Below are 54,929 nucleotides of genomic sequence, written 5' to 3' on the forward strand. Positions count from 1 at the left end.
GGTACTGCCGGACCAGCGCGTTCTTCGGCTTGGTCAAGATCTCCATGAGCGCGGACTGGTCGAATCCCGCCACGGGCCTCCTGTCGGTCCGGTGGTCGCCGGGAGCAGTGTCCGGACTCGGCTCACTCCTGCCAGTCGATGGCCGCGCGACTCTTGACGAGCCCGCGGATCTCGGCCGCCGCGGCCTGGTGCTCCGGGTGCACCTGGTACGCGTCGAGGCCGGCCAGGTCGTCGAACGTCGCCACGACGGCGACGTCGTGGTTCTTGTCCGGGTAGGCGACGTTGTCGACGACCTGCAGCGTGCGGATCGACGGCACGACACCGACGAGTCCGGTCAGGAGCGACCGGATCTGCGCGATGGTGTCTGCACGGTCGAGTTCGGGGCGGAGCCCCCAGGAGACGACGTGGTGGATCATGCGGGGGCCTCGGCCTTCTCGATCGCACGCGCCAGCCGGTCGGCGTCGACGTGCCAATTGCTGTGGACCCGGCCGTCGACCAGCACCACGGGGATGTCCTCGGCGTACTCCAGCCGGAGCGCGTCGTCATCGAGGATCGAGCGCTCGGTCAGGGTCGCGCCGGGGTGCGCCGCGACGACGCGCTCGACGACCGGTCGGGCATCGTCGCAGAGATGGCATCCGGGCTTGGTCAGGAGCGTCACGGCGGGCATGCCCCCAGCGTAGCGACGCAGAACGGGCCCCGGGGAACGCCGGTCGCGCCCGGGGAACGCAAAAGCCCCGGCGAACCGGGGCTTCGACGACGGTCTTGCGACCTACTTCTTGTTGCGACGCTGGTGACGCGTCTTGCGAAGGAGCTTGCGGTGCTTCTTCTTCGCCATGCGCTTGCGACGCTTCTTGATGACAGAACCCATGTGGACCTCGCTCGGACTGATGCTGATGTACGGACACCGGGCCGATGAAGCCGCGGAAAATCAACCTGGTCGATGCTACCGGAGCCCCGCGCCGATGTCGAACGGGCTGGACGTGCGCCGGGAACCGGGCGGCTGTCAGCCCACGTCGGCGATGCCGCCGCGCAGGACCGCGGCGACCGCGGACTCCGGCACCCGGAACGACCGGCCGAAGCGGATCGCGGGGAGTTCACCGGCGTGGACCATGCGGTAGACGGTCATCTTCGAGACGCGCATCATCTCGGCGACCTCAGCGACGGTGAGGAAACGCACGTCGTCGAAACTGCCGTTCATGGTCCGCCTCCGCCAGGCTGCGCGCGGGCCGATCGATTCGTCCCGGGCGCGGATGTTTGGTGTGACCTGAGTGGTCACTGGTAACTGTAGGGGCGGGTGAGGCCCGGTGTCCAGCATCGCGTACGACGGTGAGCGACCCGTGGGCGCTCGGTGGGCGTCCGCCGTGGATCAGTCCTGGTCCGGGCGCTTCGTGAAGCGTCGGCGCGACCGGTCCACCACGCGCTCCCACCCCTGCTGCGCCCCCGAGAACGCGGCCGTGGCGCGGTACGACGCCTCGGCCATGACGCGCCCGAGTTCGGTGCCGACCTCGACGGTCGCCTTGCCCGCCGCACCGTTCCGACGCACGGACACGGGCTGCCCGTCCGGCGTCCACGCGGTGGTCGCCGGGGTGCCGTCGGCGTCGACGGCCCCGGTGAAGGGGACCACCCACTCCTCGATGTGCAGCAGCGGCTCCGGGTCGAGTCGGTAGAAGCGGTGCTGCCCCTCTTCGCGCGAGCTGACGAGCCCGTTCTCGCGCAGCACCCGCAGGTGCTTGGACACGGTGGGCTGGCTGACCCCGAGCTTCTCGACGAGCTGGCCGACACTGAGCTCGCCGCCCGTGACGTCCGACCCGTAGGCACCGAGCAGGGCACCGAGCAGCTCGCGGCGCGTCGGGTCCGCGACCACGGTGAAGATGTCGGCCATGGGCCCAGGCTAACCGGCGTGCCCCGCGATGTACCATGCGAGGCGTCCCGCCCATGTCCCCGGAGGCATACGATGCTCGACCGCACGGCGCCATCGACCCGCGGGGTCGGAGGGACGCGTCGCCGACCCTCTCGCTTCGGCACCGCGCTGCGCTCGTCCCCGTCGCGGCTGGCGATCCTGGTGTTCGTCGGGCTGATCTTCGTCTTCACGAGCCTGTTCATGACGCCCCTCGCCGCCGCGGACGGCTCGTCGACGCACTTCGCCGACGCACTGTTCACCGCCGCGTCGGTGGTCTGCGTCACCGGACTGTCGACCGTCGACATGGCGACGCACTGGTCGGTGTTCGGCAAGACCCTGGTGGTGATCGGCACGCAGATCGGCGCTGTGGGCGTGCTGACCTTCGCGTCGATCCTGGGCCTGTTCGTCACGCGCAAGCTCGGCCTGCGCGCCAAGCTCATGGCTGCGGGCGACTCGAACCCCCTCCGCACCCACCACGGCGCCGTCCCCGAGGGGCAGGCCGTGCGGCTCGGTGAGGTCGGCACCCTGCTGGCGACGGTCGCGGTGAGCACCCTGTCGATCGAGATCGTCCTGGGACTGCTCCTGCTGCCCTCGGTGCTGATCGCGGGGATGCCGTTCTGGACCGCCGTCGGCGACTCGTTCTACTACGCCGCGATGGCCTTCACGAACACGGGCTTCGCGCCGAACGCCACCGGGCTCGAGCCGTTCGCGCACGACTACTGGTTCCTGACGCTCCTGATGATCGGCGTGGTGGCGGGGTCGATCGGCTTCCCGGTGATCCGCGCCCTGACGAAACAGCTCCGCACCCCCCGGAAGTGGCCGATCCACGTCAAGCTCACCCTGACCACCAGCGCCGTGCTGCTGGTGGGCGGCGCCGCGGCGTACATCGCACTCGAGGCGTCGAACCCGACGACGTTCGGCAGCGAGGGCGCGGGACGGACGGCGTTCCAGGCGCTCTTCCTGTCGACGATGACGCGCTCGGGCGGGTTCTCGCTCGTCGACTTCGACCAGCTCAACGGCTCGAGTCTGCTGATCACCGACATGCTCATGTTCATCGGCGGCGGGTCGGCCTCGACCGCCGGCGGCATCAAGGTCACGACTCTGGCGGTGCTGTTCCTGGCCGCGGTCGCCGAGGCCCGAGGACGCCGCAGCATGGAGGCCTTCGGTCGCCGGATCCCGAGCGACGTGCTCCGGGTCGCGGTCGCCGTCGTGCTCTGGGGCGCCACGATCGTCGCTGTGTCCACCACCGTGCTGCTGCAGATCACCCGCGAGCCGCTCGACCGCGTGCTGTTCGAGGTGATCTCCGCGTTCGCGACCTGCGGGTTGTCGTCCGGCGTCTCCGGCGACCTGCCCGAGTCCGGCAAGTACGTGCTGGCGGCCACGATGTTCCTGGGCCGGGTCGGTACAGTGACCATCGCCGCCGCCCTGGCCGCCAGTCAGAGCCGGCAGCTGTTCCGCCGTCCCGAAGAGAGGCCGATCGTTGGCTGACCGATCCCGTCCCGACCACCCCCTCGGTGCCGTCAGCCACGACGCGCCGGTGCTCGTCATCGGCCTGGGCCGGTTCGGCGCCGCCACCGCCGGACAGCTCGAGCGGCAGGACCGCGAGGTCCTGGTCGTCGACACCGACCCGGGCCTGGTGCAGAAGTGGTCGGACCGGGTCACCCACGCGGTGCAGGCCGACGCGACCGACATCGACGCGTTGCGGCAGATCGGCGCGCAGGACTTCCCGATCGCCGTGGTCGGCACGGGCAGTGACCTGGAGTCCAGCGTGCTCATCACCGCGAACCTGGTCGACCTCGGCATCCCGCAGATCTGGGCGAAGGCGATCAGTCGGTCGCACGGCACGATCCTGGCCCGCATCGGCGCGAACCACGTGGTGTACCCGGAGCGCGAGGCCGGCGAGCGCACGGCACACCTGGTGTCCGGTCGGATGCTCGACTTCATCGAGTTCGACGACGACTTCGCCGTGGTCAAGATGTTCCCGCCGCGCGCGGTCCGCGGCAAGGACCTCGGCACCACCGCCATCCGCACGCGCTTCGGTCTGACGGTGCTCGGCATCAAGCCCCCGGGTGAGGCCTTCGTGCCGGCCACACCGGACAGCGTGATCGGTGAGCACGACGTCATCATCGTGTCCGGATCGACGACCGCGCTGGAGCGCTTCGCCGCCCTGGAGTAGACCACTGATCGGACGGGAGGCCCGGTGCCAGCTGGCACCGAGCCTCCCGTCGTTCCGGTGGTTGCGTCTAGAGCTTCGACAGCTCGTCCGCGCGCGCGATCGCCGCATCCGCGGCGCGGCGGAGCGTGTCCGCCAGGTCCGCTTCCTGCAGGACGGCGACGGCACGCTCGGTCGTGCCCTTCGGGCTGGTCACGGCGCGGCGCAGGGCTGCGGGCTCCTTGCCGGACCGCTCGAGCAGCTCGACGGCACCACGCACGGTGCCCTGCACCATCGTCTCGGCCTGTTCGGCGGTGAAGCCGAGCGACTCGGCGGCGCGCTGCCACTCCTCGATGAGCAGGAAGACGTACGCCGGGCCGGAACCGGACACCGCGGACAGCGCGTCGAGACGGTCCTCGGGGACCTCGATGACCGAGCCGGACACGTCGAACAACCGTGACGCCAGGGCGACGGCCTCGGCGTCGGCCGACGCGCCGCCGCTGACCCCCGTGACCCCGTGCCCGACCCCGATCGGGGTGTTCGGCAGTGCACGGACGACGCGGACACCCTGGGGGACGCGAGCCTGCATGGTCGCCGTCGTCACCCCGACCGCGACGCTGACGACGACGGTGCCGGGTGCCAGGTCGTCCGCGATCTGGTCGAGCAGGTCAGCGAGGACGAACGGCTTCACGCCGAGCACCACGAGCGCGGCGCCGCGGACGGCCCGGCGGTTGGCGTCCGGGTCCGTGTCGCTGGCGGAGGCGTCCAGGCCGCGCGCACGGTGGGCGGCGGCGGACGACTCGGACTTCGTCGTCAGCACCACGGTCTCGGGCGCCAGACCGGCGGCGAGCAGGCCGTCGAGGACCGCGCCGGACATGGAGCCGACGCCGAGCAGAGCGGTACGGGGCAGTTCGATCGTCATGGCCCGACCCTACCGAGCGACCTGCCCGTAGGATCGTGCAGCAGGTCAGCGAGAACAGGGGTCACAGTGAGCGCTTCCGGAGGCAACCGGGCCATCTTCGCCGCACTCGGCGCGAACGTCGGCATCGCGATCGTCAAGTTCATCGCGGCGGCGATCAGCGGGTCCGCGTCGATGCTCGCCGAGGGTGTGCACTCGCTCGCCGACTCCGCGAACCAGCTCCTGCTGCTGCTGGGCGGACGACGCGCCCGGCGCGCGGCGGACGAGGAACACCCGTTCGGCTACGGCCGCGAACGCTACGTGTACGCCTTCGTCGTGTCGATCGTGCTGTTCTCGGTCGGCGGTGTGTTCTCGCTCTACGAGGGCATCGAGAAGTTCGCGCATCCGCACGCGCTCGAGAACTGGTGGCTGCCGATGGTGGTCCTGGTGATCGCGATCGGGCTCGAGGGCTTCTCGCTCCGCACCGCCCTGAACGAGGCTCGCCCGCACAAGGGCTCGATGTCATGGGTGCAGTACGTGCGTCGGGCGAAGGCCCCGGAGCTGCCCGTCGTGATGCTCGAGGACACCGCCGCCCTGCTCGGCCTGGTGTTCGCGTTCTTCGGCGTCGGCCTGACCGCGCTCACCGGCAACGGGGTGTTCGACGCCATCGGCACGGTGCTGATCGCCGTGCTGCTCATCGCCGTGGCCCTGGTGCTCGGGATCGAGACGAAGAGCCTGCTGGTCGGCGAGGGTGCGACCGCGGCGGACGTCGCGAAGATCAAGGCGGCGCTGCTGGACGGGCCCGAGATCGAGTCGATCATCCACATCAAGACGCTCTACCTGGGCCCGGACGAGCTGATGGTCGGCGTGAAGGTCGCGGTCGACGGCGACCGGCGTCTCGGTGACGTCGCCGCTGGCATCGACACCGTCGAACAGCGGGTGCGGGCAGCCGTGCCGATCGCCCGGGTGATCTACGTCGAGCCCGACGTGCTCCGGACGGGGCCGCGGCCGCCGACCGAGGCGATCGTGATCCGCGCGGCGGACTAGCGCTTCTGACGGAAGAACTCCTCGAGCAGGGCCGCGCACTCCGGCTCGAGCACGCCGGCGACCACCTCGGACCGGTGCGGCAGCCGGCGGTCCCTGGCGATGTCGTAGACGCTGCCCGCCGCGCCGGCCTTGGGGTCCCACGCGCCGAACACCACGCGCGGCACCCGCGCCGCCAGGATCGCCCCCGCGCACATCGGGCAGGGCTCGAGCGTGACGACCAGGGTGTGCCGGTCGAGGTGCCAGTCCCCCGTGACGGCGGCCGCTGCCCGGAGGGCCAGGACCTCGGCGTGCGCGGTCGGGTCTTGCGTGGCCTCGCGCTCGTTCCGACCGGTGGCGAGGACCACACCGTGTTCGTCGAGCACGACCGCGCCGACCGGCACGTCACCGGTCGCCAGGCATGCCCGGGCCTCGGCGAGCGCCGTCGTCATCGCCCCCACCCAGGGACGGCCCGCGGGGTCCGTGGTGGACGGGACTGGCTGCACGGGTCCTCCGGCCGTCTCGGGTGCGCGGGCGGATCGGTCCTCCGCCTGCGGCACGGTACGCTCGACCCTATGCGAGTCCACGTCGCCGACCACCCGCTCATCACCCACAAGCTCTCGGTGCTCCGCGACCGGACCACTCCCTCGCCCACGTTCCGTGCGCTGACCGAGGAACTCGTCACGCTGCTGGCCTACGAAGCCACGCGCAACGTGCGGGTCACGGCCACGCCGATCTCCACGCCGGTCGCGCAGACCATGGGTGTCGCGATCGCCAAGCCGCGTCCGCTGGTCGTCCCCATCCTGCGCGCCGGCCTCGGCATGCTCGAGGGCATGGTCAAGCTCGTCCCGACGGCCGAGGTCGGGTTCCTGGGCATGGCGCGCAACGAGGAGACCCTCGAGCCGCAGACCTACGCCGAGCGCCTGCCGGACGACCTGTCGGGCCGGCAGTGCTTCGTGCTCGACCCGATGCTGGCGACGGGTGGCACGCTCGCGGCGGCCATCGACTTCCTGTTCGACCGCGGCGCCGAGGACGTCACCTGCGTGTGCATCCTCGGGGCACCCGAGGGCCTCAAGGCCGTCGAGCAGGCCGTGGGCGACCGCGACGTGACGATCGTCCTCGGTGCCCTCGACGAGCGCCTCGACGAGAACGGCTACATCGTGCCCGGCCTGGGCGACGCCGGCGACCGGCTGTACGGACTGGCCGAGTAGCGACCGACCCCGCCGACCGTCCGGGCGGACGGTTGACAGCGGCTTGGTATACCGCTGATACTCATCGACATGACTGCAACCGTGTCCCGCGTCCTCTCCGAGGCGTCCCCCTCCACAGGGGCAGTGGGGACCGTCGGCATGATGATGTCGGCGGCGGCCGTCATGCGTTGTCGAATGTGTGCCTGACCGGTACCCGTTCCAGCTGGATCCCCCGCGACACCATCCCCGTCGCGGGCGCGTGATCCCCGGGTGACGACCACCGACGACGCACACGTGCGCCACGCGGTCGCCCCGCTCCACCGGGTCTGCTCCGGTCCGACGACGGACCGAGGGCGCGTCGCCAGCCCTGCTCCACGCAGGACGTCAGTGCCGCGCAGCACACCCGGGTTGACGCATTCGACACCGGCCCCACCGCTCGATCGAGCGCCGGCCACACCGCCCGGAGAACCACCATGTCGCTCACCATCGCCCAGCCCCGTCCCTCGCTCCGCTCCGCTGCCCCCGCCCCGATCGACCTCGGCACCGTCACGCCGATCCGTCCCCGTCGTGCGCCGGTCCAGCCCGAGCACACCGAGGCCCCGACCAGCCCCGTGGTCGCACCGCAGCGCAACCGGTCCTTGCCCGAGGGCACCGAGGCCCGTGGCTTCGCGCTGTACGTCGGGCTCGACGAGGAGAAGGCGGCCGCGGCCGGCACGACGCTCGCGGCCGTGGTCGAGCAGCTGAAGGCGCTGACGGCACAGCTCGTCCCCGCGGCCGAGACCTACGCCGCCGTGGCCGTCGCCGCCGAGCACTCCGGTGGCCGCGACGTCGACGTGGTCCGCCTGGCGCTGCAGGACCGGTCCGCGGTGGCCGCGCGCAAGCAGGCCGAGAAGCCCGAGCCCGAGGAGACCGGCGTCGTCATCGACATCTCCCGCAAGCGTGTGACGCTCGACGGCGAGACCGCGCCGCTGACCTACAAGGAGTTCGAGCTCCTGCAGTTCCTGGTGCTGCGCGAGGGGCAGACGGTCGACCGGTCCGCCATCATCGACGGCCTGTGGTCGGACGACGAGGACGAGACGCCGAACGAGCGCACCATCGACGTGCACGTCCGCCGGCTCCGCTCGAAGCTCGGCGCGTTCGAGGAGATCGTCCGCACCGTCCGTGGTGTCGGGTACCGGTTCGACCGGCACGCCGACGTCGCCGTGCGGTACGCCTCGACGCCCTCGCCCGACCTGTTCTGAGCCGTCGTCGGGGTTCCAGGCCGCGCATACCGGCCTCTTGGTGAACTCGCAGCGAACGAGGCCGTCGAAGGCTGGCGCCCGTTACCGCTTCGTTATACAGTCGGAAGCGCAGTCGGGGTTTGCTGTGGCTCCGCCTGTGGAATGTGATTGCAGGACACTCTTGGTGCAAGGGAGAAGGCCGGTCGTCCACCAGGACGGCCGGCCTTCGTGCGTCCCGGGGCCTTGCTGGGCCGGAGTGTCCGAGGCCGTCGGTAGGGTGGAGGACCACCGGACCAGAGGGAGCACCACCGTGAACGACAGGTCGATCGCCGTCGCCGCCTGGGAAGCCCTCTTCCGCGCCCAGGTGAGCGTGATGCGGAACCTCAACAGCGAGTTCCCCGGCGACGAGATCTCGTTCAACGAGTACGACGTCTGCTTCAACCTCTCCACGCAGCCCGGTCGTCGCTGCCGGATGCGCGAGTTGACCGGCCACCTGCTCCTGACCCAGCCGAGCGTGAGCCGCCTGGTCGACCGGCTCACCACCCGCGGCCTGGTCGAGAAGCAACCGGACCCGACCGACGCACGCGGGGTCATCGTGGCCCTCACGCCGCACGGCTTCGACGTGTACCGGGCCGTCGCCGTGCAGCACGCCGCCAGCATCGCCGAACAGCTCGGTGCGGGTCTGACCGACACCGAGCTGCGCACCCTCACCGAGCTCTGCACGAAGCTCCGCATCGCGACGACCGAGCCGATGCCGGGCCGCCGACCCGTGCCGTCCCTGTCCGCGGCGGCCTCGGCGTGAACGGCGCCGTCGTCTGGCTCCGCGACGACCTGCGGCTCGCCGACAATCCGGCGCTCCGCGCGGGCATCGACCACGGTGGCGACCTGACCGTCGTCTACGTCCTCGACGAGCAGAGCGACGGCATCCGTCCGCTCGGCGGCGCGGCGAAGTGGTGGTTGCACCAGTCGCTGACGTCGCTCGACGCCGACCTGCGACAGCGGGACTCGCGCCTGGTGCTGCGGCGCGGGGCAGCGGCCGACGTGATCGACGCCGTCGTCGCCGACACCGGTGCCGACGGGGTCTACTGGAACCGCCGGTACGGACCGGTCGAGCGCGAGATCGACGCGGGCATCAAGGCCTCGCTCAAGGACCGCGGCATCGACGCGCACAGCTTCGCGGCCTCGCTGCTGTGGGAACCGTGGACGGTGCTCAACGGGTCGGGCGAGCCCTACAAGGTGTTCACCCCGTTCTGGCGAGCGGCGCAGGCCATGCCGGAACCGCGACACCCACTGCCCAAGCCGCGCACGCTGCCCGCCGTGCCCGACGTCGCCAGCGACGACCTGGCCGACTGGGCCCTGCTGCCGACGAAGCCCGACTGGGCCGGTGGGCTGCGTGACGCGTGGACGCCGGGCGAGCACGGGGCCGCGACACTGCTCGAGGCGTTCGTCGACTCCGCCCTGCAGGACTACGACCAGCGTGACGAGCCCGCGGTGGCCGCCACGAGCGATCTGTCTCCGCACATCCGGTGGGGCGAGATCAGTCCGTACCAGGTGTGGCACCGGCTGCACGGCACGCTCGAGCCCCACCAGCGCCAGCAGGCTCCGGCGTTCCTGCGGCAGCTCGCGTGGCGTGAGTTCAACTGGCACGAGTACTTCCACTGCGAGCAGCTCGCGACGGTCAACGTGCGGCGCGAGTTCGACGCGTTCCCGTGGCGCGACGCTCCGGACGACGAACTCCAGCGCTGGTACCACGGGCGCACCGGGTTCGACCTGGTCGACGCGGGCATGCGCGAGCTCTGGAGTTCGGGCGCGATGCACAACCGCGTCCGCCTGGCCACGGCGAGCTTCCTCGTGAAGAACATGCTGGTCGACTGGCGGATCGGCGAGCAGTGGTTCTGGGACACCCTGGTCGACGCCGATGCCGCCAACAACGCGGGCAACTGGCAGTGGGTGGCGGGCTCGGGCTTCGACGCGGCGCCCTACTTCCGCGTGTTCAACCCCGACCGCCAGCTCGAGCGCTTCGACAAGCACCGCGAGTACGTGCGGCGCTGGGTGCCGGCCGACGAAGACCGCCCCGAGCCGATGCTCGACCTGCGCCAGACCCGGCAGCGGGCCCTCGACGCCTACGACCAGATGCGGCACGCATGACCCAGGTCAGCACGACGACGATCGAGCAGGTCGACGCCCTGTTCCGCGAGCGCGTCGAGCGGGGCGTCGCGCCGAGTTCGGTGTGGGGCGTGTTCGACCAGGACGGCCTGATCGCCACGGGCGGGCACGGTGACCGCGGCGACGGCACCGCACCGGACGCCGACACGGTCTACCGCATCGCATCGTGCACGAAGAGCATCACGGCCGCGACGCTGCTGTCGCTCCAGGCCGACGGCCGGGTGTCGCTCGACGCACCGATCACCGACTTCGTGCCGGCCTTCGGCGACGTCGGGCTGCCGACCGCCGACTCCCCCGTGCCGACCCTGCGGATGCTCCTGACGATGTCCGCGGGGTTCCCGACCGACGACCCGTGGGGCGACCGGCAGGAGTCCATCACCGACGCCGAGCTCGACGCCGTCCTGCGCGACGGGCTGCTGTTCGACAGCGTGCCCGGCACCGGCTTCGCGTACTCCAACCTCGGGTACGCGCTGCTCGGTCGGGCGATCCAGGTCGTGGCGGGTCGTCCCTTCGCCGACGTCGCGTCCCAGGTCGTCCTGCGTCCGCTCGGCCTCGACGACACCGTGTTCCGTGCCGCGGACGCCCGCGGGTACGTCGTCACCGGTGTCCGCCCGCACCAGGACACGTGGGAGCCACTCCCGCTCAGCGGCCCCGGTGCCTTCTCGCCGATCGGTGGACTGTTCTCCACCGTGCGTGACCTGTCGCGATGGGCACGCCACCTGTCGTCGGCATTCGCGTCGGTCCGCGACCGGACGGGTCAGGCGGAGTCCGGCCCGGTGTCGCCGGCCGACCGCCGACACATGCAGCAGGCCATGCGGGTGATCCCCGCACCGGCGATCCCGAGTGCCCGCCGTCCGGTCGGGTACGGCTTCGGGCTGTTCGTCGAGCAGGACGACGCGGTCGGGCCGATCGTCTCGCATTCCGGCGGCTACCCCGGCTTCTCCGCACACATGCGGTGGTCGGTCCGCACGGGGATCGGTGTCGTCGCGTTCGAGAACGCCACCCAGGCCAAGGTGTCGGTCGCCACCGAGACGGCCCACGATGTGCTGCTCGGGCTCGGCCGTCCCGCCGCGCACCCGGCACCCGCCCGACCGGTCGCCGCAGGGCCCGTCACGGTCCTGCCGGAGACCCGAGCGGCACAGTCCGCGGTGTCCCGCCTGCTGGTCGCGTGGCACGACGCGCCGGACCAGACCGACCCGGACGACTCGGCGGCCGCGCGCTGCTGCACGCCGAACGTGCCGATGGACGTCCCGTGGGACCGCCGCCGTGCTGCCGCAGCCCGCGCCGTCGCCACGGTCGGCGCCGACCTGCACGCCGCGCCGGTCGCCGAGGCCTCGTCCGCGCCGACGCACCTGCGGTGGTGGCTGCCCGGGTCGTCGGGTCGGCTGCGGGTCGAGATCCGGCTCGCGCCGCTCGCTGCCGGGCTGGTGCAGACCCTGCTCGTGACGGCGGAACCGACCGAGCGCGACGCCTGACCCCGCCGCACAGCACACGCCGAACATCGCAGCGCCCGCAGCGCCCGCAGCGCCCGCAGCGCCCGGCGCGCAGAACAGCACCCTGCAGCGCCCGACCCGCCGGTCCGTGTCAGACCGGCGGACGACCGCCCACGAACCCGAGCGCCCGTGCCGCGACCCGGCCCCCCTCGCGTGCAGCAGACCCGACCCGCACCTGGTCGGTCGCCCACGCGCGGATGAACCCCGCGGCGAAGGCGTCCCCCGCGCCGAGCGTGTCGACGACGGTCGCCGGGGTCGCCGCTACCTGCTGCGGCGCACGGCCCGGCCGACCGAGCAGCACACCGTCGGCACCCAGGGTGATGAGCACGAGCGGCACCGATCGGGTGAGCAGCCGGGCGGCTTCGTCCATGTCGGTCGTCCCGGTCAGCGCCGCCGCCTCGGCACGTCCGGGCAGCAGCACGTCGACACCCTGCAGGGCGTCGAGCAGCGCGTCGGGACCGACGGACCGGACGACGGCCACGGAGGACGGGTCGAGCGACACGCGCGCGGCGCCGGCCCGGGCGCGGTCGACGAGCGCCGCGATCCGGTCGACTCCCCCGGCGCCGAGCATCGCGGCACCGGTCAGGTGCACGATGTCCGCTCGCCGGGCCAGGTCGAGTGGGACGTCCTCGGCACCGAGCGCCGCGCTCGCACCGCCGTCGGACATCGAGGTCCGCCCGAAGTCGCTGCGCACCGAGACGACGGCTCCGGTCGTGGTCCGCGCGTCGTAGGAGATGTGGGGTCGCACCCCGGCGTCCTCGAGCGACCGTTCGTGGCGGTAGACGTCGTCCACGCCGACGCGCGCCACCAGGTCGACCTCGGCGCCGAGCCACCCGAGCCAGGTCGCCGTGTTCCCGGCGGCACCGGCCGGACGGTGCCGGATCACCGCGGCCGGGTCGTGGTCGCCGGTGGCCTGGGCCCGGGTGTGGACGATCACGCCGTCCAGGACGTCACCGACGACCAGGAAACGCTTCCCGGCCCCGCGGCGCCGACCCCCGACCGCCCGCCCGCCGGAGGGGTCTCCGGGGCGGGACGGGGGCACAGGGCGCTCGGGAGGCAGGGTCATCAGGTCGATCGTACTTGAAAACGAGCAATACTCCGGTTTCTGGGAACAGCCCTGGATGCTCCCTCAGGTGGAGACGCGCCCGGCGCACGGCCGGTACTCACACTTCAGCGGTAACATACCGTTGGTCGCACTCCAGCGACTGCGCTGCGACCGCTGCGCCGCACGCGATCGCCGCACGCCCGCCCCGCCGGAGAGACCATGCCCCGCAAGCCCGACCCGACCCTCAAGCCCGCGATCATCGAGAAGGTCACGCAACACCTCCGCGAGACCCGGATCGAGGACGTTTCCGTCCGCAGTCTGGGGCGGGTCCTCGGCACGAGCGCGTACCCCATCGTGTACCACTTCGGCACGCGCGACGCCTTGATCGACGCCGTGGTCGAGCACCTGGCCGACACCGCGGACGTCTGCCCACTCGACCCCACGACCGACCGGGACGGCCTGCGCGCGTGGTTCACGACGCGGTTCGGTGGCCTCGACGACCCCGACCGTGCCCTCGCCGCGCGGCTGACGTTCGAACTCGGATCGGTCGAGGCACTCGCACCAGGCGACCGCGAACACCGCAGCCACCGTGCACTGGTCGACGCCGTGGCTGCCTGGTGCGTCGAGCACGGGCGCTGCGCGGCCGATGCCGACCGGGCGGCGCAGGCCGCGGTGCTCGCGGCCCGGGGCACGCAGTGGGGTCGGATCGTCGACCGCGAGCACGTCGACGTCCACGCCGCACTGTGTGCGATCGCCGACGCCCTGTCCGCCGACACCCGGGTCCTGACCGGCTGACCCGGCCGCCACACGCGGCCGACACCCGGGTCCTGACCGGCTGACCCGGCTGCCGCCCTGTCTACCCGACACCCGGGTCCGGACCGGCTGACCCGGCCGCCGCACGCGGCCGACACCCGGGTCCTGACCGGCTGACCCGGCCGCCGCACGACCGTACCGGCGAACGACGGGAGGCCCGGTGCCAGCTGGCACCGGGCCTCCCGTCGTTCAGGTGGTCACGCTCAGAGCGTGACGAACTGCTGCGACTTCGCGTTCGCGAAGCGCGCGGCGACGTTCTCCCAGTCGACGATGTTCCAGACGGCCTTGACGTAGTCCGCCTTGACGTTGAGGTAGTCGAGGTAGAACGCGTGCTCCCACATGTCGAGCATGAAGACCGGCACGAGACCGAACGGCACGTTGGCCTGCTGGTCGAACAGCTGGAACGTGGTGAGCTTCTGGCCCACGGTGTCCCAGGCCAGGACGGACCAGCCGGAGCCCTGGATGCCCGTGGCGACGGCGGTGAACTGGGCCTGGAACTTCTCGAAGGAGCCGAAGAACTCGTCGATCGCCGCGGCGAGCTCGCCCTCGGGCACCTTGGTGTCCGGGCCGAGGTTGGTCCAGAAGATCGAGTGGTTGACGTGGCCACCGAGGTTGAACGCCAGGTCCTTCTCGAGCTTGTTCACGTTGGCCAGGTTGCCGGACTCGCGGGCCTCGGCGAGCTGCTCGAGCGCGGTGTTCGCACCCGTCACGTAGGTCTGGTGGTGCTTGTCGTGGTGCAGCTGCATGATCTTGCCGCTGATGTGCGGCTCGAGTGCGGCGTAGTCGTACGGCAGCTCCGGCAGGGTGTACTCAGCCATGGAGGTTCCTTTCGATCAGTGGTTGGCGGATGGTGCTCCGCAGCTCACGAGAGCCGGGAACGATCGGTGAGGGAGTGGAATTCCCGGTTGTGGTAGACGAGCGGCTCGCCCCGTTCGGATCCGAGCACGATGTCCAGGACCTCGGCGACGACGACGGTCGAGCTGCCGATCGGGGTCGTCGACAGCGGTCGGCAGCGCAGCGCGGACGCGGCAGCGGGCAGGTACCGGTCGCCGGACGGCAGTGTTCCCCACACCGGGTCGTCGGCCGCCGGGCTGCCCGTGCTGGCGAACCGCTTGGCCAGTGCGACGCCGTGGGCGTCCATGAGGTGCACGACGAACAGCGGGGCGCCGAGGATCGTGCCGGCGGAACCCGAGTTGGTGGACAGCGAGAACACCAGGACGGGCGGGTCGATCGCGACGCTGGCGACGCTCGACGCCGTCAGTCCGGTCGGGCCGTCGGGTCCCTCGGCGGTGATGACCGCGACGCCGGCGGGGTGGCCGCGGAACGCCGCCTTGTAGGCGTCGGCGATGGTCGACGGGACGGCGGTCGACGGCGCTGCGTCCGACGGTGCTGCTTCGGGCATGGGAGTCGTGGTTCGTTCCTCGTCGTGGTGGGTGGTCGCGGTCGTCGCGGCCATGTCCCAACGTAGGACCTCAACCAAGGTCGAGGTCAACGATTCACAGGTTCGGTTCACTCCGGGTACAGCCTCGGGCGCGCCGCAGGGGCGTACCGAGCACGGTGCGCGGTTCGCAGACCGAGCACGGTGCGCGGTTCGCCGCCGGTGCGAGGTTGACGGCACCGTGCCCGGGAACAACCTCGCACCACGCTCCGAACCCCGCACCAGCGATCAACGTCGCACCGTGCTGCAAAGCCGACCCCCGCACGGTGCGCGCTCAGCGCCGCCGCAGCATCACGAGCGCACCGGCCGCCGCGACGACCATCAGCACCGCGGCGACGCCCGCCGTGATCGTGACGCCGGAGTCGAACGCCGCGCGGGCCGACTCCAGCAGCGCCTGCCCGGCCGGTCCGCCGAGCGACGTGGCCGCGGCGACCGCTCCACCGAGGGTCTCCTGCGCCGCGGTGTGCTGGGTGCCGGACAACCCGTTCGGCACCATCACGTGCGCACGGTAGGCCGTCGCCAGGATCGTCCCGAGGATGGCCGTGCCGAGCACCGCGCCGATCTCGTAGGCGGTCTCGGAGACCGCCGACGCCGCACCGGCCTTGTCCGCGGGGGCGGTCGAGATGATGAGGTCGTTCGTCACGGTCTCGGACGCGCCGATGCCGATCCCGAGCAGCACGAACGCGAACGCCAGCGCCGCGATGGACGCGTGGTGGCCGAGGACGGCGACCAGGGCGTAGGCGGCGGCCGAGAACAGCAGCGCGACGGCGACGACCCAGCGCGGGGCGACCCGGTTGACGATCGGCACGACGACGAGTCCCGCCACGATGGTCAGCACCGAGCCGGGGATCAGCACGACGCCCGAGGTGAACGGGTCGAGGCCCGCGACCAGCTGCAGGTGCTGCGCGATGAAGAACAGGAACCCGGTCAGCGAGAACATCGCGGTCATGTTCATCAGCACGCTGCCGGTGAACGCCGTGCTGCGGAACAGGCGCAGGTCGAGCATCGGGGTACGCGTGCGCAGCTGCCGGCGGACGAACGCGACACCGCACAACACGCCGACACCGAGCATCGCGATCGCCAGACCGCGCTCGTCCGGGTGCACGACCGACTTGATGGCCCAGGCGATCGGCGCCAGCGTGCCGAGCGACAGCAGCATGCTCACGACATCGACGGGCCCGGGGTTGCGGTCGCGCGACTCGGGCACGCAGAACGGCACGGCGACGAGCATCACGACCAGGATCGGCACGGCCACCAGGAAGACGCTCCCCCAGTGGAAGTGCGCCAGCAGTGCTCCACCGACCAGCGGGCCGAGTGCGTTGCCGGCGGCGAACATCGTCGACCAGACGGCGAGCGCCATCCGGCGTTCTCCGGCGTCGGGGAACACGTTGCGGATGATCGAGAGCGTGGCGGGCATGAGCATCGCCCCGAACACGCCCATCGCGATCCGGGCGGCGACGAGCATCCAGGCGTCGGTGGCGAACGCCGCGGCGACGGAGAGCAGGGCGAACCCGGTGGCGCCGATCACCAGGATGCGCCGACGGCCGATGCGGTCGCCGATGCTGCCCATGACGACCAGCAGGCCGGCCAGCACGAGCGGGTAGGCGTCGACGATCCAGAGCTGGGTGGTGGCGTCCGGGTTGAGCGCGCGGGCGATCGACGGCAGCGCGAAGCTCAGGATGGTGTTGTCGACCGAGATCAGCAGCACGGGCATCATGAGCACCGCGAGCGCCAGGAACCGTCGCGACCGGCTCGCGGTGACGCGGGTGGCGATGGGACTGGTGAGGAGTGCGGACATGGTGGTGCTCCACGGACTTCGAGGTGGCGTCACGGGCGCGGAAGTCGTCACGCGGCCCGGCAGGTCTCCTCTACTGTACCGTCTGGACGGTTGACGTTGCAAATGCAACAACGGACGGACGGGAGGCCCGTGGCGGGGTCGCCACGGGCCTCCCGTCCGTCCGTGGTCCGGTCCTAGGCGGACTCGCGCAGCAGCAGCCGGTGGCGCACGGTGCGCTGCACCGACGCGCCGCTGCGCGGCAGCGAGCGGTCGAGCATCCCGAGGGCCAGGTCGAGCGCCTGCCGCGCGACGGCGTCGAGGTCGACCGCCAGTGTGGTGAGCGTGGGCGTCACGAGCGCCCCGAGCGGCAGCCCGTCGACACCGACCACGCGCACGTCGCCCGGCACGTCGACGCCGGCACGACGGCACGCCGACAGCACCCCCAGCGCCATCACGTCGTTGAAGGCCAGGATCGCATCGAGTCGGCGACGACGCCCGAGGATCCGTTCGGTCTCCTCGGCACCGCACTCGGCCGTGCCGTGTCGACCGTGCACGATCTCGGGCAGGTAGCCACGTCGACGCAACGCCGCCAGCATGAGGGCACCACGAGCACTGGGCACGTCGGGTTCGGAGTTGTCGAGCACCACCGGGTGCCGGACCCCGGTGGCGACGAGGTGGTCCGCCAGCACCTCGATCGCGTCGGTCGGGTCGATCCACACCGCGCCGGTCGGCGGCTCGGTCGCCGGGTCGAGCTCGACCATCGGGACCGTACCGAGCAGGTCGTTCCAGCGGTCCCGGCGTGACCCGAAGTACCCGATCACCACGTCCGTCTGCGAGCCCAGCGCCGCGACCATCCGGTCCGGGTCGCTCACCAGGTCGACGTCGGCGAGCATGACGTTCCAGTCCTGCTCGGCCGCCAGCCCGACGACCGCGGCGGCGAGCTGCGGCGTGTACGGGTTGCGCAGGTCGTTGACGACGAGTCCGAGCTGGTGGTCACCACCCGTCACCAGACCACGGCCGAAGCGCGACGGACGGTAGTGCAGTGCCTCGGCGGCGGCCAGGACACGCTGCTTGGTGCTGGCGCTGATCCCGGACATGCCGTTCATCGCCCGCGTCACCGTCTGCCGGGACACCCCCGAGGCCGCCGCGACGTCCATGATCGTCGCGCGCCCCACAGGAACGTGCCCGGAGTCGGGCTGGGCTGCGGGGGGCTGGGTTGCGGCGGGCTGCCCGGGGACGGTGTCCGGGTCGGTCAGTCGCGGAGGTCCAGCCATGCCACCTGTTCGGGAGTGAGGTCGACGGAGAGGCCGGTCATGGACGACCGGGCTTCCGCGATCGTACGCGGTCCGAAGAGCGGGAACGTCGGGAACGGCTGGTTGAGGACGTAGGCCAGCGCGATCGCCGTCGCGGGCACGCCGTACTGGTCGCCCAGCTCGCGTGCACGACGCAGGCGCTCGAAGTTGTCGTCCGAGTAGTAGCAGCGGACGAGTTCGGCGTCGCTGGTGTCCTCGGGCTTCGCGCGGCCCGTGAAGAACCCGCGGGCCTGGGACGACCAGGGCAGCAGCGGGACCTGGCGTTCCTCGAGCCAGGCCTTGGACGCCGGGTCGGTCGCGTGCCGGCAGCCGTCCCACGGCACGTCGTACGCCTCGGCCAGACCGAAGTGGTTGCTCAGGACCTCGAACTCGTGCTTGCCGTTCGCCCGGGCGTAGGCGTTCGCCTCGTCGAAGCGGGCGAGGCTCCAGTTCGAGCCGCCGTACACGCGGATGCGGCCGGCGCGACGGTGCTCGTCGAGGACGTCGACGAACTCCCCCACGGGGATGTCCTCGTTGTCGCGGTGCATCATGTAGATGTCCGCGTAGTCGGTGCCCTGGCGATCGAGGCTCTCGAGCAGCTGCCGGGTGAGGGACTCCGGGTCGCAGTACGGCGTGTGCGCGCCCTTGGTGATCACGACCACGTCCTCGCGGATGCCGCGGTTCTGGATCCACTTCCCCAGGCGCCCCTCGAGCACCCCGCCGCCGTAGATGTAGCCGGTGTCGAAGACGTTGCCACCGCGCTCGACGAACAGGTCGAAGATCGCACTGGCGTGCGCGAGGTCGGGCTGGTTGTCGACGCCCATCACCAGGCGGGACATGCGCTTGCCGACGCCGGGCACCTCGCCGTAGCGCATGGTGTTGTCGTCCTGCACGGTGAGCGGTCGGCCGCTGACCGTGGGGATGTCGGCGGTCTCGGACTCGAACGGGTACCGCAGGTCGATGGCCGCGCGCCAGCGGTCGAGCGTGCGGGCCGTGGCCAGGGACTCGTCGAGCGTGTACTCGGCGACCTCCACCTGTCCGGCCACCAGGGCCGCGGTCGTGGCGTCGGCTTCGCGTGCGTAGGGGTGCTCTCCCGCGAACGAAAGCGTGCGCGGGTCCGCGTCGACGGTGTCCACCTGGATGGTCGGGTCGTCACCGAGCGTCCACGGGTCGGAGAGCCGGAGGCGTCCGGTCGTGCCGTACACCGTGACGGCGTTCTCGTCCTCGACGCGCACACCGGTCCGGACGCTCGCGGTGATCGTGTCCGGTCCGGTGGCGCCACCGCGGTAGGTCAGCTGGGCGGTGGTCCACTCGTCGACACCGGTCGGCCCGAGCGAGCCGGTCGCGGTGAGCTCGGTGGGCTCGGCCACGGCGACACCCGTGGCGGCCTGCACGATCGCGGCCGTCATCGTGACCGGGTACCCGCCGACGTCGAGGATGCCGCCGCCCGCGGTCGCGACGTCGAACAGCCGACCCGTGCGCGACCCGGCGCGGAACGCGAAGGACGCGTCGACGTGGGTGACGGCGCCGATCGCACCGCTGCGGACCAGGTCGAGCAGCGCGGCGGTCTGCGGGTGGAAGCGGTACATGTACGCCTCGACGAGCGGCAGGCCCGCCTGGCGCGCGGCGTCGACCAGGGCCATCGCCGTGCCGTGGTTCGGCGCCAGCGGCTTCTCGCACAGCACGGCCTTGCCGGCGTCGAGCGCGGCGAGCACCAGGTGGGCGTGCCCGGTGTGCACGGTCGACACGTAGACGGCGTCGACGCGGGGGTCGGCGAGGACCTGCTCGTACGTCGTCGCCGTGACGTCCGTGAAGCCGTGCGCGACGGCGTCGTCCGCGAAGGACTGCGCACGCTCGGGAGCCGAGCTGCCGGCGGCCACGATGGTCGCGCCGACCGCGCTCGACGGCAGCTGCGAGAGGAAGCGACGGGCGATCCCACCGGGTCCGAGGACGGCCCAGCCGGGGGTGCGGTCCGAACCGGCGGTCGGGGAGCTGGAAGTGGTCGCGGTCTGCGCTGACATGCGGATCCTGTTCGTCTCGTGAACCTTCACGGTCCTGCGGGTCCCGACGACGGTACCGCGCTCGTTCCTGCCCTGCAACGACATCGGTGCTTGACACGGCGTGTCGTCCGGGCAATGCTCTGCTGCAGTTCCGTGAGCGTTCACGGTCGAACGCGCACAGCACCCGATCTCAACGACGAGAGCAGGTCTCCAGTGACAGCAGCACCATCGATCAGTCTGAGCCGGCGAGGGTTCCTCGCCGGTGCAGGTGCCCTCGGGGCACTCGCTTCCACCGCACTCCTGGCCGGGTGCTCCACCGGCACCGCCATCTCCAAGGACCCCGACGAGCTGGTGCTCTGGTACTGGAACCGGTCGCTCGACCCGAAGTTCCTGCAGCAGGCGGCACGGGGCATCCAGGGGCACCAGCCGATGCGCCTGCGTCCCGACCTGATCGGCGGCGCGGCGTACGACACGAAGTTCCGGACCGCACTCGCCGGCAACGCGTTCATCCCCGACGTGCTCATGGTGAACTCGAACTGCTGGCTGTACTTCCCCGACGAGGACCTGTTCACCGACTTCGACGACCACGGGGGCGCGGCGAAGCGGAAGGAGTACTACGGCTGGAAGACGTCGCTCGGCAGGACCCCCAGCGGACGGCAGTGCTTCTGGCCCGTCGACACCGGCCCCACGGCGTTCTTCTACCGGCAGGACGTGCTGGCGAAGGCCGGACTGCCGACCGACCCCGACGAGGTCTCGGACGCGATCAGCACGTGGGACGACTTCCGGCGGTTCGGCGCGACGCTCCGCAAGCAGTCGGACGTCGCGACGGTCATCACGGCGAACCAGCTCTTCAACCAGTACGTGTACGCCAGCCCCACGCGGTACTTCGACCGCGACGACCAGCCCGTGTTCGAGCGCGACGACAGCAGCATCCGCCGGGCGTGGGACAACGCAGTCGCCTGTGTCCGGTCGCGGATCACGGGCAACCTGCAGTCCGGCACCGACCAGAACGCCGGCTGGGTGTCGGGCCGGGTCGCCGGACAGATCGAGGGCGCCTGGTGGACGCAGGTCATCCACGACACCGCGCCGGACTCCAGTGGTCAGTGGCGGATCGCACGGCAGCCCGAGCGTCCCGGCAACAGCGGCGGCTCGTTCCTCGCTGTCCCGAAGACGTCGAAGAACCCGGCCGCGGCCACCGCGTTCGCGCAGTGGATCACCTCGCCCGAGGTCCAGTCGCACACCTACAACGACATCCAGCTGTTCCCGTCGACACCGAGTTCGTTCTCGAACGGCCTGATGCGGCAGCCCGGGGACTTCTTCGGGGACCAGGATCCGCTGGCCTTCTTCAGCGACACGGCCAAGGACGTGCCGGTGACCTACATCTCGAACGCGGAACGCTTCGTCAGTGCCTTCGCCACCGAGATCACGAACGTCGAAGCGGCCGGCAAGGACCCGGACCGCGCGTGGCAGGACGCCGTCGACCAGACCAACCGGGTCCTCGAGAAGCGGGGGCTCGGCGCATGAGCACGAAGCAGGCACCACCGACCACGAGCATCCCGGCAGTGGTCGGTACGCCGACGGCATCGATCACGACGGCGGCGACCGGCGGGCTGCGAGGGCTGCGGCGCTTCTGGCCGCAGTACGTCGCGATCGCCCCGTTCTACGTGCTGTTCCTGGTGTTCGGACTGTTCCCGATCGTGTTCTCGATCGTGCTGTCCTTCACCGACTGGGACGGCATCGGCGCACCGGCCTGGGTCGGGTTCGCGCAGTACCAGTACCTGCTCGGCGACCCGAGGTTCTGGAACGCCGTCGTCAACACGTTCCTGATCTGGGTGATGTCGACGATCCCGATGCTGTTCCTGGCGCTCGTGCTGGCGTTCCTGCTGCACGGCAACATCCGCGGCAAGGGCTTCTACCGGGTGGCGTTCTTCATCCCGAACGTGACGAGCATGGTCGCGATGGCGATCGTCTTCGGGTCGGTGTTCTCCGACGGTTTCGGCCTGGTGAACGCCGCGATGCGCGCGATCGGCGCCGACCCGGTCGGGTGGCTGTCGTCGTACTGGGGCATCAAGGTGACGATCGCCGTGATGGTCATCTGGCGGTGGACCGGCTACAACGCGATCATCTACCTGGCCGGACTGCAGTCGATCCCCACAGAGTTGTACGACGCCGCCAAGGTCGACGGCGCGAACACGTGGCAGATCTTCTCGCGGATCACCGTGCCGCTGCTGCGACCGGTGATCCTGTTCACCGTCATCACCTCGACGATCGGTGGGCTCGGGCTGTTCACCGAACCGCAGATCCTGTTCAACGGTGGTTCGGTCGGTGGCCCGGACGAGGCCGGCATGACGATCGTGCTGTACCAGTACGACCAGGCCTTCAGCCAGTTCGACTTCGGCTACGGGTCGGCGATCGCCTGGGTGCTGTTCATCTTCTCCGTGGTCTTCGCGATCATCAACTGGCGTCTGCTCAGTGAGCGCGACGGACTGAAGACTCCGCGGCGCCTGCGCACGCCCCGCTCGGCCCGCACCACCGCCACCACCACCTCGACGGGGGTCGACGCATGACCGCGACACAGCCCACGACGACGACCACCAACACGGCCGCGGCGCTCGGACGACCCGGCGCTGCCGCGGACGATCCGCACCGGGGGTTCCGCCGCGGCTGGGTCGGGACGCTCGTGACCCACGTCTGCCTGGTCATCGGCGTCGTCCTGTCGATCTTCCCGTTCTGGTGGCTGCTCGTCATGTCCACGTCGACGAACGCGCAGATCTTCGGGTACCCGCCGTCACTGTGGTTCGGCAGCAACGCGATGGCGAACGTGGCGTCGGTGTTCGCGAACGTCGACATGCTGCGGGCGCTGCTGAACACCGTCGTCGTCGCGGGCAGCACCGCGGTGCTGGTGATGGTGTTCGACTCGCTGGCGGCGTTCGCGTTCGCCAAGTACGAGTTCCCGTTCAAGCGGTCGCTCTTCACCGTGATGCTCGCGACCTTCCTGGTGCCGGGCAGCCTGTCGCTGGTGCCGAGCTTCGTGCTCATGTCGCACCTCGGGTGGATCGGTGGGTTGCAGGCGCTGATCATCCCCGGAGCGGCCAACGCGTTCGGCATCTTCCTGCTGCGCCAGTTCGCCACCGGGTCGATCCCGAACGAGATCATCGACTCGGCCCGGGTCGACGGCGCGGGCTTCTTCCGGACGTGGTGGTCGATCGCGGTCCCCATGCTGCGCGGTGGTCTGGCGTTCCTCGGGATCTTCACGTTCATCACGGCCTGGAACGACTACGTCTGGCCGCTCATCGTGCTGATCGACCCCAGGGGACAGACCCTGCAGGTGGCACTGGCCGGGCTGAGCTCGGTGAACGCGACCGACCTCGGCGCCGTGATGGCCGGCGCGGTGATCAGCATCTTCCCGCTCATCGGGGTGTTCATCATCGGGTCGCGGCACTTCATCGCGAACATCGCCGCGGGGGCGTTGAAGGGCTGACCGCGCGCGGGCGGCGGGGCGGGTACCGTCCCGCCGCCCACGACTCTCTAGACTCCCCACCATGGCAAGTGCTCGCGACCGCGTCCTGGACAGCTTCGTCGCCATCGTCTGCGCCGAAGGCGAGCGTCCCGCCACCCTCGACGCCGTCGCCGCCCGCGCCGGGGTCTCGAAGGGCGGGCTGCTGTACCACTTCGGTTCCAAGGCCGCCCTGGTCGAGGGCCTGTGCGACCGTCTCGCCGACCTGTCCGCGGCCGATGTCGAGCTGATGCGGGACGCGGAGGACGGCGCAGCGCGGTACTTCGTCCGGAACAGCCAGTTCGTCGGCAGCGAGCTCGACCTGGTGCTGCTGGCCGCCAGCCGACTGCAGCAGGCCGGGTACGAGGAAGCCGGCCGCACGCTCGACGAGACCGAGAACGCCTGGCTCGCCACCCTGGTGGACGCCCTCGGTGACGCGCCGACCGCGCAGGCCGTCAAGCTCATGGGCGACGGGCTGTACCACGCGGCGTCCCTCGGTGCTGCGAGTGACGGCCGTCCGGACCGGGCGAGCGTCGACATGGAGCCACTGCTCGCCGTCGTCGATCGTCTCGTGTCCAGCAGACCCCGCGCGTGAACCCGGACGTCACCGCCTGGGGATAGACTGGCAGTGTTCCACCCGCCTGACCTTCGGAGGTACCACTGTGGGCCGCGTCATCGCTGCTGTCTTCTCGATCCTGCTGCTCGTGGTCTCGATGTACCTGTTCGGTGTCGCCTTCCAGGTCGCCTCGGGTCAGGCCTTCGTCTTCATGGGCGGCGTGCTGCTCATGTGCCTCTCGTTCTTCCTGCCGATCCACGTGTTCGGCAAGCGGTAGTCAGCTCCGCACAGAACGGCCCCGCACCGATCGGTGCGGGGCCGTTCTGTGTTGCAGCGACGCGGTCGTGCGCCGTTCCAGGGTGCCGTCGCACCCCCTGACGGACATCGCGCCCCGAGGGATCGGGGCGCGATGTCGGCGACGGGGTGCGACGCGCGCACGGCCTCCCGGTCAGACGACGGGGACCGTCAGGCTCCGCAGCAGCACGGCCGTCGACACGGCGGCGTGCGCGGCCTCGGCGCCCTTGTCCTCCTTCGAGCCGGGCAGCCCGGCGCGGTCGATCCCCTGCTGCTCGTCGTCCAGGGTCAGCACGCCGAAGCCGACCGGCTTGCCGGTCTCGATCGCGACCCGGGTCAGGCCGTCGGTCGCTGCCGACGACACGTACTCGAAGTGCGGGGTGCCGCCGCGGATGATCACGCCGAGTGCCACGACGGCGTCGAACCCGGCGCCCAGGGCGGCCTTCGCGACCACGGGCAGCTCGAAGCTGCCGGGGACGGGCAGCACGGTGGCATCCGCCCCCAGTCGCTCGACCTCGCGCTGGGCGCCGGCGAGCAGTCCCGCGGCGATCGTGTCGTGCCACTGCCCGGCGACGATCGCCACCCGGACCCCGCTGCCGTCGACCTGGTCGCGTTCGGCTGCGCCTGCTCCGCTCATCGTTCGGTTCCTTCCGTGGGCACGGCACTCGCCGTCGCCCGGTCTGCCGCGTCGAGCCACTCGACGAGTGCGGCGATGGTGATGACGGGCACGTCGGCACGTGCCCCGAGTTCGAGGAGTCGTGGCAGCCGCATCATGCTGCCGTCCTCGTCGACGATCTCGCAGATCGCCGCCGCCGGACGCAGGCCCGCTGCGGTGACGAGCTCGATCGCGGCCTCGGTGTGGCCCGCGCGTTCGCGGACGCCACCCGGACGCGCGCGCAGCGGCACGACGTGGCCGGGCCGGTGCAGGTCGTCACGGACCGAGGCCGGGTCGGCGAGCACCCGCAGCGTCCGGGCCCGGTCGTGCGCACTGATGCCGGTCGTCACACCGACCGCTGCGTCGACGGTCACGGTGTAGGCGGTGCCCCGGACGTCCTCGTTGTGCGCCACCATCGGCGGCAGGTCGAGGGCGTCCGCGATCTCGGCGCTGACGGGCGCGCAGATGAACCCCGACGAGTGCGCGACCGTCCAGGCGATCCACTCCGGGCTGGCGAGCTCGGCAGACAGGATGACGTCGCCCTCGTTCTCGCGGTGCTCGTCGTCGGCGACGATGACGGGCCGACCCGCCGCGATCGCGGCGACGGCCGCCTCGATGGTCGCCAGGCCGTGCGCGGTCCGGTCCGCGACCGGACTGGAGGCCCGCCCCGCGTCCGCCGGGCCGGCCACGTCGGTCAGGTGCCCGGTCTCGGTGCCCATCACCGGGCCTCCTGGCCGACTGCCTGTGCTGCGGCGTCGAGCCGGAGCATGCGGCGGACGTGGCGGGCGAGGACGTCGGTCTCGACGTTGACCCGGTCGCCGGGGACGCGGTCGCCCAGGGTGGTCGCGGCGAGGGTCTCGGGGATCAGGCTGACCTCGAACCAGGCTTCCGCCGGGTCGGTGTCCTCCGGCGACACGGCGCTGACGGTCAGGGAGACGCCGTCGAGTGCGACGGAGCCCTTGTCGACGACGAGCGGGCTGAGGTCGGGTGTCAGCGCGAAGCGGACGCGTCGCCAGCCGTCACCGTCGGCGGTCTCGAGCACGGTCGCGGTGCCGTCGACGTGCCCCTGCACGATGTGGCCACCCAGGCGGTCGCCGACCGAGGCCGCACGTTCGAGGTTGACCGGGTCGCCGACGCGCAGCGAGCCGTGCGCGCTCATGTCGAGCGTCTGCTTCATGACGAACGCGGTGAAGGACTCGGGTGTCTGTTCGACGACGGTCAGGCAGACGCCGCTCGTCGCGATGGAGTCGCCGTGCGCTGCGTCTGCCACGACCAGCGGCCCGCGGATGGTGAGCGCGACGGAGTCGCCGCGCGGCTCGACGGCGGTGACCGTGCCGAGTTCCTCGATGATGCCGGTGAACACTGGTGCCCTTCCTACGGGACTCCGGGTGTGCACGACGGTCGTCGGCGGAGCGGACGGCCACACCCGGGCCGCGGTCCCTGTCGGGTCCGGGCACGGCGATGCCGTCCGCCAGCGCATCCTTCCATCCGGACTCTCACCGTCGGTCCCGGAGTTCGCACCGGGTCAGCATCGGTCGGGTCGGACCCGTCGTCAGCTCGTGGACTGTCACCACCGGTTCGGACTTGCACCGACCCCGGAGCGCTTGCGTACCCCCGACGATACCGCAGCACCCCGACACCCGCGCCCGGCCTGGTCACGCACCGTCACGCGCCGTCGCGGGCCGGGCCTGACCGGGCGGTCGCGGGCAGGGCCTGACCGGGCGGACACGGGCCGGGCTTGACCGCGCGGTCGCGGGCCGGGCCTGACCGGGCGGACACGGGTGGGGTCAGCCGCGCCCGCGCGCCAGCGCCAGGGTCTGCCGGAGCGACAGGTCGGGCAGGTAGGCGCGGACGACCGCGATGCCGATCGAGGGCAGCGCGACGGCATCCGGGTACGCCAGCACGAGCGGGTGCAGGTCGGGGCCGAACTTCAGCTTGAACCGCAGGAGCGACCGGAAGCCGTAGACGGGTTCGAGCACCCCGCCGACCAGGTCGAGCAGGCTCTGCACGCCGTCGCCGGACGGAGCCGAGCCCGGCGCCTGGGCGAGCGGTGCGGCGGACAGGCTCAGCTTCTCGGCGCCGTCCTCGCGCATCCGGTCCGCGGCACTCGCGACCAGGAACTCCATCACGCCGTTCGGTGCCGCGTTCGTGCGGCGCATCACGTCGAGCGTCCACCCGACGACCCGGCCCGCGCGGTACGACGGCAGCCAGCTCGTCACGGCGAGCACGGTGCCCTCGGCGTCCTGCGCCACGAGGGTCCGGACGTCCGGGTCGCGCATCTCGTCGACGCCGCCCAGGGTGAAGCCCATCTCCGGCAGCTCGCGTTCGGACACCCACTCCTCGGAGATCGCCTCGATCTGCCGGGTGGTGGCGGCCGGCAGGTCGTGCCAGGCGGCCCACGTGGCGGTGATGCCCTCGCGGTTCGCCTTGTTGACCGCCGTCCGCACGTCCTGCTTCTTCTTGCCGCTCGTCGTCCACGGGCGCGGGTCGAAGTCGGCGTCCTCGGCGACGGGCAGGGTGCTCCAGCCCACGGCGCGCAGCGGAGCCGCGACGGGCTCGTCGACGCCGTAGAACACCGGGGTCCAGCCGTTGTCGTCGCAGTGCCGGGCGAAGGCGGCGAGCGCCGGGGTCCTGGCGTCCTCGTAGCCGAAGGGTCCGCCGAGCGTCACCGCGACGCCGCCGTTCCGCCGGTACGCGATGCCGGCGCGGCCGTCGTCCGCGAACCAGTAGGCGTTGCCCTGCCAGGTGGTCATCCACCCGAACGTGTCCCCGCCGCCGGCCTTGAGCAGCGCTCGGGCGCGCTCGCGGTCGGCTCGGCTGCCGTCGGCGTCGAGGTCCTGCGGGGCCGCGCCCGTGGGCCGGACGGCGGCGATCGCGACGACGAGCCAGAGCACCGGGCCGGCGATGCCGAGCGCGAACCGCAGCCCCGGGTCCATGGTCGGCAGGTGTTCCCAGAACGTCGTCGGGGAGATCGGGCCGAGCGCGGCGACCGCGATGCGCAGGGGGTCGGCCACGCGGGTCGGCGAGGCGTCGGCCACGACGAGCAGGACAGCGACCAGGACGACGGCCGTGCCGAGCACGACCGCACCGAACCCGGCGAGTCGTCGGCGGGTGGGCAGCACGGTGAAGGACCGGCGCAGGAGGATCAGGACGACCGCCGTGGCGAGCGGTACCAACACCGACGCGCCGATCGACAGCGTGACGATGAACTGGTCCTCGGTGCCGTGCAGCCGCTCGATCCGGCCGGGGACCGCCGTGTACGTCACCACTGCGGCGATCGCCGTCACCAGATCGATCACGACGACGAGCCACACGGCGAACCGGCTGCCGCGGAACAGCCCGAGGCCGCCCACCACCAGGACCAGCAGGGGCGGGATCGCGAGCAGCAGCGTCCACGGGTCGGTTGCCCGGTACGCCAGCAGGTGGCGCAGGCACTCCCCCGCCACGCCGTCCGTCCGGCATCCGGACACCGGGGTGACGGGACCGGTGCCGACGACGGCAGCGATCGGTGCGAGCAGGCCGACGCGGGCGCGGGAGACGAGCGCGATGACCGGGCCGACGGCGGACACCAGCACGACGGTGCCGAGCAGGACCCGGATCTCGCGGTGCGAACTCCGCACCCACCCGACCCGCTTGGGCGTCTGCCGCAGCACCTCGCCGAAGACCCAGCCGGTCGCCGCGGCGAGCACGGCGTACAGGTCCGACGCGTGTCCGGCGTACAGGAACAGCGCGGCGACGACGGCGAGGGTGTTCACGCGGATACGACGACGCCAGAGCGGTCCGGCGAACGCGCTGGCGGTCGCGATCGTCCCGACGATGGCGGTCCAGGGGTCGAAGCTCGTCGCCCGGCCGAGCAGCAGCGCCCCGGCGTTCCGGCCGTCCAGGTCGATGAAGGCGCTGAGCGCACCGAGCCCGGTCCCGACGACGGTCGTCACGACGAAGGCGGCGGCGGTCCGCCGTGACCCCATCAACCGTTCGGAGGCTCCCACCAGCACGACGACGCCGGCGAGCGTCAGCAGGAGCGCCAGTACCCCGGTCGAGGCGGCGAAGACCCGGAACGGCCCGAGGTCCTGGGGGCCGTTCGGCGCGTGGCCGATGCGCATCGCGATGCCCACGACGGTGGTCAGCAGGACCAGCGCCGTGATCGTGACGGTGACCGGGGCACGCCGGGCCGCGTGGAGCGCCGTCACCCCCAGGTCGCGCGGGCTCACAGCGCGCCGTCCTGCGCCGGCAGGCCGAGGTGGGCGATGACCAGCGGCAGTCCGTGTGCGAGGACGTAGCGGACGGTGTTCCAGTCGTGCGCCGACCCGGGCGAGACCAGGACGTCGGTCTGCATGCCGGCCTGTTCGGCGGCGGCGCGGAGCCGGGCGGTCGTGGCCCGGTAGGGGGCGTCGTCCTGGCCGAAGCCGAACACGGTGAGGTGGTCGTGGTACGGCGCGTTGCGGCGCATGATCGCCACCGGCGCGGCCGCGGCGTACGCGGCTCGGTCGCCGTGGAAGGCCACCTGTGCCGAGTGCTGCGCCGAGCCGGTGAACGGGGCGATCTCGCTCGAGATCGCGAGCGCCGACCCGAAGACGTCGGGGTGCTCCGCGGAGAACTGCATCGCGCAGGTCGCGCCCTCGGAGAACCCGTCGACACCCCACGCCGACGGCCCGGACGCGACGTCGAGGTGCTTGGTGATCCAGTGCACGGTGTCCGTCATGACGTAGGTCGCGGTCCGGCCGAGCTGCCGGGAGTCCAGGCACATCGGGTTGCGGTTCGGCGCCCCGAGCTGGTCCGGCGCGACGACGATGGGCGCCAGCCCCTTGTGTGCAGCTGCATAGGCGTCAAGGTACCGGCCCATCCCGCCCGCCTGGAACATGTCGGACGGCTGGCCGGGCTGTCCGGAGAACGTCACGAGCACGGGCAGGGTCGGCGGGTCCTTCGTGAGTGCGGCCGGCGGCAGCCACACGACGGCCTTGCGGGCGTGGAAGTGCGACACGGTGCCGGGGATGCGGAAGGACATCGCCTTCCCCTCGCGTGGCATCCCCGCCGGCGCGGTCCAGGTCGCGGCGTCGACGACGCTCGCCCCGGGCGCTGCGGCATGCTGGTGTCCGAGCGTGCCGTTCGGGTACGGGTTCGTCGTGATGGCCTGGTCGATCGTGCGGTACGCCCCGAAGTCGACGTTCACCCCGAGGCCCGCGGCCAGCACCACGGCGGCCATCGCCGCGACCGCGAGGACCCGGCGCCCCCAGGCTCGCCCGCCGAGTCCGCCCTGTACCAGGACGACCAGCGCGAGTGCGATGCCGGCGAACGCCAGTGCGACCCACATCCGGGTGACCGGGGTGAACGCGACACCGAACGTGTCCCGGACGTCACCGAACCACCAGACGGCGAGCAGCCCGATGCCGGCACCGACGACCAGGGCGATCAGCCGCAGCACCAGCCCCCGGCGCCGCCCGACGAGGGTCCAGAGCGTCAGCAGCGCCGCCAGGACGTCGACGGGGACGAGCACCTGGGGGGTGACGATCGGGACACGGAGCAGTTCGCTGAACACGGGGTTCATCGTCCTGCCGAACGGCTTCTGGGCGCCTGCCGACGCGCTTCCGCTGTTCACAGCATCGGCATCAAGCACACCCAGATGGCTTCCTGCTGCTTCTCAGGGAGTGGACCGGAGATCACGCTCCCGCGGGCGCGACGCCGAGGGACACCGGCGGGCCGGTGCCCCTCGGCGTCGTGTTCTCAGTGCCGGCGTCGGAGGACGAGCGTCCCGGCGCCTGCGAGGAGCAACAGCAGCGCGAACCCGACGGGCACGGCAGGCGAGGTCGCCCCCGTGTACGCCAGGGTCGACGGGGTGGTGCCCGCCGTCGCTGCGGTGGTGGCGGCCGGGGCGGTCGCGACCGCGGCGGCCGTGCGGGCCGTCGTGGTGGTCGGCGCCGTGCCGACGGTCACGGCACCGGTGGTCACGACGCCGGTCGGAGCGGTCGAGCCGCCGTCGATCGGGGTGGTCGTGGAACCGGGGGTCGTGCCGTCGCCGGGGTCCGTGCCGTCACCAGGGTCGGTCCCGTCGCCCGGGTCGGTGCCGTCACCGGGGTCGGTGCCGTCACCGGGGGTCGTTCCACCGCCGGGGGTCGTCGTGGTGCTGGTGCCGTCCCCGACGATGCCGATGCCGTTCCCGCCGATGGTGATCGGGATGCCGATCACCGGGGCGACCTGGGTGCCCGACAGCAGCCCGCCGTCGCCGGTGGTCGTGCTGCCGGAACCCGTGCCCGGTGTGCCGGTGCCCGAGCCGGTACCGGTGCCGGAGCCGGAGCCCGTCGAGGTGCCGTCACCGACCACGCCGATGCCGTTCCCACCGATGGTGACCGGGATCGAGACCACCGGCACGACCTGCGTGCCGGATGCGATGCCGTCGGAACCGCTCGTCACCGGACCGGTCGTGCCCGGACCGGTCGTGCCCGCGCTCGTGGAGCCCGTGCCCGTCGTACCGGTCGAGGAACCCGTCGAGGTCCCGTCACCGAGCAGCCCGATGCCGTTCCCACCGATCGTCACGGGGATCGAGACCACCGGAGCGACCTGGGTCCCCGAGGCGGCCCCGTCGGAACCACCCGTCGTCGGGGCCGCTGCCCCGCCGCCCGTGCTGGAGCCAGCGGTGCCGGTGCCGGTGCCGGTCGAGGAACCCGTCGAGGTCCCGTCACCGAGCAGCCCGATGCCGTTGCCCGTCACGGTCACGGGGACCGAGACCACCGGGACGACCTGGGTGCCGGACACGACACCGTCGGAACCGTCCGTGGTCGGACCCGACGCGGTCGGCGTCGACGGTGCCGACGGTGCCGACGCGGCCGGAGCCGAGGCAGCCGGAGCCGCCGTGGTCGAGGCCGCGCCGCCGAGCACCGAGATCGCGTTGCCCGTCACGTCGACGGGCACCTGGACGGTCCCGGCAACCTGGGTGCCGGACGCGACACCGTCCGCACCCGAGGTGGTCGGCGCTGCGGGAGAAGCAACCGGCGCGGCCGGGGCAACCGGGGCCGGAGCCGCGGGGGCCGCTGCCGGAGCCGACGTCGACACCGCGTCACCGCCGACGGCGATCGCGGTGCCGCCGACCGTCACGGGGGCGGTCACCTCGGGCACGACCTGCGTGCCCGAGCCCACACCGTCCGACCCGGAGGTCGACGGCGCAGCAGCCGGAGCAGCCGGGGCAGGAGCCGGAGCCGCGGGGGCGGGAGCCGGCGCGGCAGGGGCCGGCACGGCAGCGGGAGACGGTGCCGCAGGCGCAGGTGCCGCCGGGGCCGCGGCGGACACCGCGTCGCCGAGCACCCCGAGGGCGTTGCCGAGGACGGACACGGGGGCGTCGACGGACGGCGCCACCTGGGTCCCGGACACGGCACCGTCAGCGCCGGTGGTGGTCGCCGCGTTCGCCGCGGCAGCACCTCCGAACGTCAACCCGCCGACGAAGAGGGCGAACCAGAGCCCTCTGGAGACGTACTTGTTCATGGTCATCACTCCTGATCGAGATGTCACGACCGCGGTCGCGGTCGGTGGTGCTGTTCCTGCCGTGCTGGGCAGGTGCACCGATCTCAGTCAGGGGCGACGTCGTGCTCGCCGGAGAGCGACGTGGGGACCACGTCGTCGGCGATGGTGCCGCGCATCCCGGCGGCGAGGGGGTCCTGGTCGGCAGACGTGCCGACCGTGCCGACGACACCGGCGCCGGCGGACCCGGAGCTCGCAGTGCCGCCGGAGGTCGAGGAGCCGGTGCCGCCGAGGGGCTGGTCACCGGGGGTGGTGCCGTCGGGCACGATGAGCGCCGTTCCACCGAGCGTGGCGGACGCGGGGGCCGCGGCGGCGGACTGCACGTCGGGCATTCCGACGACGGTGCGCGCCGTGGTGGTGCTGGGGACGACGTCCGCACGCGTGGCGGTCACGACCGACGGTCCGACTGCGGGCGCGGGCGCGACCGGTGCTGCGACAGGGTCGACCGGAGCCGACGACGGCGGCGTGACCACGGAGTCGGAGCCGGTGCCCAGCGGAGGTGCGGGGGCAGGGAGAACGGGAGTGGGGCCTCCAGGCAGAGTGACGGTGGGCGGTAGGACGCCGGTCACGACGTCCGGAACGTCCCCCACGACCGTCCCGACGCTGCCGAGCGTGTCGTCGACCAGGCCGGTGACCGGCGCGGTCACGGTGCCCAGGGTGTCGTCGCCGAGGACCGTGCTCACCACGGGTACCTGGCCGACCACGTGGTCGAGCGTGTCGACGAGCGACGTGACCGGGCGTGCGCCCGCCAGGCCCTGGACGGCCCCGGTGACGGGGCGCAGGACCGTGACCAGGGTGTCGGTCACGGGCCGGGAGGCCGTGGTCACCACGGTCGGCTCGGCCGACGTCGCCGGGGCGGTCGCGGTGCTGTCGGTGGGTGCTTCTGCGGGCTGGGCTGCGGTGCCAGGTGCCGGACCGGTCGCGGGTGCCGGCGCGGCTACCGGGATGCTCGCGGGAGCTGCCGGTGCTGGCGCGACTGCCGGGATGCTCGCGGGTGCCGCCGGAGCGGGCGCGGACGCCGCGGGAGCGGGTGCAGCCGGTGATGGGGCAGCGGGCGCCGGCGCCGTGTGGGGTGCCGGCGCGGGCGGTGCCGCAGCAGGTGCCGGAGCCGGAGCCGGAGCGGGTGCGACGGGCGCTGCCGGGGGCTGCGGGACGGCGGCGCGGACGGGCTCGACGGCGGTGCCCACGACCTGACCGACGCCACTCGTCACGCCCTGGACGGTGTCGCCGAGGCCCTGCACGACCCCGCTGACCAGGCCCTGCGCCGGTGCACGCTCGGCGGCCGACGCGGAGTGCGCGCCGACGGTCAGCGAGAGCAGCACGGCGGCGGCGCTCACCCCGGTGCCCATCAGGGCGTACCGGATCGCAGCGCGCCAGGGTGCGCGCAACGGCTTGTCCATGCGCTCACCTCCTGATCTGGCTGCGCACGTAGAGTGGTTGACCGGCACGGTACGCCTCTCGGGGCGATCCCGGAACCCCCTTCTCAAGCAATCGTCAGGAACTTCCGCATGGCCTCGGTCTTCAGCGCTCCCACCCGCAACCTCGACGTCGTCACGTTGCACGAGATCCTCCGGCTGCGGCAGGACGTGTTCGTCGTCGAGCAGGGCTGCGCGTACGGGGACATCGACGGACGCGACCTCGAGCCGGGCACGGTGCAGTTCTGGGCCGGCGAGGGTTCGGTGGACGCCACGCTGCGACTGCTGCGCGAGCCCGACGGCACCGAGCGCATCGGCCGCGTCGTCACGGCTGCCCGCGCTCGAGGCACCGGGCTGGCCGGGCAGCTCATCGAGGCCGCCCTCGCCGCGACCCGCTCGCCCGTCGTCGTGATCGGTGCGCAGGCGCAGCTCGAGCAGTGGTACGGACGCTTCGGCTTCGTGCGCTCGGGCGACGACTACACGGAGGACCGGATCCCCCACGTCCCGATGACCCGCACGCGCTGAGCCCGCGGCGGGGGTCAGCCGCCGCAGGTGTCTGGCGCCGCGGGGGTCAGGCGCGGCGGGGGTCTGGCGCGGCTCCGGTCCCCGAGTGGTCACGACATCCCGCTCACGTCCGGCGACTGGTCGCGAATCGTCGATGTGGCGCCTCCCGAGCGACGACCCGCGACCGGTCGACGATCACCCGCCGGGGTGTCGTGACCGGTCAGCGCGGGTCGTTCCAGCGCGCCGATCGACGATCTGCGACCGGTCGACGATCATCCGCCGGGGTGTCGTGACCGGTCAGCGACGGCAGCCGAGCAGCAGGCGTCGGGGTCAGGCTCGCCAGCGCCGGAGCTCGTCGTAGGACCGGGCCTGGCGCTCGCGATCCGCGGTGAGCCGCTCGAACACGATGTTCGTCTGCGTGGTCGCCACGGACGGGTCCCCGCTCAGCTCGTCGGCCACGAAGTCGCGGAGCTGCTCGGTCGACGTGCAGGCGATGTGCACCAGGAAGTCCTTGTCGCCCGCCAGGAACGACACGTCCAGCACGACGGGCACCCGCAGCAGACGCTTGGCGAACTCCCGCAGCTCGTGCCGTGCGGCGGCGTGCACCCGCACCGAGACCATCGCCTCGATCGAGAAGCCCAGCCGGGCGACGTCGACGTCGGCCCGGTACCCACGGACGACCCCGGCGTCCTCGAGTGCGCGCACCCGGGCCAGACACGTCGACGGGGCGATCCCGACGGCTGCGGCCAACCGGTTGTTCGGGATCCGGGCGTCCGCGGCCAGCGTCCAGAGGATGCGCTCGTCGACCTCGTCGAGGCGTGGCGCGGGATCGGGTCGAGCTGCTCGGTCGGACACGCGACCACCGTAGCGCGGGCGGTCCGCCCCGCATCGAGGGAGCAGGAACGGGAACGGGACGGCGCGGGCGCGGGCGGCCCGTCCGCGCTACATCGCCAGGGTCATGCCGAGGACGGCGACCGTCATCGCGAAGACCTCGCCGCTGCGCACCGCACGCCGGTCGTCACGCCCCCACTCGTACCGCAGCAACCACCCGCTGAACGCGCAGTAGCCGATCACGCCTCCGCCGAGCACCGCCGTCAGCGCGATGCCGTGCGCCGCATGTCCGTCTGCCAACCCGGTCGCGTGCCCCATGAGCAGCATCCCGGCCATCACGACCGAGGACAGCGCCCGGTGCACGTCCATCGGCTCGGCCCGGCGCCCGTCAGCGCGACGTCGGCGCATCACCGGCAGCGGTGCCAGGAGCAGCAGCACGGTCGCCGCCATCAGCGTCCAGACGGCGCCCGCATCGAGCACGGGCAGCAGCATCGCGACGAGCATCACCGCCGCGGGCACGATCACGCCGGGGCGCGGGCGGTACCGGTCACCGACGATGCAGCACACCGACGCGAACTGCGGCACGACGAGCAGCGCGTCGGACACGGTCTGGTGCACGGGCGGTCCTGGGAACGGGTCGGGACGGCGGGTCAGGCCTCGGCGCGGGCAGCCGTCTTGGCGGCGCGCTCCTGCTTGACGCGGGCGTTCTCGGCGTGGACGGCGGCCTGGGTGGCACGTTCCTGCACGAGCCACTCGGGCTTCTGGACCAGCAGGTCCTTGATCTGCGCCGTGGTCAGGGGTTCCTCGATGCCGGAGCGGCTGAGCCCGGAGATCGACACACCGAGCTTCTGCGCGACGACGGGGCGCGGGTGCGGGCCGTCGCGACGCAGGTCTTCGAGCCACTCGGGCGGCGAGGTCCGCAGTTCGTCGAAGGCGGTCCGCGTGACGGGCGCGTCGCGGAAGGACTCCGGAGCGGCCGACAGCAGGATGCCGAGCTTCTTCGCAGCCGTCTCGGGCTTCATCGTCTGTTCCTGCGCCATGGTGTCAAGGGTACGGCCCCTATGCTCAGTTGCATGACCGCGGCACTCACCATCGCTTTCGTGCCCGGCGTCTCCCCCGCCAAGTGGGCTCGCGTCTGGCGCGACCGGTTCCCCTCCGTCGAGCTGCTGCTCCGGCCGATCGGCCAGTCCGAGGTCGACGAGACCCTGGCCGGCGACGCCGACATGGTGTTCGCCCGGCTCCCCGTCGCCGAGTCCCACAACGCCATCCCGCTGTGGACCGAGACCGCCGTCGTCGCCACGCCGAAGGACTCCGCCCTCGCCAAGGCATCGGAGCTCACCACCGCGGACCTGGCCGACGTGCACGTCATCGACGCCGGTCCCGTCCCCGCGGACGTCAGCGGCGCGCTCGACCTGGTCGAAGCCAACGTCGGCGTCGTCGTCCTGCCGCAGTCGCTGTTCCGCAAGGCCAGCCGCAAGGACCTGATCGCCCGCCCCCTGACCGACGCCGAGGGCACGCGCGTCGCCCTCGTCTGGCGCGAGCAGGACGCCTCGGACCTGACGGCCGAGTTCATCGGCGTGGTGCGCGGGCGGACCGCCAACAGCTCCCGCAGTCAGCCCGACCAGCCAGGAGGCCCGGATCGCGCCGCCGACGACGGCTCGCGGCCGTCGCGTGGCGGGTCGAAGGCCGACGCCGGCAACAAGCCCGGGTCCGGCGGCAAGGCCGGCACCGTCGGCGGCAAGGCCAAGGCGAAGTCCCCGGGTGGCGGCAAGTCCGGTGGCGGCAAGAACTCGAACACGGGCAAGGGCCCGACGCCGGGCCGCGGCAAGATGCGCGGCAAGCCGAGCCGGGGGTCGAAGGGCAACCGATGACGGGCACGCGCCTGCAGGTGATGCCGGCCACGAGCCTCCCGGCCTGGTTGGACACGACCATGGCGGCGTACGTCCGGTCGCGGATGCGGTCCGGTGAGAGCCGCGAACGCGCCGAGGCGAACAAGCAGCAGTCGCTCGACCGCTGGTTCCCCGGCGGCGCGCCGCTCGCCGGACACCATGTGTGGGACGTCCTCGACGACCAGGACACCGTCGTCGGGTACCTGTGGATCGGTCCGTTCGAGGCCGGCAGCGCGGACTGGTGGGTGTTCGACGTCGAGATCGACGCGGATCACCGACGGCTCGGACACGCTCGGCGTGCACTCGAGCTCGGCCAACAGGTCGCGAAGGACCAGGGCGCGCGCTCGATCGGCCTCAACGTGTTCGGGTACAACACCGGCGCGCAGGATCTGTACGCGCAGCTCGGGTACCGGGTGACCTCGACGCAGATGCTGCTGCCGCTCGACTGACCGCCGGTCAGCGCATGACGGCTGCGGCGGCCTGCGCGACCCGGTCGCCTCGTGCATCCTCGGCGGCGGCACGGGCCTGGGCCACGACCCGGGCGTCGGCACGCTCGGCCGATCCGGCGTCGAACGGCGGCTGCGGGTCGTACTCGATCTGCAGCTGGATGCGTTCGGCCTCGGGCTGCCCGGCGAGTTCGGCCGCGAACCACAGCGCCATGTCGATGCCCGCGCTGACGCCGGCCGCCGTCACCACCGAGCCGTCGTCGATGATGCGTTCGTCGACGGGCGTCGCTCCGAAGGCCGCGAGCATCGGCTTCGACGCCCAGTGCGTGGTCGCGCGTTTGCCGGCGAGCAGCCCGGCCGCGCCGAGGACGAACGCCCCCGTGCACACCGAGGTGATCCACGTCGCGCCCTCGGCCTGACGCCGGACGAAGGCGATGACTTCGGGGTCGAGCATCGCGTCGAACGCACCGTCGCCGCCGGGGACGACGAGCACGTCCGCCGAGGTCGCGTCGGCGAAGGTGACGGTCGGCACCAGCGGCAGGCCGCAGTCGGTCGGGACGGGGTCGAGCGTCGCGGCGACGTACTCCACGCGCGCGCCGGGCACCCGCGTGAGGACCTGCGCCGGGCCCACCAGGTCGAGCAGCGTCAGGTCGGGGAACAGCAGGAAGGCGATCCGCACCTCGGCGGGGTCGTGCTCGGGGACCCGGCCGTCGGCGGCGAGGGCGTCGGGCCCGGGCACGTCGACGTCGATCGGGACGGCGACCTGTTCGGCGTCGACCGGGGTGACCTGGATGACGCGCGGGGTGGATGCCGGGTGCTCGTTCGTCATGTCGTGACCCTAGCCCCGGGAGCCGTCCTCCGGACCGGCGCGTGCCGTGGCATGCTCGTGCCGTGCGACGACTCCTGCTGACGGCCGGGCTCGCGGTGGCCGGTCTCGGCGCGCTGACGGCCTGCAGTGGTGTTCCTGCCGACCCGATCGATGCCGCACGGGACCTGCCGGACGCGCCCGCGTGGGTGATGTCGTCGTCTGGGACCGACTGCGGGACCGCGGAGATGCAGGGGGCCGGTCCGTTGCCGGCTGCGGCGCTGCGGTGTCTGCGAACGGCGTCCGACCGAGGCGACGGAGCGACGTTCGCGTGGACGGCCGCCACGACCGACGGGGACCCGGTCCCGACCTTCCTGCGGACGACGGCGGCCGGGGTGTCCATCGCGTCGACCGGCGCCTGGGACTCGTCCGGTGCAAGCGGCTGGTCAGAGTCCGCGTGCACCGGTGGGCTCATGTCGGTGACGCGGTCCGGCTGTGGCGGCTGACACCGTGCAGCCTCGATGGGTGACGCTCTCGCACCGTCGCCCGGACGCACTGCTGGTGGTCGCCGTCCTGGCGGTCGGGCTGAGCATCGCCGCGGTCGTCTGGGTGGCGTCAGTGCTGGGGCTGTTCACAGCGCCGACCTCCGTGGTCGTCGTGAACGACACCCGCGGGAGCGTCGACCTGACCTGTCTCTGGGACAACCGTGAGGACCTGCGGCCCGGCAGCCGGACCACGATGAGCGTCGACCGCGGATCGACCGAGGACTGCGAGGTCGATCCGCACCCGGGGACCGGCGACACGGACCGGGACACCACGTGCCTGGTGCTCGACGCGCGCGGCGAACAGGCCGAGTCACACGAGCAACGCGTGTCGTCGGCACGCGACGAGGACACGGTGGACTGCGCGGTGTGACCCCGTGGCGTCAGGACCAGACGCCCGAGGTGCCGCGACGGTGGCTGTCGACCAGGTGGGTGTCGACGATGCCGAGGGCCTCCATCAGCGCGAACATCGTCGTGGGCCCGACGAACGCGAACCCGCGCTTCCGCAGGGCCTTCGACAGGGCGACGGACTCGTCGCTCGTGGTCGGGACCTCGGCGAACGTCCGCGGCTGCGGGGTCGACTCCGGGCGGAACGACCACACGAACTCCGCCAGGCCACCGTCCGCGCGCAGGGCGATCGTGGCGTTCGCGTTCGTGATCGTCGCCAGGATCTTCGCGCGGTTCCGGACGATGCCAGCGTCGGCCATCAGCCGGGCGACGTCGTCCTCGCCGAAGCCCGCGACGATGTCCGGGTCGAAGTCGGCGAAGGCGGCGCGGAAGGCGGGACGCTTGGCCAGGATCGTGCGCCAGGACAGGCCGGACTGGAAGGCCTCGAGCGACAGCCGCTCGAACACCCCCCGCTCGTCGCGGACGGGCATGCCCCACTCGGTGTCGTAGTAGTCGCGCAGCATCGGGTCGACCGACGCCCAGGCGGGGCGGGCCAGTCCGTCGTCCCCGGTCACCAGATCACTCACGGGTCCATCCTGCCGGTCCGCACCGACGACACCCCGCTCATGAAATCCCGGTGGTCACAGATCGTCGATCGGGCGAGGTCCGCCGCGGCCCGTGCCGGCGCCCGACTGGTCACGACACCCCGCTCACCTCCCTCGACCGGTCACAGATCGTCGATCGGCAGCGCCGCGAACGACGACTCGTGACCACTCGAGGATGCGCCGCCGGGGTGTTGCGACCGGTCAGCCGGGGCCAGCCGGGGCCAGCCGGGGCCAGCCGGGGCCAGCCGGGCCAGCGCGGCCGACCCCGGTGTCAGGCGCGGAAGCGCCGCAGCAGCTGGGCGTTCAGGCTGACGATGACGGTCGACAGGCTCATCAGCACCGCACCGACCGCCGGCGACAGCACGAAGCCGACGCCCGCCAGCACACCGGCTGCCAGTGGGACCGACAGCAGGTTGTAGCCCGTCGCCCACACCAGGTTCTGCACCATCTTGCCGTAGGTCGCACGCGACAGGTCGATCACGGTGAGCACGCGGCGCGGGTCGTTCGAGGCGAGCACCACACCGGCGCTCTGCACGGCGACGTCGGTACCGGCGCCGATCGCGATGCCGACGTCCGCACGGGCGAGCGCGGGTGCGTCGTTCACGCCGTCGCCGACCATCGCGACCACGGCGCCGCCCTGCTGCAACCGGGCGACCTCGGAGTCCTTGTCCTCGGGCAGGACCTCGGCGCGGACCTCGTCGATCCCGAGCTCGCGGGCGACGGCCTCGGCGACCTGCTGGGCGTCACCCGTGACCATCGCCACGCGGATGCCGCGGGCGTGCAGGGCGCGGACGGCCTCGGCCGACTCGGGGCGCACGGCGTCTCGCACGGCGAACGCCGCCCGGACAGTACCGTCGACGACCGCGACGATGACCGCCGCACCCTCGGCACGCCACCGCGCGATCGTGTCCTCGAACTCGGCGGGGACCGCTGCGCCGCCGTCACGCAGCATCGCGGGGCCACCGACCTCGACACGCTGGCCTGCGACGGTCGCGGTGACCCCGCGGCCGGGGACGGACCCGGTCTCGGAGACGTCGGACGGCACGGCCACGCGGCGCTGCTCGGCCGCGGCGACGATCGCCCGGGCGACGGGGTGCTCGCTGTCGCGTTCGGCGGCGGCGGCGAGCCCGAGGACGGCGTCATCGCCGACGGTGTCCACGACCTCGGGCGACCCGGTGGTCAGGGTGCCGGTCTTGTCGAACACGACGGTGTCGACGTTCCGCATCGCCTCGAGCGCCAGGCGGTCCTTGACCAGGATGCCGGCCTTGGCGGCACGCTCGGTGGAGATCGCGACGACGAGCGGGATCGCCAGCCCCAGGGCGTGCGGGCACGCGATGATCAGGACGGTGACCGTGCGGGTGATCGCCTCGGTCGGGCTGCCGAGCAGGATCCACACGACGAACGTGATGATCGCAGCGCCGGTGGCGAAGAAGAACAGCAGGGCCGCCGCGCGATCAGCGAGCACCTGGGTGCGCGAGGAGGACGACTGCGCCTCGGCGACCATCCGCTGGATGCCCGACAGTGCGGTGTCGTCGCCGGTGGCCGTGATGCGGACGCGGATCGAGCTGTCGGTGGCGACGGTGCCGGCGACCACGCGGTCCCCGGAGCCGCGTTCGACGGCGACGGACTCCCCCGTGATCATCGACTCGTCGACCTGCGCGCGGCCGCCGACGACCCGGCCGTCCGCCGGCACGCGTCCGCCGGGACGGACCACGACCGTCTGACCGACCTGGAGGCTCGCCACGGCCACCCGGGACACGTCGCCCTGGTCGTCGACCACGTCCGCTTCGTCGGGCAGCAGGGCCGCGAGGGCGTCGAGGGCACTGGACGCGACGCCCATCGCGCGCATCTCGATCCAGTGGCCGAGCAGCATGATCACGATCAGGAGCGCGAGCTCCCACCAGAAGTCGAGGTCGAGCCCGAACAGGCCCAGGCTGGTGATCCAGGACGCGACGAAGGCCACCACGATGGCCATGCCGATCAGCAGCATCATGCCGGGCTGCTTCGCGCGGGCCTCGGCGACCCCACCGCTCAGGAACGGCCAGCCGCCGTACAGGAACAGCACCGTGCCGAGGACCGGCGAGACCCAACCCGCCCACGCGGCATCGGGAAGCGGATAGTGCAGGATGTCCGCGAACATGGTGCTGAACGCGACGACCGGCACGGCGAGCACCAGGCTCCACCAGAACTTGTCGCGGAACATCGCGGCGTGGTCCCCGTGTCCGCCGTGCCCGTGGTGGCCGGCGTGTGCGTCGTGATGGCCGCCGTGGTCGTGCTCGGCGTGGCCGTGATCCGCGTGGGGATCGTGATCGCCGCCGCCGTGGTGCTCGTGCTGGTCGACGTCGAGGTCGTGCCGGCGGGCGTCGTCGTGGGACGCATCCCGCACGGTCGTCGCGTGGTGCTGGTGCTCGTCGTGCTCGTCCATGTCCCCGATGATACCCCCAGGGGGTACCGTTCGCATCGAGCCGGCGTGGTGGACACCTGCTGACCGCGGGTGGACCATGACCCCATGAGGCGATCCAGCATCCTCCGGCGCAGCGTCGCGACCGGACTCACCGTCATCGCGGTCGTCGCGGGGGTCCTGGTCCCCGCAACCACCGCGTCCGCCACCACCACCCCCGCCGTCCCCGTCACCGCCCTGCGCGTCGCGAAGAACGCGCTCGTGGACACCTCGGGCCGGGCCGTGAAGCTGCGCGGCGTGAACCGTTCCGGCACCGAGTACAACTGCCAGCAGGGCGGCGGCGTGTTCTCCGGCCCGACCGACCAGGCGTCGATCGACCTGCTGCGGTCGTGGAACGTCAACGCCGTGCGGCTGCCGTTGAACGAGCACTGCTGGCTCGGCATCGACTGGGCACCGCAGTCCACCGGCGAGCCCTACCGAGCGGCGGTGCAGGACTACGTCGACCGCCTGGCGGCGAACGGCATCCGGACGATCCTGGACCTGCACTTCACCGGACCGAAGGCGATCTGGGGCGAGCAGCAGAAGGAGATGGCGAACACCACCTACTCGCTGCCCTTCTGGACCTCGGTGGCCAGCCGGCTCGCGTCGAGCCCGGCCGTGCTGTACGAACCGTTCAACGAACCGCACGACATCTCGGTCGACTGCTGGCGGAACGGCTGCCAGATGCCCGAGGGCTGGCAGGCAGCCGGGTACCAGCAGCTCGTCGACACCATCCGGGCGACGGGGGCGAGGCAGCCGATCATCGTGAACGGGCTGGACTGGGGGCACGACATGTCGCCGCTGCTGACCGCGATGCCGACCGACCCCGCGAAGGCCCTGGTGGCCGGCCAGCACCTGTACAACTTCAAGAGCTGCGTGACGGCGTCGTGCTGGACGGCGAACTTCCGGCCGGTCGCGGTGAAGATGCCGATGGTCGCCGAGGAGATCGGCGTGAACGACTGCTCGACGACCATGCCGCTGGCGTTCATGCAGTGGATGGACCGGAACGGCGGCGACGGGTACGTGTTCTGGAACTTCGGCGTGACGGGCTGCCCGGACGGCGGACAGTACGGCGGCTCCGCCATGATCAGCGACTGGAGCGGCACCCCGACGCCCTACGGCGACGCGATCCGGCGGTACTTCCTCAGTCGCCCGCTCTGACGTCGGGCGACACGGAGGGAGACCCGGACGGCGACACCGAGGGAGACCCGGACGGCGCGGGCTGCGCGTCCTGCGTGCTCGGCCGGGTCGATGCGGCCGGACGTGCCGGTGCCAGTTCGCCGCGGCGTCGGACCGCGCCGGTGAGGACGAGCACCGCGATCACGACGGCCAGCACGATCCAGCCGGAGTACCCGAGCGGGCTGCGCAGCACGTTCGACACGCCGACCCCCGACGCGGCGAGCACGGTCCCGACCCCGGCGGCGCCGTTCACCCCGGCGTGGGCGAACACCGCGGGCCAGACGGACCCGGTGCGCAACCGGAGCCACCCCAGCACGGTGCCGAGCAGCACGCACGCCACGACCATGAACAGCACCCCGAGCCCGTCGAAACGCCCGAAGTTGTAGCCGAGCAGGATGATCGGCGTGTGCCACAGGCCCCAGACGACCCCGGAGCCGATCAGTGCGGGCCAGGTGCCGAAGCGCGACAGGGCCGGCACCAGGAAGCCCCGCCACCCGATCTCCTCGCCGATGGTGACGAAGGCGTTGAACGCCGCCAGGAACGGCAGTTGCACCAGTTGGGCGGTGACGAGCACCCCGATCGGCACGGGCAGCTGGGTCAGCCCCTGAGCGCGGAGCACGTCACGGAACCCACCGAAGCCGGTCAGGTCGAGCGGGAACCACCCCGCGGCGACGGCGACGGCGAGCGCGGCCACCGGCAGCAGCAACCCACCGAGGTAGGCCGCGACGGTCACCCACACCGTGCGCTTGGCCGGCCGGAGCGGCCACACGCCCAGGAACCGCAGCACCGGACGCGGTCGGCGGCGTCCGAGCACCAGCAGCACGAGCGCTGCAGCGACCAGCGGGGTGAACATCATGCCGACGATGAACAGGGTGGCTCCGGGCGTGCTCAGCCCGCGCCCGGACAGCCACAGCGGCAGTGTGACGGCCCACGCACCGCCGAGCGCCAGCACCAGGAACGCGACGATCGCCCACACCGGGACGATGCGGGCGGGCTGCGTGTGCGGGGCGTCGGTCATGCTGGAATGCTACCGGCCACCCCCGACGGACACCACGGTCGACACCGGCTCGTGGATAGGCTCTGGCCATGACCGAGCAGCCCCGCATCCTCGTCCTCAACGGCCCGAACCTGGACATCCTGGGCCGTCGCGACCCGGCGCAGTACGGCAGCGTCACCCTGGACGACCTGCGCCAGGTGGTCGAGACCGAGGCGGCGACACACGGGCTCGGTGTCGACTTCCGGCAGACCAACCGCGAGGGCGAGCTCGTCGAGTGGCTGCACGAGGCACTCGACGACCACGCCGCGGTCGTCATCAACCCCGCCGCCTACGCGCACACGTCGGTCGCGCTGCACGACGCGGTCGAGGCCCTCACCGTCCCCGTGGTCGAGGTGCACCTGTCCAACACGTGGAAGCGCGAGCCGTTCCGCCACGTCGACCACGTCGCCACGGCGGCGACCGCGGTGATCGCCGGAGCCGGCGCGGACGGCTACCGCCTGGCGGTCGCGCACGTGGCGTCACTGCTCGGCTGAGCGCGGCCCTCGGGCGACCGGCCGGACGGACGCCAGGCCCGTGGCGGCGTCGCCACGGGCCTCCCGTCCGTCCGCTGGCGCGGTCCGTCCGCTGGCGCGGTCCGTCCGCTGGTGCGGTCCACGAGCTGGTGCGGTTCAGAAGTCGGCGGGACGGGGCACGTCCGTCGTTGCCGCGCCGACGAAACCGCCGCGGATGATCGGCAGTGCACGCCGCACGGCCTGGTCGATGCGCAGCTCGAGGTCGAGGCTGCTGATGTCGTATCCCCCCTCGCGCTTGGTGAAGTCCCGCTCGTTGCCGAAGACCCCGAGCGGCAGCGTGGTCGACTGGAAGAACCCGAACAGCGGGCGCATCTGGTGCTCGACGAGCAGGGCGTGCCGGTCGCTGCCGCCCGTGGCCGTCAGCAGGACGGGGGTGTCGACCAGGTCGTACTGCCCGACCCAGTCGAAGAAGAGCTTGAAGGCACCGGAGTACGCGGCGCGGAAGGCCGGGCTGCCGACCACGAGCACGTCGGCGGACTCGACCGCCTCGAGCGCGGCCACGGTCGCGGGCGCCATCGTCGACCGGTCGGACGCGGCGCCGAGGTCGGCCAGCAACGGCCCGATCTCGACGACCTGGGTCCGGGCGTCCTCGATCTCGTCGGCCAGCCGTGCGACCGTCGCGGTCACCAGGGTCGACGTGCGCGAGGGGTCGGACGGGCTGCCGCTGACACCGACGACGAGTTCTCCGCTCATGGTCCCGATGCTCACACGCCGGCCGCGGACCGGGCCGGGTTGTGACGACATGTGTCGGTCCAGCCCTGCGGCGTAGCGTCCCCGGCATGCAGACGTTCCTGCCCTTCGCCGACTTCCGCGCCTCGGCCGAGGTCCTCGACGACAAGCGGCTCGGCAAGCAGCGCGTCGAGACCCTGCAGGTCATGCGGGCCCTGACGCTGCCGGACTACGGGTGGCAGCACCACCCGGTCGTCGCGATGTGGCGCGGGTACCGGCCGGCCCTGATGGCGTACCAGGACGCCACGTGCTCGGTGTGGCTGGAGCGGGGCCACGCGGACACGTGCCTGGCGAAGACCCTGGAGGACCTGGGGCGCTCCCCCGAGGACCTGGCCGCGTACGAGCGCGGTGACTTCCCGGTGCCGTCGTGGAACGCCGACGAGGCCGTGCACCGGTCGCACCGGTCGAAGCTCGTGCAGAAGGACCGCGAGCACTACCGCCCGCTGTTCCCCGACGTGCCGGACGACCTGGACTACGTGTGGCCCGTGCCGTCGGCAGCGAAGGACACCGGCACGCTCACGCGATCGGCGTCCACCGACCCCCGTCGCGCCGGGTGACGACGTCGGAGCGGACCTCGACCGTGCCGCTCAGTCCGTCGACCACGTGGCGACGCACGGCCACGGCCTGGTCGTCGTCGACCGCTTCGTAGCGGACGACCGCGCACGGGACGCCGCGCAGCAGTCGGACGTCCTGCGCCTCGACGACGGCGCGCTCCCCCGCCAGGCGTGCCGCGGCGGGCAGGACCGCGTCGGGGGCGATGCCGGCAGCGAGGGCTCCGACGGCGAGCGTCACACGGTACGAGGGCACCTCGCCACGCTACCGGTGGGCACACCACGACCCGCCGCGGGCACAGGGGGCTCGGAGGCGTCGTCCAGGGGTGACGACGTTTCCGCGACCCGCGACGGGTCTCTGGGTGCAGCGGGCCGTGGCACAGGGGATGCCGCGTCCCGCCCCGGACGCCGTCTTCAGGGGTGGGCGTCCGGTTCGTTCGCGTCGTCGGTCTCCGCGGGTGCGGACACGAGCGGCGCGGGTCCTCAGGGGTGGTCGATGTCCTCCCGGTACCGATCCGACTCGGCCGGAGCGGGCATGGAGCGTCGTGCGACGGCCGAGCACACCAGCGGGAGCAGGGCGCTCCCGATGGTCGCCAGCGCGCCGACCACGGCGATCAGCCCGAGGGGTGCGGAGCCGACGTCGTGCCCCGCGGCCACGGCCAGCGCGAGGACGGTGGCGGGTGCCGGCAGGAGCTGCACCGCCCGGAAGCGGTCCTCCCGGGGAGCCCGTCGGTTCATCGTCGCGTTGGCCATGACCCCACTCTGCCCGAGAACGCGTGTCCGCAGAAGGGGGGACAGGTCCCCAGTGATGGAGTAGAACGTCTAGTACACCTCAGCGAAGCGCGCGGACGGTCTCGACCGCGCGTGTGACGGCCTCGACGACGAGCGGCACGTCCGCGGTCGCGAGCGTCTGGTCGAACGTCAACCGCACGGCACTGCGTGCCAGGTCCTCGGACAGCCCGAGCGCCACGAGCACGTGCGACGCCTCGGTGCTGCCCGCGGCGCAGGCGCTTCCCGACGACGACACGACGTCGCGCTGTTCGAGCTCGAGCAGCACGGTCTCCCCCGTCACCCCGGGGAAGCAGAACGATGCGTGCCCGGGCAGCCGGTGCTCGACGGATCCGGTGACGAACGCACCGGGCACCCCGGCGAGCACGCCCGCGATCACGGCGTCCCGGGTCGCGGACGCCTGCTCCGCCGCACCGGACCGTCCCGCGGCGGTGATCGACAGCGCCGTCGCCACCGCCACGGCACCGGCGACGTCCTCGGTGCCCGACCGGCGCCCGCGTTCCTGTCCCCCGCCGTGCACGAGCGGCTCCAGCGGCACGCCGGCGCGGACCGCCAGCACGCCGGTGCCCTTCGGCGCGCCCAGCTTGTGCCCGGAGCAGCTCAGCGCGTCGACGCCCAGGACGTCGAGCCCGATCGGCAGCCACGGCGCGGACTGCACGGCGTCGGTGTGGAACCGTGCTCCGACCGCGTGTGCCACCGCTGCGAGCGCCGGCAGGTCCTGCACGGTGCCGATCTCGTTGTCCGCGTGCGCGATCGACACGAGCGTGGTGTCCGGTCGGAGCGCTGCGGCCAGGACGTCCGGGGCGACCCGACCGTCGGCGTCGACCGGCAGGACCGTCACGGTGAACCCGTGGAAGCGCTCGAGGTAGCGGCAGCTCTCGAGCACGGCCTCGTGCTCGATCGCGGTCGTGACGACGTGCCGGCCACGCGGCGACGCGAGCGCGATGCCCTTCACGGCGGTGTTGGCGCCCTCGGTGCCGCCCGCGGTGAAGACGACCTCGGCCGGCCGGCACCCCAGCACGTCGGCGACCCGCTGCCGGGCGTCGGCCAGTCCCCGTGCCGCCTGGTCGCCCAGCCCGTGGGTCGAGGACGGGTTGCCGAAGCCGCCCGTCAGCCACGGCCACATCGCCTCGAGCACCTCGCGGCGGACGGGGGTGGTGGCGGCACGGTCCAGGTAGAACACGGCTCAGTCCGACGCAGTGGGAGCAGCAGCAGTGTCCACGACGTCCATGTCGAGCCCCAGGTCCAGTGCCCGCGCCGAGTGCGTCAGCGCCCCGACCGAGATGACGTCCACGCCCGTCGCCGCGATCGCCGCGACGGTGTCGAGCGACACCCCGCCCGATGCCTCGACCAGGGCGCGTCCCCCGACGACGCGGATGCCCTCGACGAGCATGTCCGGGGTGAAGTTGTCGAGCATGATCGTGTCCACCCCGGCGGCGACGACGGGTTCGATCTGGTCGATGCGGTCCACCTCGACCTCGAGGTGCACGGTGTGGCCGAGCCGCGCCCGGGCCGCCCGGATGGCCGTGCCGAGCCCGATGCCGCTCGCCAGCAGGACGGCCAGGTGGTTGTCCTTCGCGAGCACGGCGTCCGACAGCGACGTGCGGTGGTTGTGCCCGCCGCCGCAGCGCACGGCGTAGCGCTCGATCGCGCGGAGTCCCGGCGTGGTCTTGCGGGTGTCGACGATGCGCGCGCTGGTGCCGGCCACAGCGGCGACGTACTGCGCGGTGGTCGTCGCGATGCCGGACATCCGCTGCACCAGGTTGAGCGCCACCCGCTCGCCGCGCAGCACCGCCCGCGCCGGTCCGGTCACGGTGGCCAGGACGTCGCCCGGTACGAACGCGGTGCCGTCGGCGACACGCAGGTCCACCTGGATCGCCGGGTCGACCGCGTGCATCACCGCCGTGAACACCGCCCCGCCGCTCAGCACGCCGGGTTCGCGGGCGCCGAGGGTGGCCGTGGCCGTGGCGGTCGCCGGGATGAGCGTCTCGCTCGTCACGTCCCCCCAGGGGGCGTCCTCCTCGAGCGCGGTGTGGATGACCCGCTGCAGGGCGTGCGGCGGGATCGAGCCGGGGTCGACGGTCATGCGAGTGCTTCCTCGGGGACGAGCGCGAGGGCGGTCGGAGCCGTCGCGGGAGCGAGCACCCAGGCGCGCGCGGTCGCGGCGCCCGGGTCGGTGTCGGGGTGGTCGGTGCGGGCGTGGGCGCCGCGGGACTCGGTTCGGGCCTCGGCGGCGCGGGCGGTCAGGCGGGCCAGGTCGAGCAGGGCACGGTCCTCGTGCTCGCGCACGGAACGCGGGACGGGCGCCGTCAGCGCGGCCAGCGCGCGTCGTGCGGCCGCCAGCCCGTCGGCGTCGCGCAGCAGGCCGACATGGTCCGTCATGACGGCCTGCAGGGCCTGCCGGACGTCGGCCGCGTCGCGGAGCCGAGCCGGGCCTCCAGGCCGCCCTGCGTGCGCATCCACCGGACGGGAGGCCCGGGTCGACTCCGCCGTGTCGTCCACCGTGGCGACCGCGAGCGCCACGTCGCCGCGCAGCCGGAGCAGACCAGGCCGCGGTGCGTCGAGGGCGTCCGCTGCGCGGACCGCGAAGACGAGCCCCTCGAGCAGGGAGTTCGAGGCCAACCGGTTGGCGCCGTGCACACCGGTGCAGGCGGCCTCGCCGACAGCGGACAGCCCGGGCAGGCTGGTGCGCCCCTCGGCGTCGGTCGCGATGCCACCCATGGCGTAGTGCGCGGCGGGGGCCACGGGGACGCCCTGCCGGGTCCAGTCGAAGCCCGCGGCGCGCGTGGCCCGCGTGAGTCCGGGGAACCGGGCGACCAGGAACGACGCGTCGAGCGCGGTGGCGTCGAGCTCGACGGCGCCCGTGTCGCGGAGCGCCGCCGCGATGCCCCGGGCCACCACGTCGCGTGGTGCGAGGTCGGCGTCAGGGTGCACGTCGGTCATGAAGCGTCGGCCCCTGGCGTCGCGCAGCACGGCTCCTTCGCCGCGGACGGCCTCGGAGACCAGGCCACCGCCCGGCACCGCGAGCCGCGTCGGGTGGAACTGTACGAACTCCACGTCGGCCAGGACCGCACCGGCACGCCAGGCCGCCGCCTGTCCGTCGCCCGTCGCGACGAGCGGGTTGGTCGTCTCGCGGTACAGGTGCCCGGCGCCGCCGGACGCCAGCACGACGGCGTCGGCATCGATACGCCGCGGTTCACCGAGCAGGTCGAGCACGTCGATCCCGACCACGGCACCGTCGCGCACGACCAGGTCGGTCAGGCAGGTGCGCTCGAGGATCGTGACGTGCTGGCGGTGCAGCGCCCGGATCAGGGTCTGCTCGATCGCGGCGCCTGTCGCGTCACCGTCGGCGTGGACGACCCGCCAGCGGGAGTGGGCGGCCTCGCGACCGCGCGCCAGGTCGTCGCCGTACCGGTCGAGGTCGGCGCGGTCGGCGCTCCGGTCGAAGGGGACGCCGAGCGCCAGCAGGTCGCGGACGCGGGCCGGGCCGTCGGTGCACAGGACCTCGACCGCGCGGGAGTCGGCGCTGCCCGCCGCGGCGACGTGCGTGTCCGCCTGGTGCAGCGCGGCGGTGTCGTCGGCACCGAGCGCGACGGCGACGCCGCCCTGGGCATAGCTGGTGGCGGAGTCGGCCAGGGCGCCCTTCGTCACGAGGGTGACGTCGTGCCGGGCACTGGCTCGGATGGCGGTGGTGAGCCCGGCGATGCCGGACCCGACGATGACGACGTGCACGATCAGCCCTTCGGCTTCGCTGCCAGCATGCGTTCGAGGGCGACCTTGGCGTCGGCCTTCACGGCGTCCGGCACCACGATCTCGTTGAGGACCTCGCCCCGCACCAGCGCCTCGAGCACCCACGCCAGGTAGCCCGGGTGGATCCGGTACATCGTCGAGCACGGGCAGACGACCGGGTCCAGACAGAAGATCGTGTGCTGCGGGAACTCGGCCGCCAGGCGGTTGACCATGTTGATCTCGGTGCCGATCGCGAACGTCGTCGGTTCGGTGGCGGCGGCGACGGTCCGGCGGATCAGGTCGGTGCTGCCCGCGACGTCGGCGGCGTCGACGACGGCCATCGGGCACTCGGGGTGCACGATGACCTGGACGCCCGGGTGGTCTACGCGGGCCTGGTCGATCTGCTCGACCGTGAAGCGGCGGTGCACCGAGCAGAACCCGTGCCACAGGACGACCTTCGCGGCCTGCAGGTCGTCCGCGGTGTTGCCACCCAGCGGCTTCCGCGGGTTCCACATCGGCATCAGATCGGTGCTGATCCCCATCGCCTTGGCGGTGTTGCGGCCCAGGTGCTGGTCGGGGAAGAACAGCACGCGCTGCCCCCGCTCGAACGCCCACTCGAGCACCGTCGCCGCGTTCGAGGACGTGCACACGATGCCGCCGTGCCGACCGCAGAACGCCTTGAGGTCGGCTGCCGAGTTCATGTACGTGACCGGGATGACCGGCACGCGGCCCTCGGCGTCGGGCTCGGTGCCGTACACCGACTCGAGCTCGGCCCACGCGGCCTCGACGCTGTCGATGTCGGCCATGTCGGCCATCGAGCAGCCCGCGGCCAGGTTCGGCAGGATCACGTGCTGGTCGTCGCGGGCCAGGACGTCGGCCGTCTCGGCCATGAAGTGCACGCCGCAGAAGACGATCGCCTGGGCGTCGGGCTTGGTGAGCGCGGCGTTGGCGAGCTGGAACGAGTCGCCCAGGAAGTCGGCGTGCCGGACCACCTCGTCGCGCTGGTAGAAGTGTCCGAGCACGACGACCCGGTCGCCCAGGGTCGCCTTCGCGCGCTCGATGCGCTCGTGCAGTTCGTCCACCGGGGCGGTCTTGTACTCGTCCGGGATCACGCCCTGGCGCGGTGCCGAGGTCGGGATGACGTCGGACATCGACGAGCCGGGGCCGTAGCCGGGCCGGTCGTCGAAGTCCCAGGTCGGCATCGCCAGGTCGGGCGTGCAGGTGCTGCCCGCGGCGCGGCCGTTGGAGATGAGCTCGATGGTGGTGGCGATGGACACGCGGGTTCCTACCGTTTCGTGCTGGCTGGCTGGAGCGGAGTGGCGTCGGCCTGGTGCTGTGGCGCACCGGGTCGACGCTTGGTGGCACCGGGCTGGAGCGGGCCGTTGTCCGCGTAGGCCAGGTCGGGGTTCGAGCGGTACAGCCGGGCCGGGCGGTGCCGGTCCCCGCTCGTGGTCTCGTCGGTGGCGATCACCGCGTCGGACTGCGCGACCTGCCGGCGGAAGTTCGCCGGGTCGAGCGGCTTGCCGAGGACGGCTTCGTACACGGCACGCAGCTCGGCGAGCGTGAACCGGTCCCCCAGGAACGCCTGCGCGATCCGCGAGTACGACATCTTGGTGCGCAGCCGCCACAGCGCGTACTCGGCGATGCGGTCGTGGTCGAACGCCATCGGCGGGTGCTCGTCCGCCAGGAACCAGCGCACGTTCCAGTCGTCGGGCACCGTGCTGGCTTCGTCCGGACGCACCAGGGCCCAGTAGACGATCGACACCACGCGGGTGGGCGAGCGGTCGACGTCACCGAAGGCGTAGAGCTGCTCGAGGTAGCGCGGCTGCACGTTCGTCGTCTCGCGCAGACGGGCGGCCGCCGAGTCCTCGAGCCCCTCGTCCGGTCCGACCCAGCCGCCGGGCAGCGCCCACGAACCCCGGTACGGCTCAGTCGTGCGACGGACCAGGGGCATCCACAGCGCCGGGACGCCGGTGTCGGGGTGTGGGCGCAACGCGACGATCACGGTCGAGACCGCGACGCGGATGCCCTCGTCCATCGTCCCCACCGCCCATCGTGTTCAGGTCATTCCGACCCGAAGTGTTCGGGTTGAGAAGACACTATCACCACGTCGCGGTTTCGTGACACGGCCGAGACGATCCGGAAACACGTCCGGCCTAGCGTGGCTGGCATGACAACGGTGACACGGGTCCACGCCGTCGTGACGGGGACCGTCCAGGGGGTCGGGTTCCGGTACTGGACGGCACGCAAGGCCGACGGTCTCGAACTCGTGGGGTACGCACGCAACCTGTTCGACGGCACGGTCGAGGTCGAGGCGGAGGGGCCGTCCGCTGCCGTCGACGCGCTGGTCGAACTGCTGCACGCCGGCCCACCGAGCGCGACCGTGACCACCGTCACCACACGCGCGGTGGTGCCGCACGGCGACGCGGAGTCGTTCGACATCCTGCACTGACCGTTCATGCGTCGATGTCGGCGTGTCGTGGAATGATCGAATCCGTTCAGGTGCTGCACCGGTGCACCGCCCGTCGACTGCTCGTCCGGTCGATGCACGTCGTCTCGACGCACCTTCCCTCGACGCCCGTTCCACCGACTCTCGTTCGGAGCCACACCCCATGACCGACCACGCCATCGACACCGCGCCGCGCACCGGCAGTCTCGCGCAGCCGCCGGTCCGGAGTGCCGCCGACGACCGGCTCGTGATCGGGCTGCTGCTCGTGTCCGCCTTCGTCGTCATCCTCAACGAGACGATCATGGGTGTGGCCCTGCCCCGCCTGATGGACGACCTCGACATCAGCGCCGCGACCGGACAGTGGCTCACCACCGGGTTCCTGCTCACGATGGCGGTCGTCATCCCGATCACCGGGTTCCTGATCCAGCGGTTCACCACACGCTCGGTCTTCGTCGCGGCGATGAGCCTGTTCTCCGCCGGCACCCTCATCGCGCTGATCGCCCCCGGGTTCTCGGTGCTGCTGATCGGCCGCATCGTGCAGGCCAGCGGCACGGCGATCATGATGCCGCTGCTGATGACCACCGTGCTGACCCTCGTCGACCCCGCGCACCGCGGCCGGATCATGGGCAACATCTCGATCGTCATCTCGGTGGCACCGGCCGTCGGCCCGACCATCTCGGGGCTGATCCTCAACGCGTTCTCGTGGCGCTGGCTGTTCGGCTTCGTGCTGCCGATCGCGATCGCCGCGCTGGTCCTCGGCCTGGTGAAGGTCCGGAACGTCGGCACCCCGCGTCGGGCTCCGCTCGACGTGGCGTCCGTGATCCTGTCCGCGTTCGCGTTCGGTGGCATCGTCTACGGCCTGTCGAGCATCGCCGAGATCGCGACGACCGGCCCGGTGCTGCCGGTCGCGGCCCTGGTGGTCGGCGCCGTCGCGCTGACGCTGTTCATCCTGCGACAGACGCGGCTGCAGCGCGATGACCGTGCCCTGCTCGACCTGCGCACGTTCCGGACGAAGGGCTTCACCGTCCCGATCGTGGGGATGGGCCTGGCCTTCCTGGTGATGCTCGGCACGCTCATCCTGCTGCCGATCTACCTCGAGCGTGTGCTCGGGCTCGACGTCCTGAACGTCGGACTGCTCCTGCTCCCCGGCGGA

General features: G+C 72.2%; 60 protein-coding genes and 1 riboswitch (1 of these 61 cut by a window edge). Of the genes, 25 read left to right on the top strand and 35 right to left on the bottom strand.

Going from position 1 to position 54,929, the window contains the following annotated elements:
• Nucleotides 1-122: 122 nt before the first annotated feature.
• The 5 genes from MT346_RS05105 to MT346_RS05125 all read right to left on the bottom strand — a co-directional run bounded on the left by MT346_RS05105 (nt 123) and on the right by MT346_RS05125 (nt 1,882).
• Nucleotides 123-416 (bottom strand): Dabb family protein, encoded by a 294-nt coding sequence (locus MT346_RS05105; protein ID WP_243561734.1) that lies wholly within the window; start codon nt 414-416, stop codon nt 123-125.
• The gene (locus tag MT346_RS05110; RefSeq protein WP_243561735.1) at nt 413-667 is read right to left on the bottom strand and encodes a glutaredoxin family protein; all 255 of its coding nucleotides are present in this window, start codon (nt 665-667) and stop codon (nt 413-415) included. The genes MT346_RS05105 and MT346_RS05110 overlap by 4 nt, the downstream gene beginning before the upstream one ends.
• Before the next feature lie 102 nt (nt 668-769).
• Nucleotides 770-868: a 30S ribosomal protein bS22 gene (locus MT346_RS05115; protein WP_003792170.1), complete on the bottom strand. Its 99-nt coding sequence runs from the start codon at nt 866-868 to the stop codon at nt 770-772.
• Nucleotides 869-1,003: 135 nt separating this feature from the next.
• On the bottom strand, nt 1,004-1,198 hold the full coding sequence (locus MT346_RS05120; RefSeq protein WP_071300285.1) for a helix-turn-helix domain-containing protein: 195 nt from the start codon (nt 1,196-1,198) through the stop codon (nt 1,004-1,006).
• 168 nt (nt 1,199-1,366) lie between these two features.
• Entirely contained in the window at nt 1,367-1,882 is a 516-nt protein-coding gene (locus MT346_RS05125) for a helix-turn-helix transcriptional regulator (RefSeq protein ID WP_243561736.1), read from the bottom strand.
• Nucleotides 1,883-1,954: 72 nt separating this feature from the next.
• On the opposite strand from MT346_RS05125, the gene MT346_RS05130 reads away from it, so the two are divergent.
• Together MT346_RS05130 and MT346_RS05135 are read left to right on the top strand one after the other, a co-directional pair.
• The gene (locus MT346_RS05130) at nt 1,955-3,388 is read left to right on the top strand and encodes a TrkH family potassium uptake protein (protein WP_243561737.1); all 1,434 of its coding nucleotides are present in this window, start codon (nt 1,955-1,957) and stop codon (nt 3,386-3,388) included.
• Entirely contained in the window at nt 3,381-4,076 is a 696-nt protein-coding gene (locus MT346_RS05135) for a TrkA family potassium uptake protein (protein ID WP_243561738.1), read from the top strand. Before MT346_RS05130 ends, MT346_RS05135 begins: the two co-directional genes overlap by 8 nt.
• A gap of 67 nt (nt 4,077-4,143) precedes the next feature.
• On the opposite strand, the gene proC is transcribed toward MT346_RS05135, so the two are convergent.
• Nucleotides 4,144-4,974: a pyrroline-5-carboxylate reductase gene (proC, locus tag MT346_RS05140; protein WP_243561739.1), complete on the bottom strand. Its 831-nt coding sequence runs from the start codon at nt 4,972-4,974 to the stop codon at nt 4,144-4,146.
• 66 nt (nt 4,975-5,040) lie between these two features.
• Between proC and MT346_RS05145 the strand changes: the two genes are divergently transcribed.
• Nucleotides 5,041-5,997: a cation diffusion facilitator family transporter gene (locus MT346_RS05145; RefSeq protein ID WP_243561740.1), complete on the top strand. Its 957-nt coding sequence runs from the start codon at nt 5,041-5,043 to the stop codon at nt 5,995-5,997.
• Here the strand turns inward: MT346_RS05145 and MT346_RS05150 are convergent.
• Entirely contained in the window at nt 5,994-6,425 is a 432-nt protein-coding gene (locus MT346_RS05150) for a nucleoside deaminase (protein ID WP_243561741.1), read from the bottom strand. The two genes, MT346_RS05145 and MT346_RS05150, sit on opposite strands and share 4 nt — an antisense overlap.
• A 123-nt stretch (nt 6,426-6,548) precedes the next feature.
• Between MT346_RS05150 and upp the strand changes: the two genes are divergently transcribed.
• The 5 genes from upp to MT346_RS05175 all read left to right on the top strand — a co-directional run bounded on the left by upp (nt 6,549) and on the right by MT346_RS05175 (nt 12,024).
• On the top strand, nt 6,549-7,184 hold the full coding sequence (gene upp, locus MT346_RS05155) for a uracil phosphoribosyltransferase (RefSeq protein WP_243561742.1): 636 nt from the start codon (nt 6,549-6,551) through the stop codon (nt 7,182-7,184).
• A 452-nt stretch (nt 7,185-7,636) separates the two neighbouring features.
• Complete coding sequence (locus MT346_RS05160; RefSeq protein ID WP_243561743.1) at nt 7,637-8,404, top strand: winged helix-turn-helix domain-containing protein; 768 nt, start codon at nt 7,637-7,639, stop codon at nt 8,402-8,404.
• Nucleotides 8,405-8,693: 289 nt separating this feature from the next.
• Nucleotides 8,694-9,185, top strand: a complete 492-nt coding sequence (locus MT346_RS05165) for a MarR family winged helix-turn-helix transcriptional regulator (RefSeq protein WP_243561744.1) — start codon at nt 8,694-8,696, stop codon at nt 9,183-9,185.
• Complete coding sequence (locus MT346_RS05170) at nt 9,182-10,531, top strand: deoxyribodipyrimidine photo-lyase (protein WP_243561745.1); 1,350 nt, start codon at nt 9,182-9,184, stop codon at nt 10,529-10,531. Before MT346_RS05165 ends, MT346_RS05170 begins: the two co-directional genes overlap by 4 nt.
• Complete coding sequence (locus tag MT346_RS05175; protein ID WP_243561746.1) at nt 10,528-12,024, top strand: serine hydrolase; 1,497 nt, start codon at nt 10,528-10,530, stop codon at nt 12,022-12,024. Before MT346_RS05170 ends, MT346_RS05175 begins: the two co-directional genes overlap by 4 nt.
• Before the next feature lie 109 nt (nt 12,025-12,133).
• Here the strand turns inward: MT346_RS05175 and MT346_RS05180 are convergent, their stop codons facing one another.
• A complete protein-coding gene (locus tag MT346_RS05180; protein WP_243561747.1) occupies nt 12,134-13,108 on the bottom strand; it encodes a carbohydrate kinase family protein in 975 nt (324 codons plus the stop codon).
• Nucleotides 13,109-13,306: 198 nt separating this feature from the next.
• Between MT346_RS05180 and MT346_RS05185 the strand changes: the two genes are divergently transcribed.
• A complete protein-coding gene (locus tag MT346_RS05185) occupies nt 13,307-13,882 on the top strand; it encodes a TetR/AcrR family transcriptional regulator (RefSeq protein ID WP_243561748.1) in 576 nt (191 codons plus the stop codon).
• Nucleotides 13,883-14,103: 221 nt separating this feature from the next.
• Here MT346_RS05185 and MT346_RS05190 read toward each other — a convergent pair whose 3' ends face one another.
• From MT346_RS05190 to MT346_RS05210, 5 genes are all read right to left on the bottom strand, one after another.
• A complete protein-coding gene (locus MT346_RS05190) occupies nt 14,104-14,718 on the bottom strand; it encodes a superoxide dismutase (RefSeq protein ID WP_243561749.1) in 615 nt (204 codons plus the stop codon).
• 44 nt (nt 14,719-14,762) lie between these two features.
• Entirely contained in the window at nt 14,763-15,302 is a 540-nt protein-coding gene (locus MT346_RS05195) for a flavin reductase family protein (protein ID WP_243561820.1), read from the bottom strand.
• 310 nt (nt 15,303-15,612) lie between these two features.
• On the bottom strand, nt 15,613-17,136 hold the full coding sequence (locus MT346_RS05200; RefSeq protein ID WP_243561750.1) for an MFS transporter: 1,524 nt from the start codon (nt 17,134-17,136) through the stop codon (nt 15,613-15,615).
• 173 nt (nt 17,137-17,309) lie between these two features.
• Nucleotides 17,310-18,389: a LacI family DNA-binding transcriptional regulator gene (locus MT346_RS05205; protein WP_243561751.1), complete on the bottom strand. Its 1,080-nt coding sequence runs from the start codon at nt 18,387-18,389 to the stop codon at nt 17,310-17,312.
• On the bottom strand, nt 18,368-20,428 hold the full coding sequence (locus tag MT346_RS05210) for an aldo/keto reductase (RefSeq protein ID WP_243561752.1): 2,061 nt from the start codon (nt 20,426-20,428) through the stop codon (nt 18,368-18,370). The genes MT346_RS05205 and MT346_RS05210 overlap by 22 nt, the downstream gene beginning before the upstream one ends.
• A gap of 192 nt (nt 20,429-20,620) precedes the next feature.
• Between MT346_RS05210 and MT346_RS05215 the strand changes: the two genes are divergently transcribed.
• The 5 genes from MT346_RS05215 to MT346_RS05235 all read left to right on the top strand — a co-directional run bounded on the left by MT346_RS05215 (nt 20,621) and on the right by MT346_RS05235 (nt 24,736).
• Nucleotides 20,621-21,931: an extracellular solute-binding protein gene (locus tag MT346_RS05215; protein WP_243561753.1), complete on the top strand. Its 1,311-nt coding sequence runs from the start codon at nt 20,621-20,623 to the stop codon at nt 21,929-21,931.
• On the top strand, nt 21,928-22,974 hold the full coding sequence (locus MT346_RS05220; protein ID WP_243561754.1) for a carbohydrate ABC transporter permease: 1,047 nt from the start codon (nt 21,928-21,930) through the stop codon (nt 22,972-22,974). Before MT346_RS05215 ends, MT346_RS05220 begins: the two co-directional genes overlap by 4 nt.
• Nucleotides 22,971-23,888 (top strand): carbohydrate ABC transporter permease, encoded by a 918-nt coding sequence (locus MT346_RS05225; RefSeq protein ID WP_243561755.1) that lies wholly within the window; start codon nt 22,971-22,973, stop codon nt 23,886-23,888. Before MT346_RS05220 ends, MT346_RS05225 begins: the two co-directional genes overlap by 4 nt.
• A 61-nt stretch (nt 23,889-23,949) precedes the next feature.
• Nucleotides 23,950-24,498, top strand: coding sequence for a TetR/AcrR family transcriptional regulator (locus MT346_RS05230; RefSeq protein WP_243561756.1), 549 nt, complete (start codon nt 23,950-23,952; stop codon nt 24,496-24,498).
• A 67-nt stretch (nt 24,499-24,565) separates the two neighbouring features.
• Nucleotides 24,566-24,736, top strand: coding sequence for a hypothetical protein (locus MT346_RS05235; RefSeq protein WP_243561757.1), 171 nt, complete (start codon nt 24,566-24,568; stop codon nt 24,734-24,736).
• 171 nt (nt 24,737-24,907) lie between these two features.
• Here MT346_RS05235 and ribH read toward each other — a convergent pair whose 3' ends face one another.
• From ribH to MT346_RS05270, 7 genes are all read right to left on the bottom strand, one after another.
• Nucleotides 24,908-25,390, bottom strand: coding sequence for a 6,7-dimethyl-8-ribityllumazine synthase (ribH, locus tag MT346_RS05240; RefSeq protein ID WP_243561758.1), 483 nt, complete (start codon nt 25,388-25,390; stop codon nt 24,908-24,910).
• Nucleotides 25,387-26,127 (bottom strand): 3,4-dihydroxy-2-butanone-4-phosphate synthase, encoded by a 741-nt coding sequence (gene ribB, locus MT346_RS05245; protein WP_243561759.1) that lies wholly within the window; start codon nt 26,125-26,127, stop codon nt 25,387-25,389. The genes ribH and ribB overlap by 4 nt, the downstream gene beginning before the upstream one ends.
• Complete coding sequence (locus tag MT346_RS05250; RefSeq protein ID WP_243561760.1) at nt 26,127-26,771, bottom strand: riboflavin synthase; 645 nt, start codon at nt 26,769-26,771, stop codon at nt 26,127-26,129. Before MT346_RS05250 ends, ribB begins: the two co-directional genes overlap by 1 nt.
• Before the next feature lie 109 nt (nt 26,772-26,880).
• Nucleotides 26,881-27,014: riboswitch (FMN riboswitch) on the bottom strand.
• 181 nt (nt 27,015-27,195) lie between these two features.
• The gene (locus MT346_RS18335; protein WP_243561761.1) at nt 27,196-29,619 is read right to left on the bottom strand and encodes a bifunctional lysylphosphatidylglycerol flippase/synthetase MprF; all 2,424 of its coding nucleotides are present in this window, start codon (nt 29,617-29,619) and stop codon (nt 27,196-27,198) included.
• The gene (locus MT346_RS05260; protein ID WP_243561762.1) at nt 29,616-30,944 is read right to left on the bottom strand and encodes an esterase family protein; all 1,329 of its coding nucleotides are present in this window, start codon (nt 30,942-30,944) and stop codon (nt 29,616-29,618) included. Before MT346_RS05260 ends, MT346_RS18335 begins: the two co-directional genes overlap by 4 nt.
• Before the next feature lie 185 nt (nt 30,945-31,129).
• Complete coding sequence (locus MT346_RS05265) at nt 31,130-32,881, bottom strand: chaplin family protein (RefSeq protein ID WP_243561763.1); 1,752 nt, start codon at nt 32,879-32,881, stop codon at nt 31,130-31,132.
• An 83-nt stretch (nt 32,882-32,964) separates the two neighbouring features.
• The gene (locus MT346_RS05270; protein ID WP_243561824.1) at nt 32,965-34,317 is read right to left on the bottom strand and encodes a hypothetical protein; all 1,353 of its coding nucleotides are present in this window, start codon (nt 34,315-34,317) and stop codon (nt 32,965-32,967) included.
• Nucleotides 34,318-34,425: 108 nt separating this feature from the next.
• Here MT346_RS05270 and MT346_RS05275 point away from each other — a divergent pair, with 108 nt between their 5' ends.
• Nucleotides 34,426-34,857 (top strand): GNAT family N-acetyltransferase, encoded by a 432-nt coding sequence (locus MT346_RS05275; protein WP_243561764.1) that lies wholly within the window; start codon nt 34,426-34,428, stop codon nt 34,855-34,857.
• 309 nt (nt 34,858-35,166) lie between these two features.
• Here MT346_RS05275 and MT346_RS05280 read toward each other — a convergent pair whose 3' ends face one another.
• The 3 genes from MT346_RS05280 to MT346_RS05290 form a co-directional block, all read right to left on the bottom strand.
• Nucleotides 35,167-35,691: an Lrp/AsnC family transcriptional regulator gene (locus MT346_RS05280; RefSeq protein WP_243561765.1), complete on the bottom strand. Its 525-nt coding sequence runs from the start codon at nt 35,689-35,691 to the stop codon at nt 35,167-35,169.
• 87 nt (nt 35,692-35,778) lie between these two features.
• Nucleotides 35,779-36,285 (bottom strand): hypothetical protein, encoded by a 507-nt coding sequence (locus MT346_RS05285; protein WP_243561766.1) that lies wholly within the window; start codon nt 36,283-36,285, stop codon nt 35,779-35,781.
• Nucleotides 36,286-36,317: 32 nt separating this feature from the next.
• A complete protein-coding gene (locus MT346_RS05290) occupies nt 36,318-36,707 on the bottom strand; it encodes a DUF5997 family protein (protein WP_243561767.1) in 390 nt (129 codons plus the stop codon).
• Nucleotides 36,708-36,740: 33 nt separating this feature from the next.
• Here MT346_RS05290 and MT346_RS05295 point away from each other — a divergent pair, with 33 nt between their 5' ends.
• Nucleotides 36,741-37,538 carry a LysR family transcriptional regulator substrate-binding protein gene (locus MT346_RS05295; protein WP_243561768.1) on the top strand — a complete coding sequence of 266 codons (798 nt, stop codon included), beginning with the start codon at nt 36,741-36,743 and terminating at the stop codon, nt 37,536-37,538.
• Nucleotides 37,535-38,005, top strand: a complete 471-nt coding sequence (locus MT346_RS05300; protein ID WP_243561769.1) for a GNAT family N-acetyltransferase — start codon at nt 37,535-37,537, stop codon at nt 38,003-38,005. Before MT346_RS05295 ends, MT346_RS05300 begins: the two co-directional genes overlap by 4 nt.
• 7 nt (nt 38,006-38,012) lie before the next feature.
• Here MT346_RS05300 and MT346_RS05305 read toward each other — a convergent pair whose 3' ends face one another.
• Complete coding sequence (locus MT346_RS05305; RefSeq protein ID WP_243561770.1) at nt 38,013-38,831, bottom strand: DJ-1/PfpI family protein; 819 nt, start codon at nt 38,829-38,831, stop codon at nt 38,013-38,015.
• A gap of 62 nt (nt 38,832-38,893) precedes the next feature.
• Between MT346_RS05305 and MT346_RS05310 the strand changes: the two genes are divergently transcribed.
• Together MT346_RS05310 and MT346_RS05315 are read left to right on the top strand one after the other, a co-directional pair.
• Nucleotides 38,894-39,313: a hypothetical protein gene (locus MT346_RS05310; protein WP_243561771.1), complete on the top strand. Its 420-nt coding sequence runs from the start codon at nt 38,894-38,896 to the stop codon at nt 39,311-39,313.
• A 19-nt stretch (nt 39,314-39,332) separates the two neighbouring features.
• The gene (locus MT346_RS05315) at nt 39,333-39,722 is read left to right on the top strand and encodes a hypothetical protein (RefSeq protein WP_243561772.1); all 390 of its coding nucleotides are present in this window, start codon (nt 39,333-39,335) and stop codon (nt 39,720-39,722) included.
• Between the two features lie 10 nt (nt 39,723-39,732).
• On the opposite strand, the gene MT346_RS05320 is transcribed toward MT346_RS05315, so the two are convergent.
• Together MT346_RS05320 and MT346_RS05325 are read right to left on the bottom strand one after the other, a co-directional pair.
• Nucleotides 39,733-40,323: a DNA-3-methyladenine glycosylase I gene (locus MT346_RS05320; RefSeq protein WP_308221876.1), complete on the bottom strand. Its 591-nt coding sequence runs from the start codon at nt 40,321-40,323 to the stop codon at nt 39,733-39,735.
• Between the two features lie 289 nt (nt 40,324-40,612).
• Complete coding sequence (locus MT346_RS05325) at nt 40,613-42,544, bottom strand: heavy metal translocating P-type ATPase (RefSeq protein ID WP_374202503.1); 1,932 nt, start codon at nt 42,542-42,544, stop codon at nt 40,613-40,615.
• A gap of 6 nt (nt 42,545-42,550) precedes the next feature.
• Here MT346_RS05325 and MT346_RS18555 point away from each other — a divergent pair, with 6 nt between their 5' ends.
• Nucleotides 42,551-42,829, top strand: a complete 279-nt coding sequence (locus tag MT346_RS18555) for a hypothetical protein (protein ID WP_374202504.1) — start codon at nt 42,551-42,553, stop codon at nt 42,827-42,829.
• Between the two features lie 21 nt (nt 42,830-42,850).
• On the top strand, nt 42,851-43,942 hold the full coding sequence (locus tag MT346_RS05330; protein ID WP_243561774.1) for a glycoside hydrolase family 5 protein: 1,092 nt from the start codon (nt 42,851-42,853) through the stop codon (nt 43,940-43,942).
• On the opposite strand, the gene MT346_RS05335 is transcribed toward MT346_RS05330, so the two are convergent.
• A complete protein-coding gene (locus MT346_RS05335) occupies nt 43,926-44,978 on the bottom strand; it encodes a CPBP family intramembrane glutamic endopeptidase (RefSeq protein WP_243561775.1) in 1,053 nt (350 codons plus the stop codon). The genes MT346_RS05330 and MT346_RS05335 overlap by 17 nt on opposite strands.
• A gap of 68 nt (nt 44,979-45,046) precedes the next feature.
• Between MT346_RS05335 and aroQ the strand changes: the two genes are divergently transcribed.
• Nucleotides 45,047-45,490: a type II 3-dehydroquinate dehydratase gene (aroQ, locus tag MT346_RS05340; protein ID WP_243561776.1), complete on the top strand. Its 444-nt coding sequence runs from the start codon at nt 45,047-45,049 to the stop codon at nt 45,488-45,490.
• Between the two features lie 135 nt (nt 45,491-45,625).
• Here aroQ and MT346_RS05345 read toward each other — a convergent pair whose 3' ends face one another.
• Nucleotides 45,626-46,222, bottom strand: coding sequence for an NAD(P)H-dependent oxidoreductase (locus MT346_RS05345; RefSeq protein ID WP_243561777.1), 597 nt, complete (start codon nt 46,220-46,222; stop codon nt 45,626-45,628).
• 86 nt (nt 46,223-46,308) lie between these two features.
• On the opposite strand from MT346_RS05345, the gene MT346_RS05350 reads away from it, so the two are divergent.
• Nucleotides 46,309-46,815, top strand: coding sequence for an MSMEG_6728 family protein (locus MT346_RS05350; RefSeq protein ID WP_243561778.1), 507 nt, complete (start codon nt 46,309-46,311; stop codon nt 46,813-46,815).
• Here MT346_RS05350 and MT346_RS05355 read toward each other — a convergent pair.
• The 7 genes from MT346_RS05355 to MT346_RS05385 all read right to left on the bottom strand — a co-directional run bounded on the left by MT346_RS05355 (nt 46,775) and on the right by MT346_RS05385 (nt 53,365).
• On the bottom strand, nt 46,775-47,065 hold the full coding sequence (locus MT346_RS05355; protein ID WP_243561779.1) for a hypothetical protein: 291 nt from the start codon (nt 47,063-47,065) through the stop codon (nt 46,775-46,777). The genes MT346_RS05350 and MT346_RS05355 overlap by 41 nt on opposite strands.
• Before the next feature lie 227 nt (nt 47,066-47,292).
• Complete coding sequence (locus MT346_RS05360) at nt 47,293-47,562, bottom strand: hypothetical protein (protein WP_243561780.1); 270 nt, start codon at nt 47,560-47,562, stop codon at nt 47,293-47,295.
• A 79-nt stretch (nt 47,563-47,641) separates the two neighbouring features.
• Nucleotides 47,642-48,781 carry a cysteine desulfurase family protein gene (locus MT346_RS05365; protein ID WP_243561781.1) on the bottom strand — a complete coding sequence of 380 codons (1,140 nt, stop codon included), beginning with the start codon at nt 48,779-48,781 and terminating at the stop codon, nt 47,642-47,644.
• A 3-nt stretch (nt 48,782-48,784) separates the two neighbouring features.
• On the bottom strand, nt 48,785-49,684 hold the full coding sequence (gene nadC / locus MT346_RS05370; protein WP_243561782.1) for a carboxylating nicotinate-nucleotide diphosphorylase: 900 nt from the start codon (nt 49,682-49,684) through the stop codon (nt 48,785-48,787).
• The gene (locus MT346_RS05375) at nt 49,681-51,330 is read right to left on the bottom strand and encodes an FAD-binding protein (RefSeq protein WP_243561783.1); all 1,650 of its coding nucleotides are present in this window, start codon (nt 51,328-51,330) and stop codon (nt 49,681-49,683) included. The genes nadC and MT346_RS05375 overlap by 4 nt, the downstream gene beginning before the upstream one ends.
• A 2-nt stretch (nt 51,331-51,332) precedes the next feature.
• A complete protein-coding gene (gene nadA / locus MT346_RS05380) occupies nt 51,333-52,604 on the bottom strand; it encodes a quinolinate synthase NadA (protein ID WP_243561784.1) in 1,272 nt (423 codons plus the stop codon).
• Between the two features lie 8 nt (nt 52,605-52,612).
• Nucleotides 52,613-53,365, bottom strand: coding sequence for an NUDIX domain-containing protein (locus MT346_RS05385; RefSeq protein ID WP_243561822.1), 753 nt, complete (start codon nt 53,363-53,365; stop codon nt 52,613-52,615).
• A 132-nt stretch (nt 53,366-53,497) separates the two neighbouring features.
• On the opposite strand from MT346_RS05385, the gene MT346_RS05390 reads away from it, so the two are divergent.
• Both MT346_RS05390 and MT346_RS05395 read left to right on the top strand, forming a co-directional pair.
• Entirely contained in the window at nt 53,498-53,779 is a 282-nt protein-coding gene (locus tag MT346_RS05390; RefSeq protein WP_243561785.1) for an acylphosphatase, read from the top strand.
• A gap of 160 nt (nt 53,780-53,939) precedes the next feature.
• A protein-coding gene (locus MT346_RS05395) for an MDR family MFS transporter (RefSeq protein WP_243561786.1) crosses the window boundary here: on the top strand, nt 53,940-54,929 show its 5' portion. Its footprint extends 504 nt past the window's final position; the window shows 990 of its 1,494 coding nt (coding positions 1-990); its start codon is at nt 53,940-53,942; its stop codon lies beyond the right edge, outside the window.

The organism is Curtobacterium sp. VKM Ac-2922, from assembly GCF_022815645.1.
GTDB lineage: Bacteria > Actinomycetota > Actinomycetes > Actinomycetales > Microbacteriaceae > Curtobacterium.

What these genes read in the sequence shown, in the direction of transcription:
- MT346_RS05130 (WP_243561737.1), top strand. Translation starts at nt 1,955, where the DNA reads ATGCTCGACCGCACGGCGCCATCGACCCGCGGGGTCGGAGGGACGCGT.
- MT346_RS05110 (WP_243561735.1), bottom strand. Translation starts at nt 667, where the DNA reads ATGCCCGCCGTGACGCTCCTGACCAAGCCCGGATGCCATCTCTGCGAC.
- MT346_RS05200 (WP_243561750.1), bottom strand. Translation starts at nt 17,136, where the DNA reads ATGTCCGCACTCCTCACCAGTCCCATCGCCACCCGCGTCACCGCGAGC.
- MT346_RS05360 (WP_243561780.1), bottom strand. Translation starts at nt 47,562, where the DNA reads ATGGCCAACGCGACGATGAACCGACGGGCTCCCCGGGAGGACCGCTTC.
- MT346_RS05120 (WP_071300285.1), bottom strand. Translation starts at nt 1,198, where the DNA reads ATGAACGGCAGTTTCGACGACGTGCGTTTCCTCACCGTCGCTGAGGTC.
- MT346_RS05205 (WP_243561751.1), bottom strand. Translation starts at nt 18,389, where the DNA reads ATGGCTGGACCTCCGCGACTGACCGACCCGGACACCGTCCCCGGGCAG.
- MT346_RS05300 (WP_243561769.1), top strand. Translation starts at nt 37,535, where the DNA reads ATGACGGGCACGCGCCTGCAGGTGATGCCGGCCACGAGCCTCCCGGCC.
- MT346_RS05390 (WP_243561785.1), top strand. Translation starts at nt 53,498, where the DNA reads ATGACAACGGTGACACGGGTCCACGCCGTCGTGACGGGGACCGTCCAG.
- MT346_RS05335 (WP_243561775.1), bottom strand. Translation starts at nt 44,978, where the DNA reads ATGACCGACGCCCCGCACACGCAGCCCGCCCGCATCGTCCCGGTGTGG.
- MT346_RS05185 (WP_243561748.1), top strand. Translation starts at nt 13,307, where the DNA reads ATGCCCCGCAAGCCCGACCCGACCCTCAAGCCCGCGATCATCGAGAAG.
- MT346_RS05175 (WP_243561746.1), top strand. Translation starts at nt 10,528, where the DNA reads ATGACCCAGGTCAGCACGACGACGATCGAGCAGGTCGACGCCCTGTTC.
- MT346_RS05180 (WP_243561747.1), bottom strand. Translation starts at nt 13,108, where the DNA reads ATGACCCTGCCTCCCGAGCGCCCTGTGCCCCCGTCCCGCCCCGGAGAC.
- MT346_RS05220 (WP_243561754.1), top strand. Translation starts at nt 21,928, where the DNA reads ATGAGCACGAAGCAGGCACCACCGACCACGAGCATCCCGGCAGTGGTC.
- proC (WP_243561739.1), bottom strand. Translation starts at nt 4,974, where the DNA reads ATGACGATCGAACTGCCCCGTACCGCTCTGCTCGGCGTCGGCTCCATG.
- MT346_RS05325 (WP_374202503.1), bottom strand. Translation starts at nt 42,544, where the DNA reads ATGTTCCGCGACAAGTTCTGGTGGAGCCTGGTGCTCGCCGTGCCGGTC.
- MT346_RS05195 (WP_243561820.1), bottom strand. Translation starts at nt 15,302, where the DNA reads ATGCCCGAAGCAGCACCGTCGGACGCAGCGCCGTCGACCGCCGTCCCG.
- MT346_RS05290 (WP_243561767.1), bottom strand. Translation starts at nt 36,707, where the DNA reads ATGGCGCAGGAACAGACGATGAAGCCCGAGACGGCTGCGAAGAAGCTC.
- MT346_RS05350 (WP_243561778.1), top strand. Translation starts at nt 46,309, where the DNA reads ATGCAGACGTTCCTGCCCTTCGCCGACTTCCGCGCCTCGGCCGAGGTC.
- nadC (WP_243561782.1), bottom strand. Translation starts at nt 49,684, where the DNA reads ATGACCGTCGACCCCGGCTCGATCCCGCCGCACGCCCTGCAGCGGGTC.
- MT346_RS05190 (WP_243561749.1), bottom strand. Translation starts at nt 14,718, where the DNA reads ATGGCTGAGTACACCCTGCCGGAGCTGCCGTACGACTACGCCGCACTC.
- MT346_RS05305 (WP_243561770.1), bottom strand. Translation starts at nt 38,831, where the DNA reads ATGACGAACGAGCACCCGGCATCCACCCCGCGCGTCATCCAGGTCACC.
- MT346_RS05210 (WP_243561752.1), bottom strand. Translation starts at nt 20,428, where the DNA reads ATGTCAGCGCAGACCGCGACCACTTCCAGCTCCCCGACCGCCGGTTCG.
- MT346_RS05330 (WP_243561774.1), top strand. Translation starts at nt 42,851, where the DNA reads ATGAGGCGATCCAGCATCCTCCGGCGCAGCGTCGCGACCGGACTCACC.
- ribH (WP_243561758.1), bottom strand. Translation starts at nt 25,390, where the DNA reads ATGAGCGGAGCAGGCGCAGCCGAACGCGACCAGGTCGACGGCAGCGGG.
- MT346_RS05115 (WP_003792170.1), bottom strand. Translation starts at nt 868, where the DNA reads ATGGGTTCTGTCATCAAGAAGCGTCGCAAGCGCATGGCGAAGAAGAAG.
- MT346_RS05385 (WP_243561822.1), bottom strand. Translation starts at nt 53,365, where the DNA reads ATGGACGAGGGCATCCGCGTCGCGGTCTCGACCGTGATCGTCGCGTTG.
- MT346_RS05345 (WP_243561777.1), bottom strand. Translation starts at nt 46,222, where the DNA reads ATGAGCGGAGAACTCGTCGTCGGTGTCAGCGGCAGCCCGTCCGACCCC.
- MT346_RS05230 (WP_243561756.1), top strand. Translation starts at nt 23,950, where the DNA reads ATGGCAAGTGCTCGCGACCGCGTCCTGGACAGCTTCGTCGCCATCGTC.
- upp (WP_243561742.1), top strand. Translation starts at nt 6,549, where the DNA reads ATGCGAGTCCACGTCGCCGACCACCCGCTCATCACCCACAAGCTCTCG.
- MT346_RS05150 (WP_243561741.1), bottom strand. Translation starts at nt 6,425, where the DNA reads ATGACGACGGCGCTCGCCGAGGCCCGGGCATGCCTGGCGACCGGTGAC.
- MT346_RS05160 (WP_243561743.1), top strand. Translation starts at nt 7,637, where the DNA reads ATGTCGCTCACCATCGCCCAGCCCCGTCCCTCGCTCCGCTCCGCTGCC.
- MT346_RS05105 (WP_243561734.1), bottom strand. Translation starts at nt 416, where the DNA reads ATGATCCACCACGTCGTCTCCTGGGGGCTCCGCCCCGAACTCGACCGT.
- MT346_RS05270 (WP_243561824.1), bottom strand. Translation starts at nt 34,317, where the DNA reads ATGGACAAGCCGTTGCGCGCACCCTGGCGCGCTGCGATCCGGTACGCC.
- MT346_RS05125 (WP_243561736.1), bottom strand. Translation starts at nt 1,882, where the DNA reads ATGGCCGACATCTTCACCGTGGTCGCGGACCCGACGCGCCGCGAGCTG.
- aroQ (WP_243561776.1), top strand. Translation starts at nt 45,047, where the DNA reads ATGACCGAGCAGCCCCGCATCCTCGTCCTCAACGGCCCGAACCTGGAC.
- MT346_RS05265 (WP_243561763.1), bottom strand. Translation starts at nt 32,881, where the DNA reads ATGAACAAGTACGTCTCCAGAGGGCTCTGGTTCGCCCTCTTCGTCGGC.
- MT346_RS05225 (WP_243561755.1), top strand. Translation starts at nt 22,971, where the DNA reads ATGACCGCGACACAGCCCACGACGACGACCACCAACACGGCCGCGGCG.
- ribB (WP_243561759.1), bottom strand. Translation starts at nt 26,127, where the DNA reads ATGGGCACCGAGACCGGGCACCTGACCGACGTGGCCGGCCCGGCGGAC.
- MT346_RS05295 (WP_243561768.1), top strand. Translation starts at nt 36,741, where the DNA reads ATGACCGCGGCACTCACCATCGCTTTCGTGCCCGGCGTCTCCCCCGCC.
- MT346_RS05275 (WP_243561764.1), top strand. Translation starts at nt 34,426, where the DNA reads ATGGCCTCGGTCTTCAGCGCTCCCACCCGCAACCTCGACGTCGTCACG.